The sequence below is a fragment of the Sphingobium sp. genome (assembly GCF_033795625.1).
Lineage (GTDB): Bacteria > Pseudomonadota > Alphaproteobacteria > Sphingomonadales > Sphingomonadaceae > Sphingobium.
Map to the genome: position 1 here is coordinate 1 of NZ_JARYGI010000014.1, position 56,588 is coordinate 56,588.

Sequence of the window (56,588 nt, forward strand, 5' to 3'; positions counted from 1 at the left end):
AAAACGCTTCAAATGACCGACGTCAAACTGTCGAAGTCCTCAGATCGATCCCCGAACGACCCTATTTCCGCACCCTGCTAGGGGCAACGGCGGAGAATGTAATGCTGCAACCCGTCGAACACTCGCCCCCCTACCCTTCCAAAACCAGCGAGATATCCCCGCAGGTCCCCATCAGCTATCGCCTCAGCATTTCACACTCCGCGCAACTGGTGGAGGCACTTGATCTGTTTCAGGCTAATCCGCAGATGCGGATGCTGCCAGTCCTCGACGCCCAACAATGCCCTGTGGGCGCGATCTTCGAACAGGACATGCGGCTTATCCTGTTCAATCCCTTTGGCCACGCGCTGCTCAAAAATCCCAGTTACGGTTCACATCTGCGGGGGCACATCTGCCCGTGCCCGGCGGTTGATATCACCGCAACAACCGAAATGCTCCTCGACACCTTTGCCAGCGTGACAGGCCAGTGCGAGGGTTTGATCGTGACGCAGCAGAGGCGCTATCTGGGCGTCGTCAGCAATGCCGTGCTTTTGCAGCTTGCCGCGGAGCGCGAAGCGGCGGCTGCCAAACACAAGGCTGAGCGTTTGCAGCGCCTTCAAAGCGCGAGCGATCAGTTCCGCGATGACGCGAACACTTTGGCAAGCACGTTGGTCGCCATAGCGAGCGAGCTTTCGGACGCGGCCGAGAAAATGGCGCTGTACGCATCGAAGAACGGCGATCGCGCCGCCGATGTCGCAGCCGCCGCATCGCAGGCAGCCGCCAACATGATGGAAGTCGCCAGCCGCGGCAAGAGCCTGGCGGAAGCGGTCCGTTCCGTCGAGCAGCAAGTCGCGCGCGCCCGGACGGCAACCCGCGACGCAGCCACGCGCGCCGAGCAGAACGATGTCCAGACGCACCTGCTGAGTGGAGCGGCCCGGGAGATCGGCGATGTCGTCTCCCTGATCGACAGCGTCGCCAAGACGACCACGACACTTGCCTTCAACGCGACGATGGAGGCCGCTCGAGCAGGAGAGCCGGGTAAGGGCTTTGCTGTCGTCGCCTATGAGGTAAAGACGCTGGCCCAGCAGACACGCGAGGCCGCGGGCGACATTTCCCAGCGCGTCAAGAACATCCAGCGCGCCACCGAAGAGGTTTTCGACGGGCACGAGCGCATTGTCCAGGCCGTGTCGGACATGAACGCGCTGTCAGATTCCGTCGTCTCTTCCGTAGTCCATCAAAGCGCTGCCATCCGCGCGATTGCAACGAATGTGGATGAAGCAAGCGGCGCAACAAGCCACATTCACATCAGCGCCGACGACATCCATCACAATGCGATCGCGGCCGCCATTGATGCCGGAAAGATCCATGAGCATTCGAAGGCGCTGTCCGCGCAGGTACAGTCGATGCAAATTCGCTTGAGCCAGTTCCTGGGTATCGTCAGGACATCCTGATCGGGAGGCACAATCGCGGCGGTAGAGCGTTCGCTACTGATGACGTACTCGGCGCCCATCATCCCTGCAGACCTGAAGGCCGATCCGCTCGCCGACGGGCGCCCAGTGGCCCGGAATCAACAAATTGACATCCTGAACGACATGCTAGAAACGGCATGGAACCGAGGATGGTTATCGCGTCCCTCACTCGATCCTGAGATGCTGCTTGCAAGTGCCCGGCGAAAGACGCGGCTAAGCAATGCAGGGACAGATGATGGCTGGCGAAATCGTCTCGATCTGCTGAGCGAGTCCCTGCATCGGGAAGCGTCATTAACGTCGCTGGGGCGTACGATCGCGCATGGTCAACTGGTGTCCGCGCTTTCCAATCGACTGCGCGCACATGCCTTGTGGCAGCGTCATCCCGAAATCCTGAATGTCCCGATACCCTCCCCAATCATCATCGTGGGCCAGATGCGTTCGGGCAGTACGCGGATGCAACGGCTGCTCGCGTGCGATCCCCGGTTCACCTTCACGCGCTTTTTCGAAAGCTGGACCCCGCTTCCGCGTACCCGCGCCTGGAACCTGCTGGACGACCGCCGCCTGCGTGCATGGTTCTCCCTGCGAATGGCACGGTTCATCAATCCGGATTTTGACGTGATCCATCCGACCCGCACGGCGCAGGCGGATGAAGAGATCGGTCTCCACAACATCTCCTTGTACAGTTCGGCTTTCGAGGCACAGTGGCGCATTCCAAGCTTTGTCGCCCATACCGAGGCAATGGATACGCGGCCCGTCTATAGGGAGTTCAAGCGGCTGCTTCAGACGCTCGCCTGGTTGAGAGGCGATCGCCCCAATCGGCCGCAAATCCTGAAGGTCCCTCAATTCTCGCAGGATCTGGACGCCGTCCTCGCCGCGTTTCCCGACGCCCGCCTGATTTGCCTGCACCGCGACGCGAAGGCACTTGTAGGTTCCGCTGCTTCGCTGGTGCATAACCAGATGCTCGTGCAGTCCGATCGCGTAGACCGGATGTGGATCGGCCGGGAATGGCTGAGGAAAGTGGCGCTGCGCGATAGACGGACCAATGCCGCGCGCGCTCTGGCGACGGTGCCCCAAGTCGATGTGCGGTTCGACCATATGCAGGACGATTGGCGATACGAGATGCACCGCGTGTACCGGATGCTCGATCTTCCGCTGCTCCCTAAGGTCGAGGCCGAAATGACCCGTTATCTCTCCAGCCGCAATCAGGCACGGGCGAGAAGGCATGTCTACGACATTGCCGACTTCGGGATTTCTCCGGACGACGTTGCGGCGGCGATGGCATCATCGAAGCGGATGCCGCAAAGCCAACGCGGGTTAACATGCGATACTGATCCTGCGATTCAAAAGTGAAAGCATGACGCCACGCTCAAGAAGGGCATTTGAGGAGAATATCGATGTTGCGCAACGTGCTGCTTATTGCCGCCGCCGGACTTACGCTGAATGCTTGCGGCGGCAAGGCCGAAGAGCGGAACCAGAACGTCACCGGCCTGGGCAATGGCTCGGTATCCACGGCTGTCGAAGATACCGCGGCGCAGGCAGTCGGCGCAGCGACGGCGCCCTTGGCCAACAGCGTAGACGCGTTCGTCACGAATGCCGCCATCAGCGACATGTATGAAATCGAGGCGGGCAAGATCGCCTCCGAGAAAGGCAAGTCGGCAGACGTGAAGGCGTTTGGCAAGATGATGGTCAAGGACCACACGACGACCAGCAGCAAATTGAAGGCCACACTGGCCAGTGCAAAGGTCAACGTAACGCCGCCGACCGAGTTGGATGCACGGCGCAGGGGCATGATCGAGAACCTCAAGACGGCTTCCGCCGCGGACTTCGACAAGGTCTATCTCGACCAGCAGACCGCAGCCCATCAGGAGGCCCTGACGCTGATGAAGAGCTACGCCGAGGATGGCGAGAACGCACCGCTCAAGAAGCTGGCGGCGGAAACGGCTCCGAAGATCCAGCAACATTATGACCATGTGCGTCAGTTGGACAAGACCGGAGCAGACGCCACCAAGTAGAACCCGCATTGGCCTGGGGGCAGTGGAACGCGTCCCCTGCCCCCCTCCTTATGGGCCGCTTCCACGCTCCGTTCATCCGTCCCTGTGGAGCAATTTCATGCCGCGAACAGACGCCGCCGCCGCCAAGTCACCGATCCTCGGGGCATTCATTCTCGGCATGGCCTTGAGCGGCTTCTTCGACGGGATACTCCTGCATCAGGTGCTGCAATGGCATCATTTCCTGAGCCTCCTCCCCGGAGAAACGATGCAGGACATCCGGAGGCAAATCATGGCCGACGGACTGTTTCATGTCGCAGTCTATGTGCTAACGATTGTTGGCCTGTACTGCCTCTGGCAGCGGCGGGCGGCGCTTTCCCGACCGGCGGCTGAGCATCGCATCACAGGCGGTGTACTGCTCGGTTTCGGAGTGTGGAACCTGATCGATGTCGGTATCTTTCATTGGATACTGCGCTTCCATCGCGTGCGCGTGAACGTCCCCAACCCCTTGGCCTATGACCTTGCCTGGTTCGTTGGCCTTGGCCTGTTTGTAGCGTTACTGGGATATTGGGTCTTGCATCGGCAAGGGAGCGCTGAGCCGGGTTCCGGCAGCCGCGGACGCGGCGTGGCTTTGGCGCTAGTAGGCATGCTGCTCCTGTCCGGAATGATCAGCAACGTTCCTCCGGCCAACGCGAGCACCGTCATCCTGTTCGGACGGCAAGCCTCCATAAGCGAGGGGGCCGCAGCCATTGCCGGCGCGGGGGCCCAGATCATTTTCGTCGATCCAGCGGGCGGCTACGCGCTGGCGGCCAATGTTCAGCCATCGGCCTATTGGTCGCTCTACCGCGCCGGCGCCATAGCCATAACTTCGGCACCGGCACTGACTGGCTGCCTCGCATTCACTCGCACCTGAACACAATAGCGTTCGTGTAGCAATGTAGAGGCGATGGCACCGTCGGTGGTCGATACTCAGGTACCGCAGCGTACCACGCGAATGCCTTCGCAAATAAGATAAATCCTTGATAGCAGCTATTTAATTCACGCAGCCATTACTATATCGCTGTTGGGCGATGCTGCAGAAGCCGCCATCTCATATCCAGGAGCTTCTCTTGAGCCGATCGTTTTCGGGGCTGTGGCGGCGCGCTGCGCTGATGCTTTGCGCCGCCTCTGTTTCTTCCGCTGCTTATGCTGAAAAGGTCGCTCGCCCCCGCCTCAACAGCCTTGAATATCGCCTTAGCTGGGGAGCGGGCGCCGTGCGCGCAGACGGCGCGTATCGCAAAGGCGCTACGGGCGCTGGAGTGACGGTCGCCATGATCGATACCGGCCTGGAACTGTCCTCCGGCTTGTTCGCGCATCTTTCGCCAGCTTCAATCGACCTCGTTCAGCGGGAGAAACCGGACGATGGTGGATCCAATCACGGCAGGCAGACGGCTTCACTGATCGCGGGCGCTCTGGATGGGAAGGGTACGTTCGGTCTGGCCTACGACGCCACGCTGCTGTCCATACGGGCGGATCGGGACGGATCCTGCCAGCGGATCTGCAGCTTTGATCCCGCGGTGCTGGCCAATGCCATCGATTATGCTGTGGAACACCGCGCCCGCGTCATCGGACTGCCGCTCTCATCCTACCGCCGCCTGCCCGTCATCGAGCAGGCTCTGGAACGCGCGGTAGCATCCGGAGCCCTGATCGTCGCCGCAGCCGGAAACAATGGCGACGAGGAACCTGTCTGGCCTGCCCGCTATGCCACCGATGCCCGCTTTGCCAACGCCATGATCGTGGCTGGCGCCAGCACGCCACAGGGGCGTCTTGCCGGCTGGTCGAACAAGGCCGGCGCTGCAGCAGAGCGTTATCTTCTTGCTCCCGGCCAAAATGTGATTGTCGATTGCAGTACGCGTTATTGCTCGCTGGTGTCCGGCACGTCCTATTCGGTGTCGTATATCGCGGGCGCAGCGGCGCTAATGATGGGCCAGTATCCTGAACTGAGTTCGAGCGAAGTCGCGGCGTTGCTGCTTGATGGTGCGCGCGATCTTCGTTCGAACGGTACGGATTTGGAGAGCGGGCGAGGAATACTCGACGTCGCCCGCTCCCTCAGGCTTGCCGCAAGATGACGCGGCGTCAGACAAGCACGCGTTCGGGCGCTTTGACTTCGTCAAGCGGCTTGCTCGGGTCGAGATCGAGCAGCGGCTTGAGCAATCCGTCGCGCAGGTCGTAGACCCAGCCGTGTAGCACCAGCTGTCCACCCGATGCCCATCTGTTTTGCACGATGGACGTCCGGGCCAGCCTGACCAACTGATCGCGCACATTCACTTCCACGAAGCGATTAACGCGTGCGTCGTCATCCGCCACGCTTTCGATTTCGGAGGTATGCGCATGGTACACGGCGCGCGCATTGCCTAGCCAGTCGTCGACTGGCCCCGCAGGCGCGCCGCCGGACAGCGCCGCCTTGATCCCGCCGCAGCCATGATGACCGCAGAGGATGACATGCTTCACTTCAAGCACATCGACGGCATATTGCAGCACCGACATCAGGTTCATGTCGTCGTCATTGACGAGATTTGCGATGTTGCGATGGATAAACATGCCGCCGGGAGGGGTCATGGTCATTTGCTCGGGGCTCACCCTGCTGTCGGAACAGCCGATCCACAGGAAGTCGGGTTTCTGGCCGGCAACCTGACGGCTGAAGAAGTCGGGGCTCTCGTCCTTCAGTTCGAACGACCATGCCTTGTTGGCTAACAGGAGTTGCTTGTACTTCCTCATGTGAAGCTGACCTCGAATTTTGGAGCGTTGATGAGGGGCGCGCTGCGGCGGGCGATGTCGCCACGTACCACGACATTGATACCGCGATATTCGGCGCCCTTGATGAAGGCATTGATGATGTCGATGTTGTCGAGATCGACATAGCTGGTCGAGGAAAGGTCGATCAGCAGGTTCCGATTGTCGGGAACCCGTCCCAGCTCACGCTGCAGCTCATGCTTGTGAATGAAGTAGAGGTTGCGACGCGCACGGATCAGGCAGTCATCGTCATCGCAGGCGAAGGTGATCGCCGAACGGAAGTTGCGGCCTATCACGAACACGAACCCTACGATCAGACCGATGAGTATGCCTACCAGGAGATCCGTCAGGAGGATGGCGAGGACGGTCACGATGAAGGGTATGAACTGGGTCCAGCCCTGCCGAAAACGCTGAACGAACAGCTTGGGCTTGGCCAGTTTGTAGCCCGTCGCGATCAGGATCGCGGCCAGTGCGGACAAGGGGATCAGGTTGAGAGCCGTCGGGATCAGCAGGACGCTGAGCAGCAACCAGAAGCCATGCAGGATCGCGGACTGTTTGCTTTCCGCCTTCGCTTCCACGTTGGCAGAGGAGCGCACGATCACCGAGGTAACGGGGATGCCGCCGACCATGCCTGAAACGATGTTGCCTGCGCCTTGCGCGAACAACTCGCGGTTCTTGTCCGTCGTGCGGCGTTGCGGATCGATCTCATCCACTGCCTTGACGCTCAGCAGCGATTCCAGGCTGGCCACGATGGCCAATGTGCCCGCTACCTTCCACACTGCCGGATTGCTGATGGCGGTGAAATCAGGGAAGCTGAAAAACGACAGGAAATGCGGCAAGTCATCGGAGACCGGGACCTGAACGAGGTGCGTCGGCTTGATCTGGAGGTCAGGGGACACCTGCCCCAGCAGCATATTGCCGACGATGCCGATCAGCACGACAACGAGAGGGCCGGGCAGAAACCGCAGCGGTCCGGTGGTGGGCCTTGCATGGTCCCACCAGAAGAGAAATGCGAGGCTCAAGGAGCTGATGAGGAGCGCACCCCACAGGACGCTTTCCTTCAGAGTATAGGTAATGGCCGAAAACGTGTTGTGGCCATTTGCCTGATAGAACTCGAAGCTGCCTTCGTAATCGCCATCGAAACCCGCAGCATGGGGTACTTGCTTCAAGAGCAGGATGATCCCGATCGCCGTGAGCATACCGGTGATGACCGCGGAAGGCACGAACTCGCTCAGCACGCCTGCCCGCGTGAGTCCGAAGGCCAGCTGCAACATTCCCGCCAATATGACCGCCAGCAGAAAGGCCTCGAAACTGGGCAGGGTCTGGATCGCGTCGAGCACGATCACCGTCAGGCCCGCGGCCGGCCCGCTGACGGACAACGGCGACTTGGACAAGGCCCCGACGACGATACCGCCGACTATGCCCGCGATGAGTCCGGAAAACAGCGGAGCGCCAGAAGCGAGCGCTATGCCAAGACACAGCGGAAGCGCCACCAGCGCCACGACGAGAGAGGCAGGCAAATCCGCCTTCAAATATGCAAAAGGTGCACGAGGGTTCACAGAAATCTCCACGTGAATGCCGAATATGTTCTTACGCTGCATTGCACAATGAAGTTCGGGTCGGAATGGTTTTCCGCCCTTTGATGCGCTTTCTTACGGACCAGCAACATACTAGAAACAAAGCGGTTAACTGGGGCACCGCACCGCGAGGGCCCTTTGGAAGTTTATTTCCTCTCGTCCGGGTCAGGTTCAGCATGGTCCGCCACGGCCGCCTCGATCATGGCGAGCAGCGTTTCTTCGGCGCGAGCGCGAAGAGTCTTGTCTTTGGACGCAAGATCGTGCCGGATCCAGTCAGGCAGTTTGCCGATCATACTGGCCAGAGACATTTGTTTCGTCATGATTTGATCCACATTGCGTAGAAGCTGCACCCGAGCAAGCATCGCCTGCCACTTCACTTAACAGCAGTCCGGTTATCGATTGTATCGCATGACCGTTCACATGATCGGGGCCTCTTCCGTTGTCTAACACATCGAGTCTGCTGTTGGGTCCACTCGGATATAGCGGAAATCATCCAGCCTCGCCTCTTCCCACGACGCCCGTGACGCTCTAAGCCGATCAGCCTATGACCGCGCTCGATATTTTTGTTCTTCTTCTCATCGGCGGAGGCGCGGCATTCGGGCTGTTCCGGGGCTTCGTGATGGAGACCCTGTCTCTGATCGCTTGGGTGCTTGCGGTATTCGCCATCCGTATGTTCCACGCGCCGGTGGCGGCGATCCTGACCGAATATGTCGGCACGCCTAGCGGCGCAGCGGCTTTGGCCTTCGTGCTGGTGTTCGGCGTCACCTTCGTCATAGGCAAGTTCATCGCGAGCGCATTAGGCGCCCGCACGCGCAAGTCTGTGCTTGGCCCGGTCGATCGTGTCCTGGGCGGGGGATTCGGCGCCATAAAGGGACTGATCGGAGCGACATTGCTGTTCCTGGCATTCACGCTTGCCTACGACACGATCTACGGAGGCGGATCGCTGCGCCCCGAATGGCTGCGGTCGTCGCGCACTTTCCCGCTACTGGACGCGAGTGGCCGCGCGATCAGCGAGTTCCTGGAAGAACGACGCAATGCGGGAACGCGCGCCCAATAAGCGCGCGACACCTTCTCTCGGGCGGCAATGTCGCCTACATGGAAGCCATGAGCGCTCCCCTTTACAACAACGACATTCTCCGGCTGGCCGTCAGCATCCCACACCACGCTCGCCTTGCCGATCCCCAAGCGACCGCAGAACGCCGCTCTCCCACTTGCGGGAGCCGCGTTACGGTCGACGTAAGGCTGGACCCGGAGGGTCGCATCGCTGACCTTGGGCTGGAGGTTCGCGCCTGCGCCCTAGGTCAGGCCTCTGCTTCGCTGATGGCTGCGCACGCCATTGGTCAGGATATCGAGGCGCTCGAGGAGGCACGTGACAAGCTCGCGGCCTATTTGATTGGAGTGGGGGATGATCTCAGCTTCTGGCCCGGCCTTGAGGTTCTGGCAGCCGCTCGCGATTATCCGGCGCGTCACGCATCCATTCGCCTGAGCTTCGACGCTATCGCGCAGGCTGCCGCCGATGCCGCGAAGGCGCACGCCTGATGGCGCCGGAGGCCGTCAGCGCGACGGATATCGTGCTGACCGAGGGCGTCATCCTGCTTGGCGCGGGCGTAGCGTTCGTGATGCTGTTTCGCCGGTTTGGTCTGGGCGCAGTCCTGGGTTATCTCGTTGCCGGCGCCATCGTCGGGCCGCAGGGCCTGGGACTTGTCGGCGGAGGCGAATCGAAGCTGGCCATTGCCGAGATCGGTATCGTCCTGCTGCTGTTCCTCGTCGGTCTCGAACTCAATCCGACGCGGCTCTGGCGATTGAAACGGGACATCTTCGGCCTTGGGCTATTGCAGGTCATCGCCTGCGGGCTCGCCCTGACCGGCGTGATCTTCCTGTTTACTGGCTTTAGCTGGGGCGCAGCGCTGGCTCTGGGCCTGCCGCTTGGCCTGTCCTCCACCGCGCAGGTGCTGCCGAGCCTCAAAAGCAGCGGGCGCATCAATTCGCCTTTCGGGGAAAAAGCCTTTTCTATCCTGCTGTTCCAGGATCTCTCAATCGTTCCGCTGATCACGATCATCGCGGCCCTTTCGCGCAACCCTGCAGACGCTGGCGGACCGCCGGGATGGCAGATGGCGCTCTATACGGTCGCTGCGATTGCCGGACTGGTGCTGGCTGGCCGCTTCCTGTTGCGGCCGTTGCTGGTACTGGTCGGCAATCTGGGTGAGCGCGAATTGTTTGTCGCTGTCGGGCTGTTCACGGTTCTCGCCAGTGCCGCGCTCATGCACAGCCTGCACCTCTCGACGGCACTGGGCGCTTTCGTCGCGGGCGTGATGCTGGCGGACTCGCCATATCGCCATGAAATCGAAGCGGATGTGGAGCCGTTCCGCTCCATCCTGCTGGGCCTGTTCTTCCTGGCTGTAGGGATGGTGCTCGATCTGCATGCCGTGATGGACAATCCCCTGTTCGTGCTGGGCGTCGCTGTTACGCTGGTCGTCGTGAAGGCCGCCATCATCACTGGCCTTGCGCGCCTGTTCGGTATCGACTGGCGGCAGGGCCTTGCACTTGGCTTGCTGTTGAGCCAAGGCGGCGAGTTCGGGTTCGTCCTGTTTGCGCAGGCGCAAAACGCCCTCCTGATCGCTCCGGAAGCCGCGAGCCTTTTCAGTGCAATCGTGACGTTGTCCATGGCGACGACGCCCTTCCTGATGCTCTTTGCGCGCCGCCTGGAATTTGCGAAACCGAGGGACGGCAGCGACTTGGATGGCCCCGAAGAGGCGCCGCAAGGCACGGCGTTGGTGATCGGCTATGGGCGCTTCGGCCAGACCGTCGCGCAGATGCTGATGGCCCGCGGCTGCGCGGTGACGATGATCGACAAGAAGCCGTCGCAGATCGAGGTCAGCAGCCAGTTCGACATCAAGGTTTATTATGGCGACGGCACGCGGATCGACCTGCTGCGCCGCGCTGGCGCTGACTATGCGCGCATTCTTGCATTCTGCATCGACGATCCGACTTTGGATCGGAAGGTGCTGGAGCCGATCCTCGAAGCCTTTCCGCAAGCGGCCGTCTTCGTGCGGGCTTTCGACCGGCGGCAAGTCATGCGCCTCACCGAACTCGACCTTGCCGGGGTCACGCGCGAGGTGTTCGAATCCGCTGTCTGCATGGGGCTGAATGTCCTGGCGGCGCTGGGGGTCAGCGAGGAGCAACGGCAGGAGATCGAACGCCAGTATCGCGAAGTCGATCAGCAGCGGCTTGACCGGCAAGTGGAAACCGGCGACCTGCTCTCCGCGCGTGGCATGATGTACAGTGCCGGACATCGCGCGCACCTGATGGACAGCAACGTCGCGGAGGACCCTGTCACATGATCGCTATGCTGGCCGCACTTTCCGCCGCGCTGGCGGTGGCTGCAGGCGCTTTTGGCGCACATGGCGCGTCGTCGCAGCAAGCCGCGGAATGGCTGCGCACTGGCGGCATGTACCAACTCGTCCATGCCGTGGCAGCGCTCACCATCATGAACAGCGCACGCGGCCCTGCCGCTCTGTTACTCGCCGGAGGAGCCGTGTTCGGTGGTACGCTCTACATCATGGCGCTTGGCGGCCCCCGATGGCTAGGTGCAGTCACCCCGATTGGAGGCTCCCTGCTAATTGCGGGCTGGCTGTGGCTCGGATGGACTCATCTCCGGGGATGACCGCCGAGGCACGTGCCGCCCCGGCAAGCCATATTTTACATTTAGTGCCTAATCGGCAAAGTCACGGGCCGCATCGCTTCCCGTTCTTCAGGGGATGATGGTGCATGCGGGTCGGGGCGAAAAGCCTCGGGCGCGCGTTGATTGGGCCCAGGGTGAACGCCGGTCATGAGATCCGTCGGCACATGCTCGCCGGACGGACGACGAATGCTCGACCCGTTTGCGCCTTGCGCGTCGATCAGCTTCTTGCCCACGAACACCGCCGCGGCGGCCAAAATTAGTTTTCTTATCATCATGCTATCCTCTGACGGTCGAGGCATTAACCGCTGGGGCCAAGGCATGTTCCGCCGAAGAAATCGTAGTGCGTTCTGGAGGACCCAGAATTACTTCGAGCAGGGCTATATTCCCCGCGTTCGCCGAACGGCCGATCGCAGATTTGAAGAAGGGCAGGAGAATGTGATTCCCTGCCCCGCTAAACGTCGGATCGATAAGGAGCTTAGTTCACCGCGTCCTTCAAACTCTTGCCAGCCCGGAACTTGGGCTGCGTGGAGGCCTTGATGCTCATGGTCTCGCCAGTCCGCGGGTTGCGACCTGTTGACGCTTTGCGGCTAGACACGGAAAATGTGCCAAACCCCACCAGACGTACTTCATCGCCTCTCTTGAGGGCTGCCGTCACAGCCTCAAAAATGCCTTCGACAGCCTTTGTAGCATCGCTTCTGCTCAAGCCGCTGCTTTCCGCGACTGCACCAATGAGATCCTGTTTGTTCATATTGTGGAACCCCCCTATTTCAATTCGCTCGTTGGGAATCGTCGGCAATCAGGCGCAATAAAGGCGCAGGACGCTTCCGCTGTCAAAGAGAAAACGAAGAGCCCTGCGCCCGTTGATCTTTCAATGCCCGCTCGACCCCGCCGGAGCGTGGGGAAAGCGGCAGGTCAGTGCCGCAGGACCGGATCCCCTTCCCCGCCGACCGAATGCGCTGGTTGCGCCGCCAGATCGTCTTCTTCCGTCCAGTTGATCGCCTCAAGAGGAGCAACGAGTGCTCTTGCCAGGACTTCATCGACATGGCTCACGGGAAGTATCTCCAGACCTTCGCGGATGTTGGCCGGGATCTCTGCAAGGTCCTTCTCGTTCTCCGCGGGGATCAATACCGTCTTTATCCCGCCACGCAGGGCGGCCAGCAGCTTCTCCTTTAGACCGCCGATGGGCAGCACGCGACCACGCAGCGTTACTTCGCCGGTCATTGCGACATCCTTGTGAACGGCGATCCCGGTTAACGTACTGACGATGGACGTCACCATACCGATACCAGCCGATGGCCCGTCCTTCGGCACGGCGCCTTCGGGAAGGTGGATGTGGATGTCCTTCCGCGTGAAGATGCTCGGCTTGATGCCATAACCGGGCGAACGCGCCTTGACGTAGGAGAAGGCCGCCTGGATCGACTCCGTCATCACGTCGCCAAGCTTACCCGTCGTGCGAATGGCGCCCTTGCCGGGAACCGTCACGGACTCGATGGTGAGCAGTTCGCCACCGACTTCGGTCCAGGCGAGGCCCGTCACCGCGCCGATCTGGTTTTCCTCCTCGCCCATGCCGTGACGGAATTTCAGCACACCGGCATAGTCGGCAAGGTTGTCGGGCGTGATCACCACCTGGCTGTATTCGCCTTCCAATATCTTGCGCAAAGCCTTGCGAGCAAGCCGGGCAATCTCCCGCTCCAGCGTACGGACGCCAGCTTCACGCGTATAATGGCGAATGAGATTGCGAACCGCGGCTTCGGTAACTTCAAACTCGCTGTCCTTCAGGCCATGCGCTTCGATCTGCTTGGGCAGCAAGTGTCGCTGGGCGATCTCGACCTTCTCGTCCTCCGTGTAGCCCTCCAGCCGGATGATCTCCATACGGTCCAGCAAAGCCTGCGGCAGGTTCAGGCTGTTGGCTGTGGTCACGAACATCACGTCCGAAAGATCGACATCGATCTCCAGATAATGATCCTGGAACTTGCCGTTCTGTTCCGGGTCGAGCACTTCGAGCAGCGCCGACGCCGGATCGCCGCGGAAGTCCTGCCCCAGCTTGTCGATCTCGTCCAGCAGGAACAGCGGGTTCATCGTGCCAGCCTTTTTGAGGTTGGTGACGATCTTGCCCGGCAGCGAACCGATATAGGTCCGGCGATGGCCGCGTATCTCGGCTTCGTCGCGCACACCGCCTAGCGACTGGCGCACGAACTCACGGCCCGTCGCCTTGGCGATCGAACGGCCAAGAGAGGTCTTGCCCACGCCGGGAGGGCCGACGAGGCACAGGATGGGCCCCTTCAGCTTGTTGGTGCGCGCCTGCACGGCCAGATATTCGACGATCCGGTCCTTGACCTTTTCCAGTGCGAAGTGGTCGGCGTCGAGGATTTCCTGCGCCTGACGCAGGTCGTTCTTGACCTTCGAGCGCTTGCCCCAGGGAAGGCCGAGCAACACGTCGAGATAGTTGCGGACGACCGTCGCTTCGGCGGACATCGGCTGCATGGTCTTCAGCTTCTTCAGCTCGGCCGTCGCCTTGGTGCGGGCTTCCTTGCTGAGCTTCGCCTTCGCGATCTTTTGCGTCAGTTCGGCCAGTTCGTCGGCTTCCTCGCCCTCGCCATTGCCGAGTTCGCGCTGGATCGCCTTCAACTGTTCATTGAGATAATATTCGCGCTGGGTCTTCTCCATCTGGCGCTTCACGCGGCCACGGATCTTCTTCTCGACCTGCAGGACACCGAGTTCACCTTCCATGAAGGCGAAGACCATCTCCAGGCGCTTCACTGGATCAGCCTCGACCAGCAGCGACTGCTTGTCGGAAACCTTGAGGTTGATGTTCGCGGACACGGCGTCGGCAAGCCGGCTCGCATCCTCAATCTCGCGAAGCTGGACCGGCGTTTCGGCGGGAAGCTTCTTGTTGAGCTTGGCGTAGTTCTCGAACTGCTCGGCTACGGAACGCATCAGCGCCGCGGCTTCGGGCGAGTCGGCAGCAACCTCTTCGACCGGCACGACCTGAGCGGCCAAATGATCGTCCAGCGTGACCAGCTCGTTCAGCTGCGCGCGCTGCTTGCCTTCGACCAGCACGCGGACGGTGCCATCGGGAAGCTTCAGAAGCTGAAGAACCGTCGCAATGACCCCGGTGTCGTAAAGCGCATCGCGATCGGGATCGTCCTCTCCAGGGTCGAGCTGCGAGACCAGGAAGATTTCCTTATCGGCTTCCATCGCCTTTTCGAGCGCAACGACGCTCTTGTCGCGACCGACGAACAACGGAACGATCATCTGCGGGAACACGACGATGTCGCGTAGAGGCAGCAGCGGATATGTCGTAGTCATGTAATCTCCGTGGCGCACGGTTCAGGCGCCTTCCCCCGATATATGGGCTTTGTTCCCATAGTGTTCAATTGCCGAACGCGAACAGAAAGTGGACGATTAAAACGCATTTCAGAAGGGCAGCTTGAAACCCGGAGGAAGCGGTAAGCCACTGGTGAGCTTTCCCATTTCCGCATTGCTGGCTTCATCCGCCTTTTTCCGGGCATCGTTTAGTGCCGCGGCGATCAAATCCTCCAGCATCTGCTTTTCCGAAGGCGCGAGCAAACTCTCGTCGATATTGACGCCGACGATGCGGCCCTTGGCGGTCGCACGGACCTTCACCACGCCGCCGCCCGATACGCCTTCGACTTCGATATGGTCGAGGTTTTCCTGTGCCTTGGTCAGTTCTTCCTGCACGCGGCTGGCCATGCCGAGGATTTCGTTCAAGTCTTTCATGCGCTTGCACTCCATTGTTCGGTTTCATCGACGGGCAGAAGTTCTGCCTCCGGAAAAGCTGCCATTGCTGCGCTGACGATCGGCGTCGAGAGGATTGCCTGCCGCGCCGCTTCCTCCGCCGCCTGTTCCTGCTCCCATAAAGTCGGCTCCACCGGCCCGTCGCCAATCATGACCTGCCACGGTTGCCCGGTTATATCGCTCAGACGCTTTGACAGTTCCTGAACGAAACCGGCGTCCTGTGCGCGGCGCGGTCTGATTACGAGTTCGGGCGGCGCGAAGCGGACGAGGCCTACTTCGTCGTGCAACGTGACGGCCATGCTCGCGCTTCCCGCGCTGCGATCGCTACGCAGGAGGTCGATGATCGCCGCGAAGCTCTCGGGCATCGGCTTGGACGCGCTTGCCGGAGGCGCGATGGCGGGCGATGCCGTGGCAGGAGCGCCGCCATTCTGGAGCATCCGGGCAAGCTCGCTGGGGTCCGGTAAAGTGGCGGCATGAACGGTCCGCAACAGCGCCATCTCGCAGGCTTCGAGCGGCAGGATCGCCGTTGCGACTTCGTCATGCCCTTTCAGCAGGAGTTGCCACAGGCGATGAAGAGCGGAGAAGCTGAGCGCGGACGCCCATTCGGAAAGCGCCTCCCGTTCTTCGGCAGACTGCGCCGGATCGTCGCTGCCCCGTCCTGCCTTGGCCACGGTGATCGCGTGGACGATTTCCAGCAGGCCGCGTATCAGCGCCAGCGGCTCAACGCCCAGATCATGCTGCTCGCGCACAGCGGCCAGCATAGGCGCGGCCTGCCCCTCCAGCACCAGACCCAGGAGCCGGCGCACCGATCCGCGGTCGGACAGGCCGAGCATGTCACGGACTTGTGTAGCCGTGACGAGCAAGCCGCCTTCGGAGACATCGGCATGCGCAATCGCCTGATCCAGGATCGACAAGCCATCACGCGCGGACCCTTCGGCTGCTTGGGCAATCAGGGTGAGCGCAGCGGGCTCCGCCTGCACCTCCTCCGCCTGCGTCACATAAGCGAAGTGCGCGGCAAGCTTCTCCGCCGAAATGCGCCGCAAGTCGAAGCGCTGGCAGCGGGACAGGACAGTGACGGGAACCTTGTTCACTTCCGTTGTCGCAAAGAGGAACTTCACATGTGCAGGCGGTTCTTCGAGCGTCTTGAGCAGCGCATTGAACGCGTTCTTCGAGAGCATGTGGACTTCGTCGATGATGTAGACCTTGTATCGCGCCGATACGGCCGAATAGCGCACGGCCTCGATGATCTCGCGTACGTCGTCAACCCCGGTATGGCTGGCAGCGTCCATTTCGATGACGTCGATATGGCGTCCTTCCGCGATCGCGACGCAGGGCTCGCACACGCCGCAAGGATCTATGGTCGGGCCGCCCTGCCCGTCCGGCCCGATGCAGTTCAAGGCCTTCGCGATCAGGCGGGCAGTGGATGTCTTGCCGACGCCGCGCACCCCCGTCATCAGGAAGGCATGGGCCAGGCGACCGCGCTTTATCGCGTTGCCCAGGGTCTGCACCATCGCGTCCTGACCGATCAATTCATTGAAATTGCGCGGCCGGTATTTGCGGGCGAGAACGCGATAGGGCTGCGAGGAATCGGTCATGGCACCGGTTTAGCCGGTTGGTCCTGCGTTGTCGAAGGGCTGCGCCTGCAACCGCCAATCATTTCGACTGGCGACCTGATCAAGGCTGGCAACCTGGTGGAAGCTGTTGAGGAAGGTGGGAGCCGGAACGACCCGCAGCGAAATCGTTGTGGCTGCTTCCGTCAGGATCTGACCAGGTTGGCGACGACCACGTCCGCCCGACTCCCGCGGCGCATATGGCGGGTTTGCGACCACGGCGCAAGTGGGATGCCAGCCGCGAGAGGGAGGCTAATTCGCCATCGCCTGTTTGATCAGGGTCAGCAGGCGGGCCTCCGTGAAGGGCTTGGGCAGGAAATTGGGAAAATTCTCGGTCGAAGCCCTGTTGGAGCCGGCAAAGCCCGACATGATCACGATTGCCGCATCCCGGACCCTGGCCTTCACACGTTCCGCCAGTTCTATGCCGTCCATCTGGCCCGGCATACGCACGTCGGTCACCAGAAGATCGAAGTCGAGCCCCTCCTCGACCATCTTCCACGCGGCATCCGCGGTCTCAGCCTGCTCCACTTCGAAGCCAAACTCGGACAAGGAACCGCACAGCATCGTCCGGAGCAATGCCTCGTCTTCCACAAGCAGTGCGTGCATGTCTACTCCCCCATTCAGACTGCTATGCGCGACTAAAATGCGAGCGATGTCAATGCAATATTGGGAATACCTAGCAAAATTCACCTAGTCGCGCTGCCGTGATGGAGCATTTTGCGAGCGCTCAATCGGCTGGGGCGAAGCGCCTGCGTTGGGGATCGCGCCGACACGAAAAGCGGCCTTTTATCTGATCGTTGAAGAAGGTTCCTGCCGAAGGCGAGATACAGAGGGCTTCGAAAATTTCGATCGGCACATCATAATACACATATCTGCCGGTTTCCCGGAAGGTGATGTGGAGGCTCCGCTCCGTCTCATCGTATGCGGCGCGGGTCATCATGCTGGAGTTCAGGCGACAGGCACGCATGGCGCAAGAGCGGCGCAGCGACTCCGCGGTTCCGCGCGATGAGCCGGACCGAATCCGATCCGCGCCGAAGCGACGGTGCGCGCACTCAATTATCTTCGATGATGTCCCGGATGCGCGTCGCCAGCACATCCATGGCAAACGGCTTGGTGATCATCGCCATGCCCGGTTCCAGGAACCCCGAAGCGATGGCTGCATTCTCCGCATAGCCGGTCATGAACAGCACCTTGAGGCCGGGGCGCGTCACTCTTCCGGCATCGGCCACCTGACGGCCATTAAGGCCTGGCAGGCCGATGTCGGTGACGAGCAGATCGATACGCTGGTCGGATTGCAGGACCTCCAGGCCCTTCGGCCCATCCGCCGCCTCTATGGCGCGATAGCCAAGCTCCTCAAGCACATCGACGATCAGGCTGCGCACCACGGCTTCGTCCTCGACGACCAGCACGATCTCGCCGGATTTGGACCCCGGCGTCTCACCCTGAACTTCCGCTTCCTCTTGTGACACCTCCCCGCCGCGATAGCGCGGCAAGTAGAGCTTGATCGTGGTGCCTTGCCCGACTTCGCTGTAGATGCGCGCATAGCCTTCGGACTGCCGCGTGAAGCCGTAGATCATCGAGAGCCCGAGGCCAGTTCCCTGACCGATGGGCTTGGTCGTGAAAAAGGGCTCGAACGCCTTGGCGATGATATCGCTGCTCATGCCGGTGCCGGTGTCGGTCACGCAGATACAGACATATTGCCCTGGCTTCACGTCACGCTGGGCAGCGACATAGGCACTGTCCAGGTGGGCATTGCATGTCTCGATCACCAGCTTCCCGCCGCTCGGCATCGCGTCACGCGCGTTGATCGCCAGATTGAGGATAGCGCTTTCCAGCTGGTTCGGATCGCAGCGCGTAGGCCAAAGACCGCCCGCCAGCACCATCTCAAGTTCAATGCCCTTGCCGAGCGTACGGCGCAGCATGTCCTCCATAGAGGATACCAGCGGGTTCGCCTGGACGGGTCGCGGATCCAGCGGCTGTCGGCGCGAGAAGGCAAGCAGCCGGTGCGTCAGGGCGGCCGCGCGGTTGGCGGATGATATCGCGCCGGAAAGGAACCGGTCAAGATCCCCGGTCCGCCCTTGTGCAAGCCGGGTTTTCAGAAGGTCGAGGCTGCCGGTGATACCTTGAAGCAGATTGTTGAAATCATGTGCGATGCCGCCAGTGAGCTGGCCCACGGCTTCCATCTTCTGGCTTTGCCGCAAGGCTTCCTCAATGGCGCGTTGCTCCGTGATGTCACGGCCCACCGCGTGGATGCGGCCCGCGTCCGGAACGGCCGTCCACGCCAGCAGGCAGTATCCATCATCCTTGCGGCGATACCGGTTTTCGAATGCCAGAGTCGCCACACCGGCGCTCAACTTCTCAACTTCAGCGGTTGTACGCTCCAGATCGTCCGGGTGCGTGTAGCAGGAAAGGCTCGAACCCACCATTTCCTCTTCCGACCAGCCGAGCAGGCGCTTTGCCGACGGATTCACCGCAGTGATGATTCCCTCGAAATCACAGACGAGCATGAGGTCGCGGCTCATCGACCAGAGGCGGTCCCGATCACGCGCGTTGGCGGCTTCCGCCAGCTTCTGCGCATGGATGTCCGTGTTCGTTCCCACCCATGACGTGACCGTGCCAGTGGCGTCGCGCAAGGGAAGCGCTCGAGCCAGATGCCACCGATATTCACCGCCGGCATTGCGGAGGCGGAACTCGGCCTCGTAGATTTCCCCCTCGGCGAGAGCTTTCGACCAAGCGTCCTTTGCGGAGCCCAGATCGTCAGTGTGGACCATCCTCCCCCAGCCATCGCCTTTCAGTTCAGCCTCCGTCAAACCGCTGAAGGCATATACCCGCGCATTGAACCAGTTCAGATATCCGTCGGCGCGCGCGGTCCAGACCTGGTTCGGCATGGACTGCGCCAAGGTAGTGAATTCCGCCTCGCTTTTTTCCAGCGCCTGCTGGATGCGCCGCCGCTCCGTTACGTCGTGGACTGCGCCCACCATCCTGATCGGATTGTCATCGCTGTCACGTTCGTACTCACCTTTGCGGAATATGATCCGCTCCTCGCCCGTATCTCCCCGGCGGATGCGATATTCGACATCCGGTTCGGCGCTACCGTCCTTGCGCCTCGCCTTGTTCGAGACGATGTGCGTATCTTCCGGGAAGATCAGCCTTTCCACCTCTTCAGATGGCATGCGTTCGGCAGCCTGCACACCGAAGATGCGACAGAATTCGGGCGTTGCGGTGATCAGGTTGCTGCCGATGTCGACGGAGAACAGACCGACGCCGCCCGCCTCCTGAGCGCGCCGCAATTGCTGCTCGCTGGCCCGCAGCGCTTCCTGCGCGCGATGCTCGGCCGTACGGTCGCGCAAGACTTTCACGAAGCCAACGGCGATGCCCGCTTCATCCCGAAGCGGCGTCATCTCGCCACTTGCCCAGAACCGCTCGCCGGACTTGCGAAGGTGCCATCGTTCATCCACAGCCCTGCCGGTCGTCAGCGTTTGCCCGCGCTCGGTGGCGGGCCGTCCTTCGGCGCGGTCTTCCGGTGTGAAAAACCGATCCACTGACTCACCAGCCATTTCCGTCTCGCCCCAACCCAGGACGCGTGCAGCTCCAGCATTCCAGCGCGTCACCTTGCCATCCAGGTCAGTAGCGATGATCGCGTAGTCGATAGCGCTGTCCAGTATCTGGCGATTACTGGCTTCGCGTTCGCGAAGCAGCTTCTCCGCGCCAACGCGCTGCACATGGGCCCAGGATCGTTCGGTGACTTCCCGTATCACCGTCAGATCATAGGGCGTCCAACGGCGCGGTGACTTGTCGTGGATCGCCATCAGGGCAGTCAGCCGGTTGTCCTTGACCAAGGGCATGCAGATGGTCGCGGAAATGCCGATGTCCTGAAAGGTCTTCGCCTCGTGCGGCAACAACTCGGCAAGATTGTCGTTGACGATCAGCGGACGCCCCGCACCCAGTTCCTGCACGGCGAGCGTACCGAAGTCGGCCAGCTTATAGTGGCCGACGATCGACGGAGAACCGGGAGCCGCCCAATCGCCGCGGATCGTGAAACCGTCCTGATCCTCGTCCATGTCCGCATAAGCGCAATTCGACAGACCGAGATGTTGCGCGGTCATGCGCGTCGTGATCGCAAGTATCTCGTCGGCATCCGCGCTGCCGGCGACGGCTCGTCCCAACTCGTCGAGGAAACGCAGATTGGCCTCGCTCGCTTCCAGCGCCAGCTGCGTCTGGTGCGCATCCGTCGTTTCGATCACGATAGCCAGCACGCCTGCGGGCTGCCCGTCGTCACCCAACAGCGGCGAGTAATCGAGGTTCATCCACACCTGCTCGGGACCGCCGTCCCGATGCAGCGTCATTTCGTAGTCGCGATAGCTGAGGGTGCCGCCGGATAAGCCGACCTTCATGACTTGATCGTTGAAGTCCGCAACTTCGCTCCAGCCCTCTCTCACCTTGGAGCCGAGGAGGCTGCTGTCACGTCCGCCTGCAATTTCGGAATAGGCGTCATTATAGAGCATGACGCCGTCGGTGCCCCACATCACCGCCATCGCCACATGCGATCGCAGCACGAAGCCTACGACTGTACGAAGGCTGGGGCTCCAGCCGTCGATGGGCCCGATCGACGTCGCCGCCCAGTCGAAGTCCGCAATGCGTCTGCTGAGCTCACCGCCTCCGACAAGGAAGCCATGCTGATTAGGGTGAATCCCGGCGCCGTGCATGTCCCTTAAGTTCCCCCCCTCCAGCGGCCGCAGCCCTAACATGCGCTAACTATAGAGCGACGCCTGCCTGTACCCCGCGCTCTCCGAACACGAAAGCAACAACGAGGTTCCAAAACGGGTGATGTGCTCGCCACGAACCAGCGCAGCGATTCGCTTTCACACATTATCATTTGGACGCAATGGCGAGGTTCTGTCGATAGTTAGCTCGTGATCCAAGTAGACTAAAATACGTTCCGATGGCGGAACCATTCGCCTGCCGTGAAGCGTTTCTACTTCACATGTTAGGAGGAGAGACGATGAAGCTTCTACGCGACAACGGGCTGACGATCGTACTCCTGCTGCTTTTTGCCGCGAGCATCATCGGCCAGTGGCTGGCCGGGTGGCATGTCGAAATGGAGGACGCGCGGCGGCATGGTGGCGACATCATGACGCTTGGCGCTTACACCACAAGTCCGCAGTTCCTTTCGTCCGTGTTCGAGAACTGGGAGAGCGAGTTCCTGCAGATGGCGACTTATGTCGTGCTGACCGCTGTTCTCATTCAGCGCGGATCGTCGGAGTCCAAAGACCCCGATGGCCCGCCACGTGATGACCATCTCGAACTGCGCGCGCTAGAGCCCGGAGCGCCGCGCATCCTGAGCAATGGCTGGCTTGCGCGGGAGCTTTATGCGCGCTCGCTCGGGATCGCCCTCGCACTGCTGTTCATTCTCTCGTTCGTGCTCCATTGGACCCAGAGCGCCCGCGCCGCTGCGCAGGAAGCGATCGAACATGGCGAGGCTGCGCCTACTATGCTCGGCTATCTGACGGACGCGCAACTGTGGTTCGAATCCTTTCAAAACTGGCAGAGTGAATTCCTGTCGACGGCAGTGCTGGTCGTGCTCTCGATCTTCCTGCGGCAGCGGGAGTCGCCGGAGTCGAAGGCCGTTGCGGCCCCGCATGCGCATACCGGCGACTGATGCGCTGGAACGAGTGACGCGGCTGGGGATTGAACATCCGACCGACACGAGGAAAACACGATGGCAGCACGTCCCTACTGGAGAGGCCAGATCAGACTGGCGCTGGTGTCCATTCCCGTCGAGATCTACTCGGCAACGAAGAGTGGGGCTGCGGTCGCATTCAACCAGATCCACAAGCCTTCGGGCAAGCGCATCAAATATGAGAAGGTCGTGCCCGGCATCGGCCCAGTGAATGTGGACGAGATCGTCAAAGGCTTCGAATATGCCAAGGGCGAATATGTGCTGCTGGACGAGAAGGAGATCGAGGGCGTCAAGCTGGAGAGCAAGAAAACGCTGGAGCTCACCCAGTTCGTGGACAGCCACGACATTGACCCGATCTATTTCGAGAAGCCCTATTATGTGGTGCCGGCCGATGACCTGGCCGAGGAGGCGTTCATCGTGCTGCGCGAGGCATTGCGCCGGAGCCGGAAGATCGGTCTTGGCCAGCTAGCGATGCGGGGCCGCGAATATGTCGTCAGCGTCAAGGCGTGTGGACGCGGGATCGTGATGGAGACTTTGCGCTATGCCGATGAGGTCAACAAGGCGGCAAGCTATTTCCGCGAGATTGGCGACGAAACGCCTGACGAGGAGTTGCTCGATCTGGCCACGACCCTGATCGACAAGAAGACAGGCAAGTTCGACGCCAGCGAGTTTCACGACCGCTATGTCGATGCGCTGAAGGAACTGATCGAGCGGAAGAAGAAGGGCAAGACGATCAGCATCGACGAGGAAGGCGAAGGCAAGGACCCGCGCGGGAGCAATGTCGTCGACCTGATGGCGGCGCTCAAAAACTCGCTGGGTAGCGGTGCATCCGCAAAGAAGAGCAGCGGCGCCAAGGCCGCGCCCGCCAAGAAGGCTGCGCCGAAGAAAGCCGCGCCCAAGGAGCCCGCAAGAAAGCGGGCGTAGCTCTACAGGTCCGGCAGCACCTGATCGGCGCGGCCCCAGCCCTTCAGATCCTTTGAAGCCGCCCGTTTCAGCATCTCGGCGGCGTCCGTGATGTGCCAGTGCGATGGCTTGTCCAGATCGCGCAACTCCTCCCATGTCAGCGGCACGGCGATGGGCCCATGCTCGCGGGAGCGCGCACTGTAGGGCATCACCGCCGTCGCACCGCGCTGGTTACGGAGATAGTCGACGAATATCTTGCCGACCCGCTGCGCCTTTGGCAGCGCCGCCGTGAAGCGGTCGGGCTGCGCCTGCGCCATGGCCATTGCGAAACGGTGGGCGAAGTCCTTCACCTCCGGCCACTCGGCTTGCGGCGTGAGCGGCGCGATGACGTGGACGCCTTTGCCCCCCGTCACCATCGGGAAAGTCGCAAGGCCCATTTCCGCCAGCAGGTCCCGCACGTGGAATGCGGCGGACACGACGTCCTTGAACTCCAGCCCTTCGTCGGGGTCGAGATCGAACACCAGCCGGTCGGCCTTCTCGACATCCTCGATCCGCGCCCCCCAGCCGTGGAACTCGATCGTGCCCATCTGCACGCAGGTCAGCAGGCCGGCTGCACCGTCCACGAACAGATAAGGTTCCTCATGCCCGTCCTTCTCGCGGATGCCGACATGCTTGACTGCATCGCCGAAGCTTCCCGCATCATGTTTCTGGAAGAAGCACTTCTTCGCCCGCCCCTGCGGACAGCGAACCAGGCTAATGGGGCGGCTCCCTGCCCAGGGCAGCATGATCGGGGCCACGGCCTCGTAATAGTTCGCGAGTTGGCCCTTGGTCAGCTTGCCTTCGGGGAAGATCACGCGGTCGGGATTGGAAATCTTGACGCCGCTCGTCTCAGCGGGCGTCTCGGCCACGGTTTCGACCGGAGCCTCCTTCTCGAACACGACCGCTTCCGGCTTCTTGTCATCGCGCAGGCCCAGATAGCTCGGGTGGCGCAGGACGCCATCGTCCGTGACTTCCGTATAGGCGACTTCCGCGACCAGCTTCGGCTTGATCCAATGCGCGCCGCGAACCGCCGCGCGTGGCGCCTGCACGGTGGGCTCCTTCACCTCCAGCGGCGTCATCAGCTTCATCAGCCGCTCGATCTCGTCGCCGGTGTAGCCCGTGCCCGCTTTCCCCGCATATTGGAGCTTGCCGTCCTTGTTGACGCCCAGCAGCAGCGAACGGAAACCGCGCTGCTTGTCCGAGGGGGTCCAACCGACGATGACGAATTCCTGACGGCGGATGCACTTGGTCTTCACCCAGCTGCCGCTGCGCGATCCTGTGTATTTCGCATCGGCGAGTTTGGAGATGACGCCTTCGAGCCCCGCGCCGCAGAAGGTGTCGAACAGCTTCTCGCCCTGACCGACGATGTGGTCCGAATAGCGGATGTGCGGCGTGCCCTTGCCGACCAGCGCCGCCAGCTTTTCCTTGCGTTCGGTCAGCGGCAAGTCAGTCAGGTCCTCGCCATCGAGCGACAGCAGGTCGAACGCATAATAGATGATGGACCCGCGATCGCTCTTGAGCGCGGCCTGCAGCGCCTGAAAGCTGGTCTTGCCTTCCGCGTCGGTGACGACCGCTTCGCCGTCGATCAGGGCGGCTCCGGCCTTAAGGCCCACGGCGTCACCGATGATCGATGCAAAGCGATCTGACCAGTCCAGACCGGATCGCGTATAGGCGCGGCCCTCCCCTCCTCCGATGGCGATCAAAGTGCGATAGCCGTCATACTTCATTTCATGGAGCCAGCGGCTGCCGGTCGGCACATGATCCACCAAAGTCGCAAGCTGGACCGGCTGGAACGGCGGGAGGGTTCCGCTCTTGCTCTTAGCTGACGCACGCTTTTTAGGTGCGGCTGGCTTCGCTCGCGCCTTCGCTTTCTTCACCGCCGCGCCCGCCGTGATCTCCGCCATCGTCCGACCCGATTCGACGCTGGTAAGATGCGTGCCGACCAGATCGTCCGATCCGCCTGCATATTCGTCCGCGATCTTGCGCAGGAGCCAGTTCTCCCCCTTCTCCTTGCCACGCGGCTTCAGGCGGATCAGCAGCCATTCGCCCTTCATGCGATGGCCGTGGAGGAAGAAGTGAAGATGCCCTTCGGCCAGCGTCTTCACCGGGTCCTTACCCGGCACCGGTTCCCACGTGCCATTATCCCAGAGCATGACGGTGCCGCCGCCATATTCGCCTTTGGGGATCGTGCCTTCAAAGCTGGCATAATCGAGGGGATGATCCTCGGTGCGGACGGCCAGGCGCTTGTCGTCGGGATCGAGGCTGGGGCCGCGGGTCACCGCCCAGCTTTTCAGCACGCCGTCGAGTTCCAGCCGGAAGTCGTAGTGAAGCCGTGTCGCCTCATGTTTCTGGACCACAAAGCCGTTGCCGGTGGTCGGCCTGGTTGCGCCCGATGGCTCGGCGGTTTTCTTGAAGTCGCGCTTGGCCCGGTATCGTTCCAAACCTTCCAGCGAGGTTTCGACAGTCGGGGAAGCGGAGCGGGGCATGACGACCTTTCAGCAGAGGCTGAAAGCTATAATCCCCGCACCCGCAGAGTCGTTCCGCTGAGCGGCATCGATCAACCGTGCGGTCGCTAAATCCTAACATGGCCAAATGCGCACATCGGCACTAGATAGGCGGCATCCGAATCACCGCTGACCGCAGGACCGCCCTCATGCGCATCGCCATTGCATCCGATCATGCCGCCGTGGAGCTGAAAGCCGCGCTCGCCGACTGGCTGCGCGAGAGCGGGCATGACGTCGATGATCTGGGGCCGATGACGGCGGACCGCGTGGATTATCCCGACTTTGGTTACAAGCTGGCCGAGGCGGTGGCGAGTGGCAAGGCGGAACGCGGCGTGGCTCTATGCGGTTCGGGCATCGGCATTTCCATTGCGGTCAATCGCAACCCGGCGTGCCGCGCGGCACTTGTTTCCGAGCCGTTGTCGGCTGCGCTGGCGCGCGAGCATAATGACGCCAACGTCCTTGCCATGGGCGCGCGGATCATCGGGCCGGACATGGCCAAGGCGTGCCTCGCGGCGTTCCTCTCCACGGATTTCGGCGGCGGGCGTCATGCCGATCGCGTCGCCAAGCTGTCTTCGCGTTCTCTCGAATCTCTGGCGCTCTGAAAGGATTTCCACATGAGCAGCACTGCCACCCTCGCTTCCGCACCTGACGCCTCGATCGACGATGTCGATGCGATCCGCGCCGAAGGCTTCTTCACGCGCACCGTCGCGGAGACCGACCCTGCCATTGCTGCGGCCATCGCCGACGAACTGAAGCGCGAACAGGGGCAGATCGAACTCATCGCTTCGGAAAACATCGTGTCTCGTGCGGTGCTGGAAGCACAGGGTTCGGTGTTCACGAACAAATATGCCGAGGGCTATCCCGGCAAGCGCTACTATCAGGGCTGCGCGCCATCCGACGCCGTCGAACAGCTCGCCATCGACCGCGCGAAGCAGCTTTTCAACTGCGGCTTCGTCAATGTGCAGCCCCATTCGGGCGCGCAGGCTAACGGCGCGGTGATGCTGGCGCTGACAAAGCCGGGCGACACGATCATGGGCCTGTCGCTCGACGCGGGCGGCCATCTGACGCATGGCGCGAAGCCCGCTCTGTCGGGCAAGTGGTACAACGCCGTGCAATATGGCGTCGACGAAACCACGCATAGGATCGACTATGATGCAGTCGAGGCGATGGCCGTCGAGTGCAAGCCGACGCTGATCATCGCGGGCGGCTCGGCTTATCCCCGCCACATCGATTTTGCGCGCTTCCGGGCGATCGCGGACAAGGTGGGCGCGCTGTTCATGGTGGACATGGCGCACTTTGCCGGGCTGGTGGCGGGCGGCGTGCATCCGACCCCGTTCGGCCATGCGCATGTGGTGACGACGACCACGCACAAGACGTTGCGCGGCCCGCGCGGCGGCATGATCATGACCGATGACGAGGCCATCGCGAAGAAGATCAACTCGGCAGTGTTCCCCGGCCTTCAGGGTGGGCCGCTGATGCATGTGATCGCAGCCAAGGCCGTGGCGTTCGGCGAAGCGCTGACGCCGGAGTTCAAGGCATATTCCGCAGCGGTCGTGACTAACGCGCAGGCGCTGGCCGCTCGGCTGAAGTCTCGCGGGCTGGATGTCATATCTGGCGGCACCGACACGCACCTCGCGCTGATCGACCTGCGTCCTTATGGCATCAGCGGCAAGGATGCGGACGAAGCGCTGGAGCGCAGTCACATCACTTGCAACAAGAACGGCGTGCCGGGCGACCCCCTGCCCCCCACCAAGACCAGCGGCATTCGCGTAGGCTCGCCCGCGGGCACCACGCGCGGCTTCGGCGTGGCGGAGTTCGAGGCTATAGGCGACATGATCGCGGATGTGCTTGCTGCGTTGCGCGACCACGGAGAAGCGGGTGACGCCTCGGTGGAAGCCGATGTGCGCAAGCGAGTCTCGGCATTGTGCGCGCGCTTCCCGATCTACGAGGGCTAGGACTTGCGTTGTCCCTTCTGCAGCCATGAAGACAGCCAGGTAAAAGACAGCCGCCCGACAGAAGACAATGGCGCGATCCGTCGGCGGCGCCAGTGCGAGGCGTGCGGCGCGCGCTTCACCACGTTCGAGCGCATCCAGTTGCGCGACGTCTGGGTGTTGAAAAGCGAGGGACGCCGCGAACCCTTCGAGCGTGACAAGCTGGCGCGCTCCATCGGCATCGCCTGCCGCAAGCGGCCGATCGATCCGGGGAAGATGGAGAAGCTCGTCTCCGGCATCCAGCGGCAGTTGGAAACCAGCGGCGACAGCGAAGTGCAGGCGAAGACCATCGGCGAGATGGTGATGGAGGGACTGAAGGGCCTCGACAGCGTGGCGTACATTCGGTTCGCAAGCGTGTACAAGGACTTCGGCGAAGCGCGGGATTTCGAGGATTTTGCGAGTACGGTGAAAGAGGTTGGGGGTGAGTGAGAGCGCCTCTCTCTGCCCCCGTTCGTCCTGAGTAGCCGCTGAGCTTGTCGAAGTGGCATATCGAAGGGCCTGAGCTTGGCCCCGAATTTAGATTGGGCGGATTGGACGCAAGGTGAGTTTCTACGCCTACATATTGCGCTGTGGCGACGGCAGTTACTATGTCGGTCACACCGATGCGCTGGAAGCCAGGATTGCACAGCATAAATCAGGCGAGATTCCGGGTTACACTGCAACACGCCTGCCTGTTTCGTTGTTCTGGTCACAGGATTTCGGATCGCGCGACGAAGCTATGACTGCGGAACAACAAATCAAAGGGTGGACGCGCAAGAAAAAGGAAGCGCTTGCACGAGGCGACTGGGAAAGCATTGCGATGCTGGCGCGCAAGTCCTTCGATACGGAGCTTCGACAGGCTCAGCCCCTACTCAGGACGAACGGGGAAGTGGAGGAGAAGTCTGCATCCACCCACCCCATAATCGTCCTCGTCCGCCCGCAACTCGGCGAGAACATCGGCAAGGCCGCGCGGGCGATGCTGAACTTCGGGCTTACCGAATTGCGGCTGGTTTCTCCACGCGACGGCTGGCCGAATCCCGATGCCGGACCAGCAGCCGCAGGAGCCGACATCGTGCTCGAGAGAGCGCAGCTTTTCGAGACGCTGGCCGAAGCCGTCGCGGATTGCCCGCATGTCTATGCGACCACGGTGCGAAAGCGCGGCGTGACCAAGCCGGTCGTCACACCCGAGGAAGCGGCACGTGAAATTCACAGCGCGTCGGGGCGGAGCGCGCTCGTGTTCGGTCCCGAACGGTCCGGCCTGGAAACCGATGATGTTGCGGTGGCCCGCAAGATTCTGACGGTGCCGATCAACCCGGAGTTCGGATCGCTCAATCTGGCGCAGGCTGTGATCCTGTGCGCCTATGAATGGTCGAAGCAGGCAACTCTCGTGTCGCCGACGCTCAACGATCTTGGCGAACCCGCGCCGCAGGAGGAACTGGACGGGATGATCGGGCAACTGGAGGGAATGCTGGAGGCGTCGGGTTATTTCTTCCCGCCTGACCGGACTCCCGCAACCAAACGCACATTACGGACGGTGCTGACCAAGCCCGGCTGGAACAGTCAGGAAGTGCGGACCTTGCGTGGCGTTCTGTCCGCGCTCGCCAAATCGCGCCCGCGCGGCATGCCCTAGTCTTTCAAACGGTCAAATTCCGCCATTTCGTAGGTGATCGAGGCTTCCACCAAAGTCTCCCATATCGCAGCGACGGCATTTGCGGGGATCGCCAGCCTGTCCGCCTCGGCAGCGGCGTTAGCGATGACCTGAGCCTTGCGGTCGTCGTCCCTGACATGTCCGCGCTCAGGCTTGATCCGCGCGGCGGCGCGCATATAGGCGAAGCGCTCGGCGAAAAGCGCTACGATACGACGGTCGAGCGCGTCCACGCCGGCACGAACGTCGGTCATGGTCTGGCAGTCGGCTGGGAGAAGCGGTGTCGTCATGGCCCGTCCCTAAGCAGCGCCGATGCCGCTGTCGAGGGTTGACATAATCCTCCCATCCAGTCATAGGCCCGCCTTCGCAATTGGCCCCGCATCCCGGTGAAGCGGTGGCCGCGCCATGCCTGACATACATCTTGTCATGGTCGCCGCGAGTACCGGGATCGAGGCTGCCTTTCAGGTGGCCAACGTTGTAGCAATTGTTAAGGATTACATATGTCTAAGCGCCATAGCGCCAAGCACAAGCTCGACCGCCGGATGGGCGAAAACATCTGGGGTCGTCCCAAGTCCCCGGTCAACAAGCGTGAATATGGCCCCGGCCAGCACGGTCAGCGCCGCAAGGGCAAGGTCTCCGACTACGGCATTCAGCTGCGCGCCAAGCAGAAGCTGAAGGGCTATTATGGCGATGTGACCGAAAAGCAGTTCAAGAAGAACTACACAGAAGCCGCTCGCATGAAGGGCGACACCGGCCAGAACATGATCGGCCTGCTGGAGCGCCGCCTTGACGCAGTAGTGTACCGCGCCAAGTTCGCACCGACCATCTGGTCCGCACGTCAGATCGTGAACCACGGCCACATCTATGTGAACGGCGTGAAGTGCAACATCGCGTCGCGTCTGGTGAAGCCGGGCGACGAAGTGACGCTGGGCAAGAAGGCGCAGGAAATGGCCCTGGTCATGGAAGCGCAGAGCCTCGCCGAGCGCGACATCCCCGATTACATCGCACCTGATGGCAGCGCGAAGATCACCTATACGCGCGTTCCGACGCTGGACGAAGTGCCGTATCCGGTGAAGATGGAACCGAACCTGGTCGTCGAATTCTATTCGCGCTGATCGTTTGGCGTATTCGAGAACGACAAAGGGCGGTTCCTCCGGGAGCCGCCCTTTTGCGTTGGAGTGCCTCCGCAAAGTCGACGATTGAAACGCCCCACCCCTGCTGAACCTGCTATTTATCCGTTACGTCTTGCATATCGAAGGCATGATGGCGATTTTACTCCCGGACCAGCAACCAGCCACCGCCATTAATCAGTATCGGACCTCAATGACCGCTAAGACGATCATCATTGTCGAGGATGACCCTGCGCTCCGTACGCTTACCAGCCGCTTTCTTCAGACGCATGGCTATGTGGTGCGGTCCGCGGCCAATCCTGCGGAAATGTGGATCGCGCTGGAAAATGGAGACGCCGACCTGGTGCTGCTGGACATCATGCTGCCGGGCACGAACGGCATCGATCTGTGCAGGCAGATCCGGCGCGAGAGCGACGTTCCGATCATCTTCATCAGTGCCAGGGGCAGCGAAGAGGACCGGGTCCTGGGCCTGGAGCTTGGCGCCGACGATTATCTGCCCAAGCCGTTCAGCACACGGGAGCTGATCGCCCGCATCCGTGCCGTTCTCCGCCGCGGTCCAGCCTCGGGCGAGGACGAGCAGCAACGGCGGAACGAAGCGCATTTCAACGGCTGGACGGTGCTGTTCTCGCGTCGGGAACTGCGTTCGCCTTCGGGCACCATCGTCGATCTGACAGGCGCTGAATTCGATTTGCTGGGAACGTTCATCAGCCAGCCGCAGCGCGTGATCGGGCGTGAGCGCCTGATGGAGCTGTCCCGCACGCGGCTAGGCGACAGCTCGGACAGGAGCATCGACGTGCTGGTCAGCCGACTCCGACGCAAACTGTCCACCGAAGACGGGAAGAATCCCATCCTGACTGTCCGCGGCTCGGGATACATGTTCAACACAGAAGTGTCCCGCGCTTGAGAAGAACGCGCTCGATCGGTCTGCTTGGGCGGATTCTGATCATCCTGCTCATCGTGATGGCGACGGAATTCGTTGCCACGACCGTTCAGTACCAGCGCGCGAGCCAATTCTCGCTTGAAGAGGACGACGCCCGCCGAATGGCTGAACATCTGGTCGTTGCGCGGCGCGTGATGGATCGAACGGACGCGGCGGAGCGCCCGGTGACAGCCGCGGAACTGAGCACCAAACGGTTCCGGATCAGGTGGTCACGCGACGAGCCCCTCGTCTCCCGCTATGGCCTTGACAGGCTGGGCAGGCAGATCCTCGACCTTGAACCTGAATTGATCGCCGCCAACCTGCGATTGCACCTGCTGCCGCTTGCACATGGTGGAGGCATTGCGGGGACGATGGAACTGAGCGACCGCTCGATCCTCTCGTTCAAGACCTTTCAGGCGCATGGCATATGGTCGCTCACATTCGGCCGGATATTGACGCTGCTTGCGCCCACCCTGGCGCTGGTCTTGATCGGTTCGATCATGATTGGCGCCACGCTCCGCCCTCTACGGACGCTGATACGGGCCACGATGCAGGTCGGCACGGACGACGGCAAGCCAATCCCCGAAAAAGGCCCGGCAGAGATCCGCAACCTCATCCATGCCTTCAACGCGATGCAGGAACGTATCCACAGGCTGATCAACAGCCGTACTCAGGCACTTGCGGCCGTGGGCCATGACCTGCGGACGCCGCTCTCGCGTCTGCAATTCAGGCTCGGAAGCGTCGACATGGACCCCGAGACGGAAAAAGCCATGACGCAGGATATCGAGGAGATGACTGGCCTTCTGCAATCCATGCAGGTTTACCTGAGTGGCCAGAGCAGCGTAGTATCCGCGGAGAGAGTGGACTTGGCAGTTATGGCCTCCACTCTGGTCGAGGCAGCCCGCGACGCCGGGAAAAGCGCAGTCTACTACGGCCCGAACAACCTTGAGGTAAAGGTACGCCCGGTCGCGATCCGGCGCGCGCTCAATAACCTGATCGACAATGCCCTGCATTATGGCGGCACGGTTCGCCTGACCCTGCGGCGGGATGAGCAGGACGTAGTGATCCTTGTCGAGGACGAGGGACCGGGAATCCCGGAAGATCAGTTGGCAGAAGTCGTTCACCCCTTTGTCCGCCTCGACGGAGCAAGGACGCGCAACACCCGCGGCATGGGCCTTGGCCTTTCCATCGTCAGCGACGCCGTGCGGGCGGAGGGCGGTACGCTGAAGCTCGAAAACCTGCCCGAAGGAGGGTTGCGCGTCACCATCTTCCTCCTTGCCGTCGCGATGTGAAGCCGCCCTTAGCCCGTGAAAACCACTAATCGATATTCCGGATGTGGCATTCATGTAACATATTTACCAATAAATTCAGGTTGTTAATCTAAGTAGCGGCTCAGTTCAGCCAATCGGTGTTCCATCACTCTACAGGCGGCGGCTCGCTCCAGGGACGGGCCGTCCTTCAACGAGTTGAAGGGACATGACGTGACCGATACCATCACCATTACCCGCACAGTGCTCCACGCAGGCTGTGCATTTTCCGTGCTCGCGATACTAGGCGCCGGCTTCGCTGCACCCGCCTTCGCCCAGAGCACGACGGCACAGCAATCCACGTCTCAGACACCTGCCGGTGAGCAGCCCCCCGCTCCCGCAGCGAACTCCGCCCAAGAGACCGAAAATGACGTGATCGTCGTGACCGGCTCGATATTCCGGACGACCACCAGCGCCACGCCGTCTCCGATCACCGTGCTCACGGCCGAGTCACTCGACCAGCGCGGCGTCAACTCGACGCAGGAGGCGATTCAGCGGCTGGCGTCCAACAATGGGCCTGCGCTGACCAACTCGTTCTCGGCTAACGGCGCCTTTGCGGCTGGCGCATCGGCGGTATCGCTGCGCGGCCTGAGCACCAGCTCGACTCTGGTGCTGTTCGACGGCCTTCGCGCCGCTTATTACCCATTGGCCGACGATGCGACCCGCAACTTTGTCGACCTGAACACGATTCCCGACGACATTGTCGAGCGCATCGAAGTGCTGCGCGACGGCGCATCCTCGACATATGGCGCAGATGCGATCGCGGGCGTGGTCAATGTGATCACCAAGAAAGAGATCACTGGCATTTCGGGTCGTGCGGAAGCGGGCATCAGCGAACGCGGCGACGCGGGCAATATGCGCCTGAGCCTGACGGCAGGCTGGGGAGATCTGGATGACCAGGGCTTCAACGCCTATGTCAGCGGTTTCTATTTCAAGCAGGATGGCCTCGCCAATCGCGAGCGGCCCTATCCCTATAACTCCCAGAACCAGTCGGGGATTTGCCGTGACGGCATCTGTGGACCGTCCATCGGGCCGAATGGCGGATCGATCAATCCCTCGACGGGCGGCTATTCCGGTTTCTCGACACAGACCGACGCGAGCCTGTTCGCCACGACCTTCTTCGTGGCGCCGGCGGGACCGGACAATTCTGCGGAAACCGGACGCTATCAGTTCCTCAATCCCGCCGCGGGCTGTATCGCCGGGGAGAACCCCTACACCCTAACGGCCGCCGAATTCGCCGACGACCCGCGTGCGCCCGGCACAGTCTGCCAAGGAGACCTCGTCACACAATATGGCATCATCTCCCCCGCTATCGAACGCTGGGGCGCATCCTTCCGCGCCACTGGCCGCATCAACGACAATATCGAGGCCTTCTTCCAGGGCAACTTCCTGCAGAGCAATGTCAGCTACACGGGGCTTCCTGCGAGCATCCGGCGCAATGGCCCTACCGGCATCGACTTCCCGCGGTTCAGCACGGCTGCTCCAGCGGGCGGCGCCAATGCACCCGGATCGCTGGTGCTGGCCCTGCCCGTCTTCGTCTGCCCGCTTATCAATAACCTCCCCGACCCGAACTGCACGGCCGCAAACCCCAATGCACGCCTGAACCCCAACAATCCGTTCGCGGCGCAAGGTCAGGTAGCCCGCATCCTTGGCCGCATCCCCAATCTTCGGGAATATAACGAAACGCGCAGCCGCACCTATCGCGCCGCCGCGGGCGTTACCGGAACATTGTGGGACGACTGGAACTTCTCGGTCGAAGGAGTCGCCATGCGTACCGACCTGCGGCGCACGTCCAATGGCTATGTCTATATCCAGAACCTGTTGAACGCCGTTGCCGATGGCCGCTACAATTTCGTCAACCCGCTGGCCAACTCGCAGGACGTCCTCGACTATCTTTCGCCGGACAATGTCACGGACTCCAATTCGGAACTCTATTCGGCCCAAGCGACCATCAGCGGGAAATTGTTCGACTTGCCGGGTGGCCCTCTGCAAGTCGGCGGCGGCCTTTCGATCCGCTATGAAGCGATCGACGCGCCAAGCGCCAACCCGGACTTCAATGGCCCGACCCAGCGATATTTCATACTGAACGCGTTCGGCACAAGTGGCCATCGTACCGTTCGGTCGGCCTATGGCGAACTCAGCGCCCCCGTTCTGGATCAGTTGGAGATCAACGCGTCCGGCCGCTATGACGATTACTCCAGTGGCCAGCATGCCTTTTCGCCCAAGGTAGGAGCGAAATTCACGCCGATCCGGCAAATCGCAATCCGTGGCACCTGGTCCCGCGGTTTCCGCATCCCGAGCTTCGCCGAAGCCAACGCCATCCCGACCACGGGCTTCGTGACGGCGGCGCAGTCGCTCTACAACGATACGTATCTCGCACAGTATGGCTGTTCGGTCGCGACGTTCAACAGCTGCCCGGCTTACATCAGCAGCGCGAGCTATGGGCAGACGACGCTCGCCAGTCCCAACCTCGATCCGGAGCGATCGACCAGCTACACCGCCGGTGTCGTCGTCGAGCCCATCCGCAATGTGTCCCTGAGCGTCGATTACTTTAACATCAAGAAGACCGGAGCGATCACTACGCCCAGCAACCGCCCGGCACTTCTTGCATATTACGCCGGGCAGGCAGTTCCGGAAGGCTATAACGTCATCCCTGACTCCGCCGCTCCCGATTTTCCAGGCGCGCAGCCCCGCGTCGCGTTCGTGCAGTCTCAGCTCATCAACGCGAACACCATTCGCTCGGAGGGGTTGGACTTCGCGGCGACGGCGCGCTTCGATCTGGGTCCCAACCTCCGGTTCACGTCCTCGGCGGAGGCCAGCTACATCATCAACCTCAGCACGTCTTTCCCGGATGGCACGACGGAGTCCTACGAAGGCACAGCGGGCAACTTCAACCTGACGGCTGGCTCGGGCACGCCGGAATGGCACGGAAGCTGGCAGAACACCCTGGAATGGGGACCCTGGACGCTTAGCGCCACCGCAGAATATTTCGGCGGCTATAATTTGTCCGCGGCGGATCAGGGCACCGAACCGGGAGATTGCGGCCTGCTGTCGGCGCAATTCGTGAAGTGCGACGTACCCGCCTACATCACCGTGGACCTGACGACGAGTTGGAAGGCGAGCGACAACTTCACCTTCTACGTGAACGTCCTCAACGTGTTTGATGACCTGCCGCCAATCGATCCGGTCACTTATGGCGCCAACAACTACAATCCCGTTCAGGGCGGCACCGGCATCTTCGGCCGATCCTTCCGCGCGGGCGCCCGCTTCAACTTCTAGGGATGGGGAGAGCCGCGTCGGCAATGACCGGACGGCTCTCCATATCCCGCGCCGATCGCAAAAAGCGGATCGCAAGACTACATTCCCTTAACGACATGGTAACATCATGCCGTTATATTTCGTGCATTATCTCCCGCAAGCCACGAGGAGCGATCGTGTCGCAGTCCGCCGCTACAAAGGAACAGACCCGTACCTACGTGGCCCGTGCGGAACGCGTCGTTTCACACCATGTCGTGGAAATATCGGGGCCGACGACAAACGCGTTCAGAAGCCGCATACGCAATGTGTCATCCACAGGAATGCTGATCGATCATCTGGGGCAGATCAGCGTCGGAGATGTCGTATCCGCCACATTACCGGGCGCAGGGGCGATCATCGGAACGGTCGTCCGCTTGAAAGATGCTCGTGCAGGTGTCCGATTTATTAAGGCAATCAGCCTGGCAGCCTATCGCGCTGCGTAAAACGAGACGGAGCGCGATAGCGCTTCAGGCAACTTCAAAGCCAGCATGGGCATCAAGACGCCGAACTATTATCATAGAAATCCGGGCCTTTTAGGCGAAGTTGCCGTCGCGTCAGACCCAGCATCATTCTCGTGAAGCTGGAGCGTTTACGTTCCGCGCGAGCCCGTTTGATTGCCAGGTCAAGATGTGCCTTTACATAGGCAAGCGAAGGCCCAGAAAACTGATGAGATTTACCGCTCATGCCGCCATCCCCCGATACGCTTATCACGGGCGGTCCCAATCGATCAGGCATCCACCCACACGTGATTGATGGTTGAATGTAACGCGGCCAGGCCGTTGTGTAAAGATACGGTCCTACTCAAGTCGATCGCACTCGGCGACGCAGATCGCCCCGGATCAGAGCAGTTTACTAGCTCGTGATCCGGGGTCTTTACCTATTGCTGGCTAGTTACAGTAGTAGTGGTTTTCTCAGTAACAGCGGCACGAGACGGTGCGGTAGTGGTGCGGCGGACAACCTTGCGCTTGGGACGACTGACGGCGCGTGTCGCTGCGGGCGTTGCAGTCTTGACCGTTTCAGTAGTGACGGTCGTTGTAGCCGGAGCGACTACCACGGGCGGCGCGCTGCGTGCCGCTTGCGCCTCAGCGGTGGCCGCTGCGGCGGTGCGCTCCGCGGCGTCCGCGCGGGCGTTTGCGGCGGCGGCGTCCTGCTGTGCTATTGCTGCGGTCGTGGCCTGGGCCTCGACAGCTGCTTCGGTACGCTGTTGACTGCGGCCGATTGCCGTGTCGGCAAATTGCTGCGCTTCTACAGCAGCCTGGATCGCCTTTTGTTCATGGCCGCTCTTCAGTTCCTCCTGCGCAAGGCGGAGAGATGCCTGCGCACGGGCAAGAACCTCGGGAGATACACTGCCGCTTTTCAAGCGATTGGCGGCATCAATCTTGCCCTGAGCCTCGGCAATGGCGGCAAGCGCCCGCTCCTCGTCGCCCGCATAGGCGGGACCTGCGGCGAGCATGAGGGATGAAGCGACAATCATGCCGCGCATCATGAAACCAAGCTTACGCATTATCTTCTCTCCTACCTTTATGGCTCGGTCAAAACGGCCAGATACCGTGGAGGTTCCGTAACGATCGCAGCTCCTAGAGAACCTTGTTGTTCATTGTTGCTGCCGGGCTATTACAGGCGCAGCGCCCTGCCTGGGTGGCGTGTCTCCCTCATGCTCAAGCCTCTGCCGACCGCGTGGCAGAGCTTCCGGCATTTCGGTGCGGAGGAATGCCATCACCGCTTCGCGCACTTCGCATCGAAGATCGAAGGCGACGCCAGCGTTTCGTGCGCTTAGCAGGCCACGCAGTTCCAAGGCGTCAGATCGTTGTTCCGTGACCTGCAGGATCGCCACGCGCTTGTCCCAGCGCGGACTGGCCTCCGTCGCGGCAATGAATTTGTCCCTGATACGCTGCACATCCGCTTCAGGATCGACATAGAAAAACACCGTGCCGAGCAAGTCGCTGGTCTGCAGCGTCCAGTTCTGGAAAGGTTTCTCCAGGAACCACGATACGGGAACCACCAGCCGCCGGTCATCCCATATCCTCACGACCACGTAGGTCAGCTTAATGTCTTCCACCCTGCCCCATTCGCCTTCGACGATGACTACGTCGTCCAGCCGGATAGGCTCGCTGAAAGCCATCTGGATTCCCGCGATCAGGTTCTTCAGCGCAGGCTGCGCGGCAGCACCGACAGCAAGGCCGACGAGGCCAGCCGAAGCCATCAAAGTTACGCCGATGGTCCGCACGCCCGGGATCGCGATCAGCATCAGCGAAATCGCCACGAAGCCGATGACGATCTGGGCAATGCGATACAGGATGCGAACGCGCGTATGCCGCCGCCGCGCCTTGAGATTGTCCTCTACGGTGATGTCGCTGTGTGCCTCAACGATTTCCCGCCCTGCGCGAAGAAGGTTCAGCGCCAACCAACCTAGCAGGGCAGCGAAGATCATTTTCGAGCCGATGGACCATATCGTGTCAGCAAGCTGCGGCAGCGGCCGGAAAGGCTGTAGCGCGGCTCCCACTGCCAGCAGGACGAGCAGCCAACGCGCAGGCGCGCGCGATGCCGCCACGAGGATGTCGTCGCTATTCCCGGAAGACCGCGCTGCTACTCGCGACGCAATGGCAAATCCCATCCAGTGGATCGCCAGCGCTATGACAACGCCCAAAGCGACGGACAATAGAAGGCCGAGCGAGATCCCGGCGTAGGTGAGTTCGTAGAGGTTGATCGTCATGCGCGGCCAACGTCAGCCGCGCGCTAATTGTTTCGCCTTCCGTCCCGATTATGAAGGCATCTATCCTTGAATAACCTTCAGCTACTTTGCCGGATCGACACGCCGCACGCTCAGGATCTTGACCACGGGGCTGAGCATCTGCCCTTTCATCACGCCTTCGCCGTCGGTCGGAGACGTGGGTGCAGCGAGGATCTTGCGGACCACGTCCAAGCCCTCGACGACTGAACCGAAGGCGGCAAACCCGGCGATATCGCCCTCCCCCGACGCTTGCGCATCCATGGACGGCATTGGCCCGAGCGTGATGAAGAAGTCGCCGTTGGCGCTGCCAGGCGCATAGCGGGCCATGGAGATCGTCCCGGCCTGATGCGTCAGGCCTGTCGTGGTGGTAGGTTCATGGGCGATCGGCGGGAGCACGCGCTTCGGATCATTGCGTGTGCCGCCCTGAACAAAGCCCAGGTCGGGCCAGCCCGGCACTTTCAGCGCGCGATAGAAGGACGTTCCGTCCAGCCGCTTCTGGTCCACATAACGCAAGAAGTTTGCTGTAGTTATCGGAGCGCGGGCAGAATCCAGCGACAGCACAATCGAGCCTTCGGAGGTTTCGATACGCACCTGTACTAACTTATCTTGCGGTGTCGGCGCGCTGGCCGAGGTAGCTGGAGGCTGTTGCGCATGCGCAACTGTCAGGGGGCATATCATCAGCAGAATTAGGGTTGCCAGGCGCAGCATGTGTCGATCCTTACCCAAGGAGGTAGCCCGTTTTCCTCCGAGGAGAGGGGCGCCTGGAGAAGTATAACCAAAATGGCTCTTGTGCTACCGGCCATGCGCTGTATTTTGCGGTGCACCATTTTTTCACCCTTGAGGATTGGCCAGACTGCAGTTCACAGCCCCTATCGCCAAACCACTCCTACCTCATCGGAAGCGACACTCCGTCGCCAACCGTCTCCTCCACGGCACCATCTCGCCATCACATAACATTATCGAGGTCTTGTCATGCATATTACAATGATCGGTTCAGGCTATGTCGGCCTAGTGTCCGGGGCTTGCTTCGCGGATTTCGGCCATGATGTCGTCTGCGTCGACAAGGACGAGAACAAGATAGCGGCGCTGCTGGCAGGCCGTATGCCGATATTCGAACCCGGTCTGGACGAGTTGGTCGCGCGCAACGTCGCTGCGGGCCGCCTCCGGTTCACCACCGACCTTACGGACGGCGTCAAGGATGCCCATGCGGTGTTCATCGCCGTGGGCACCCCCTCACGCCGCGGCGATGGCCATGCGGACCTTTCCTATGTGTACGCCGCTGCCGAAGAGATCGCCCATGCGATCAAGGGCTTCACGGTCATAGTCGACAAGTCGACCGTGCCCGTGGGTACGGGCGACGAGGTCGAAAGGATCATCCGTGAAGCCAATCCCGAAGCGGATTTCGCCGTTGTGTCCAATCCCGAATTCCTGCGCGAAGGCGCGGCGATCGACGACTTCAAGCGTCCCGACCGCATCGTCATCGGCGGCGACGACCCGCGCGCGCTGGAAGTCATGCGCCAGGTCTATCGCCCGCTATACCTCAACAAGTCGCCGTTGATCGAGATGAGCCGCCGCGGCGCAGAACTCACCAAATATGCGGGTAATGCGTTTCTCGCAACGAAGATCACCTTCATCAACGAGATCGCGGATTTGTGCGAGAAGGTCGGCGCAGATGTTCAGGATGTCGCCCGCGGCATTGGTCTCGACAATCGCATCGGCTCGAAGTTTCTGCACGCCGGTCCCGGCTATGGCGGCTCTTGCTTCCCCAAGGACACGCTGGCGCTGCTGAAGACGAGCCAGGATTATGACGCTCCGCAGCGGATCGTGGAGGCCGTCGTCGCCGTCAACGACAACCGCAAGCGCGCCATGGGCCGCAAGGTCATCGCGGCGCTGGGCGGCGAAGTGCGCGGCAAGACGGTGGCGCTGCTCGGGCTCACCTTCAAGCCCAATACAGATGATATGCGCGACAGCCCCGCCATCGCCATCACCCAGACGCTGGAAGATGCGGGCGCCATCGTGCGCGCCTACGATCCTGAAGGCATGGAACCGGCGAAAACCCTGCTGCCCAAGATCGTCTATTGCAAGAGCGCCTATGATGCGGCGGACGGTGCAGACGCTCTGGTGATCGCGACGGAATGGGACGCTTTCCGCGCCCTGGATCTGGGACGTATCAAGCAATTACTGACGCAACCGCTGATCGTCGATCTACGGAACGTCTATCCGCGCGCCATGATCGAAAGCGCGGGCTTCACCTATCACGGCGTCGGCCGCTAAAACGCGAAAGGCCCGGCGATCCAAGATCGCCGGGCCTCGCCCAAACGGTCCTATCCGTGCAGCGTCAAGCCTTCTCAGGCGACGCGCGCTTCCAGTTCCGCATCTTCATCGGGATCGCGCAGCACGTAGCCGCGGCCCCAAACCGTCTCGATATAATTGTCGCCACTGCAGGCCAGCGCCAGCTTCTTGCGCAACTTGCAGATGAAGACGTCGATGATCTTCAATTCCGGCTCATCCATCCCGCCGTAGAGGTGGTTCAGGAACATTTCCTTGGTGAGCGTCGTGCCCTTGCGGAGCGAAAGCAGCTCCAGCATGGCATATTCCTTGCCGGTCAGGTGAACCCGGTTGCCATCGACTTCGACAGTCTTGGCGTCGAGATTGACAGCGAGCTTTCCGGTGCGGATGACTGACTGGCTGTGCCCCTTGGACCGGCGGACCACGGCATGGATGCGCGCCACCAGTTCGTCACGGTGAAAGGGCTTTGTCACATAATCGTCGGCGCCGAAGCCAAAGCTGCGCACCTTGCTGTCCATCTCGGCAATGCCCGAAAGGATCAGTACCGGCGTCTGCACCTTGGCTGCACGCAGCTTCTTGAGCACGTCATAGCCATGCATGTCGGGCAAGTTGAGGTCGAGGCAGATGATGTCGTAATCGTACAGCTTGCCAAGATCGAGGCCCTCTTCGCCAAGATCCGTCGTGTAGACATTGAAACCTTCGGTCGTCAGCATCAGCTCGATCGCCCTTGCGGTCGTCGGCTCGTCTTCGATCAGCAGCACGCGCATTATGCAGCCCCTTTGAAAGGTTTACGAATTCGCCCCCTATCAGGACGGTCGCATTTGAATTTCTTAACCAAATTGTTTCTGAACGTAAAAGGTTAATTTTCGGATAACCCCTAGAAATATTAACGTATCTTTTTTACGGATATTCCGGCGCTTGCTCACTGCGCAAGTCTGAGCGCCAGAAAATCCAGGCACGCTTCGACACGGGCAGGCCGGAGTCGCGAGGGCGGCGTGACCAGGTGCAGGCCGATGGGCGCACCTTGCCACTCTTCGAGAATCGAAATCAGCGAGCCGTTCGCCAGATCTTCGTTGATGATGAAGTCGGGCAGATAGGTGATGCCGATGCCTGCACGAAGCGCAGGCAGCATTGCTTCTCCGCTGTTCGTCATCATGCGGGTCCGCGGCTGCACCGCCACGGTCTCGCCCCCCGCCCTGCTAAAGCGCCAGGTTTCAGGGTTGGGTATGTTCGTATAGAGAAGACAATCATGATCGCTGAGATCCGAGGGGTGTGTCGGCAACCCCTTCCTCTCCACATAGCCTGGTGACGCGACATAATGGCCCCGAACGTCGCAAAGCCGTCGAGCCCGCAGCGAACTGTCCGGCATCGCCGCGATCCGAAGCGTCGCATCAAGGCCGCTCTCGACCAGGTCGATCCGCTCGTCCGAAAGATTAAGATCGATGATGATGGCGGGATGGAGCGCCATGAACTCGGCAAGAAGCGGCGCGACTCGCGTCAACCCGAAACTCATCGGCGCCCCCAAGCGCACAATGCCTGCAAGTTCGGTGATCTCCTCCCGCGCGGCTTCCTCCGCAGCTAATCCCTCCACCATGATCCGCGATGCATGATCGGCAAGCCTGCGCCCGCTTTCCGTCAGCGTGAGACGGCGGCTGGTGCGGCTGAACAGGCTTGTGTCCAGATGTTGCTCCAGCCGGGTGATCGCTTTGGACACTGTCGCCTTGGAAACGGACATGGCTCGCGCTGCATCGGTGAAACTGCGGTGTTCGGCCACCGCCGAAAACATGGCCCAGGCTTCAAAGTCGGGTAGGCGCATAATGAAACAATCCGTTTCATAGCTGCTCATTTATGAAACGATCGTGACGGCTATATCGGAGGAAATCAAGATTGAAGGCTGAGCACTAGGCAAGGTCGGAAAGGAAAACGTCATGACTGACACTGTGACTCTTAAGGACACCCGTCGCGCAACAGTCGAACGCCGCCCCTTCGCTTCGATCGGTCATGCCGACCATGGCTGGCTGAATGCGCGGCATCATTTTTCGTTCGCCGACTACTACGATCCCGCCCGGATGGGCTGGGGCAACATCCGCGTATGGAATGATGACGAGATCGGCGCGAACAGCGGTTTTCCGCCGCATCCCCATCGCGACATGGAAATCATCACCTATGTCCGCAAGGGTGCGATCACCCACAAGGACAGCATGGGCAACGAAGGTCGCACCGGGGCTGGCGATGTCCAGGTGATGAGCGCAGGCACGGGCGTTCGCCACGCGGAATATAATCTGGAGAGCGAAACCACGACCCTGTTCCAGATCTGGGTGCTACCCCGCGCTGCCGGAGGTGCCCCGAGCTGGGGCGCCAAGCCGTTTCCGAAGGACAGTCGCTCGGGCAAGTTCGCAGTTCTGGCCAGCGGCTATGACAGCGATGCCGATGCCCTGCGTATTCGGGCCGATGCCCGGCTGCTGGGCGCCACGGTTCAGGCCGGTCAAACATTGACCTATGACCTTGCCGAAGACCGCTACGCCTATCTCGTGCCTGCGACAGGCCAGGTCCGCATCAACGGCGAACTGTTTGAAGCACGCGACGGAGCGGCCATACGCGGCGGCGGCGCGATCGTTATAGAAGCCTTGGAGGACAGCGAAGTGGTGCTGGTCGATAGCCAGTAACACGCGTCCTCCGCCGTCCGCGCCCAGCCCCCTCCCTGCGGGCGCGGACGGACTCACTATCTCTTGAAAGGAATACCCGATGGCAAAAGTTCTCGTGCTCTACTACTCGACCTATGGCCACATCGAAACCATGGCTAATGCAGTAGCAGAGGGCGCTCGCGACGCCGGTGCCACTGTAGACGTCAAGCGCGTTCCCGAAACCGTGCCAGAGGCCATAGCCACCGCCAATCACTTCAAGCTCGATCAGGCCGCGCCAATCGCGTCGATCAAGGAACTGGCGGATTACGACGCGATCATTATCGGCACCGGCACCCGCTTTGGCCGCATGTCCAGCCAGATGGCGGCGTTCCTGGATCAAGGTGGCGGCCTGTGGGCGCGTGGTGCGCTGAATGGCAAGGTCGGCGGGGCATTTACCTCCTCGGCATCGCAACATGGCGGGCAGGAAACCACGCTGTTCTCGATCATCACCAACCTGCTGCACTTCGGCATGACGGTTGTCGGTCTTGATTACGGCCATGCCGGTCAGGCAAGCAACGAAGAGATCGTCGGCGGCGCACCTTATGGCGCTACCACCGTTGCAGGAGGGGACGGCAGTCGCCAGCCGACGCAGATCGATTTGGAAGGCGCTCGCTATCAGGGCCGTCGGGTGGCGGAAGTTGCGGCCAAGCTCCACGGCTGAACAGGCTCTGCGCGGGTGCTCTGGATACCCAGAAGCAGCCGCGCGGTGACTTTGTTCGACTTCAGCAGATAATGAAGGCCGAGCGGTAGCAGCAATGCCGCGCCGAACAGAGCCGGTTTACCCAGATGGGGCGTCAGGTAATGCGCGACCGGCACATGCAGATACATTATCGTCAGCGATGCCGCCCCGACGCCCCGCATGGCGGCCGAGCCGAGGACCGGCCACCGGGCGGATTGGAAAATCAGGAACGAGATGGCGACGGCTCCAGCAATGGACAGCAACGGCCAGCCATAATCTCCCGCCTTCATGTTAAGCGATGGGCCAAATAGCAATGTGGTCGCTGCGAGAACGAACAAAACGGCACACATCCAGTGCTTCCACTCCACGCCGCGCCGTAGCCATCCGGCCCACAGTAACACCAACGCCATGGGCACTGTGAGTAGCCCGAGCGGCGAAACATCCGTGGCACTGCCTGCCGCATAGGCGATGCCCAAGCTGATCGTCATGAGCCCGAACCATGGCCAGCTTCGCTTCTCTGGAAAGCGCGTTCCGATTGCGCTGCACAGGATACGCGCAACCAGCAGGCAGGGCACGAACCAGAAGACAGTGAACGGCCCGCGCAATTCCGAGCCGCCGAAAGCGATCCTCCACAGATCGGCTGGCCAGTTGTGGAAGATCGGCCGCAAGCCTCTCACGCCCTCGATCCATATGTCGAACAGGACAATCAGCACCAGCCACGCGACATAGCCAAGCCCCTGCGTCGCCAGCAGTTTTCGTGCCAAGGTTAACGGAGGCTGCGGCTTGAAGAGATATCCGGAAATCAGGAAGAACAGCGGCATGTGGAAGGCATAGACGGCATCGCGAACTGGCCCGCTGGTCCATATATGGCCGACGATCACGGCAATGATCCCTATACCCTTCGCCGCGTCGACCCACTCCAGCCGCTCGCGTGGCATTGCGCCCTCAGCCATTGGTCTTCCCCCTTTGCTGCCGAATGCCTATAGGAACCGGCAACGGCGTCAATCGCCCTTTACTCCTGCCATCGGAACCCGTCTTGACCCTGCTTGCCGACCGCGTCCTCTTCATCGATGGCGAAGCGATCATCCTCGACAAGCCTGCGGGCCTGCCGGTCGATCCCCCACGCGACGGGTCGCTGAGCCTGGAGAACCATCTCGATTCCCTGAAGTTCGGATTTCAGCGTTGGCCGCTGGCTGTGCATCGGCTGGATCGCGACACGTCAGGCTGTTTGCTGCTGGCGCGCAATCCGAAGGCGCACAAACGCTTCGCGCAGGCGTTTGAGAATGGGCAGGTCGCGAAGACCTATCTCGCGGTGCTGGAAGGCGTGCCCACCGAGGAAAGCGGGGAGATCGACCTTCCGCTGAAGAAGACCAGCAGCGCCGAGGAAGGCTGGCGCATGGTCCCCGATGCGAAAGGAAAGCCTGCTCTCACGCGCTGGACGCTGCTCGCGCAGAAGGATGGACGGTCGCTCGTCAGCTTCGCGCCCACGACCGGGCGCACGCACCAGATACGCGTCCACGCCCTACACGGCATCGGCTTCGGCATTGTCGGCGACCCGATCTACGGCACGCCGGACGATGGCGCGATGCTGCTCCACAGCCGTTACCTGTCCATAGCGCGCGCCAACAAACCGCCGGTCGAAGCGACCGCGCCGCTCCCGCCGCACTTTATCGAAGCGGGCTTCACGCCCGACATGCTTCCCGACTGATCATGGAAACGCCCTTCGCCCTGCCAGATGACGCGCTGGAGGAGCGCTTCATCACTGCCGGTGGACCGGGCGGCCAGAACGTCAACAAGGTCGCGACCGCCGTTCAGTTGCGCGTCGACACCTTCCGGCTCGGACTGCCGCTGTATGCCTGGCGCAAGCTCAAGGAACTCGCCGGGTCGCGCATGACCTCGACCGGGGTACTCGTCATCCAGGCCCAGCGCTTCCGCACGCAGGAGGCCAATCGCGCCGACGCTCGCGAGCGGGTGCAGGCGATGATCGCCGAAGCCTTCAAGCGCGACGCCCGCCGCATCGCCACCAAGCCCAGCCGCGCTGCAAAGGCTCGCCGCGTCGACGCGAAGAAATCCCGCAGCAGCGTCAAGCAGGGACGCGGCAAAGTGTCCTTCGACTGACCGCGCAAGCGTGGACTATCCGCGTGTAGCATCCTACATTCCTGCCATGTTCGATCTCAAGCCTCCTGACGCAGCCGACAAGGCCGCGCTCTATGCCGACCTCCACTCCGCAGCCGATGCGCTGACGCGTGGCGAGAGCGACGCCATCGCCAACATGGCAAACCTGTCGGCGCTGCTCTGGCAATATCTGCCGGATCTCAATTGGGCAGGCTTTTATCGCATGGTCGAGGGCGAACTGGTCCTAGGTCCATTTCAGGGCAAGGCAGCCTGCATCCGCATCGCCGTCGGCAAGGGCGTATGCGGCACCGCTGCCGCCATGCGAGAGACGCAGTGCGTCGAGGATGTCCACGCCTTCCCTGGCCATATCGCCTGCGACGCGGCTTCACGATCGGAAGTGGTGGTGCCGGTCATCCATGAGGGCCGAGTTATCGCCGTGCTGGATCTCGACAGCCCGCTACCTGCCCGCTTCGACTCGGAAGATGTCCAAGGGTTGGAAAAGCTGATCGCGAAGATCGCGCCACGGTTAGCCGAAGCCGGTTAACCATCTTCCCCGAAATTATGGCACAAACGCCCCGTAAAAAGGACATAGTTGGCTCGTTTCGGCACAGACATGGCCGCTGGAATCCTTGGAAGTCTGGGGATCTGGGTGCTAAATCGCTCGTTAACAATGCCGTCATCGCCCGGTCGCTTCCTGCAATTGGAACGGGCAGACGAAACTGGGAGTGTTAACGATGCGGACCCTCATGATCCCCGGCCTAGCCGCGATGGTGCTGACAGGCGGACTTGTTCCTGCCTTCGCCCAGACGCCCGGCAGCGCTGCCGCCAAGACGACACCCGGAACGACTGCCGTACGGACAAGCCCGCGCTGGGGTCAGCGCATCCAGGGACGCTGGCACGGCGGCGTGCGCGCTCCCGGCGGCTATGTTTCCTATCGTCGTCCGGCGCGGGGCTTCACTTTGCCACGCTACTGGATTCAACCGGACTTCTATATCGGCAACTATGCGATCTACGGCCTGCCGACGCCGCCAAGCGGTTATGGCTGGTCGCGCTACTATGACGATGCCGTGCTGACCGATAGCTACGGACGTGTCGTGGACAGCCGCAGCGGCATCCGCTGGGAAAATTATGAGGGCGGATATGCCGATGATCAGCCCCAATATACCGAACGCCGCGACAATGGCCTAGGCGGCGCGGCCATCGGTGCCGTCGCCGGGGGCCTTGCAGGCAACGTCATTGCAGGACGCGGCAATCGCACGGTCGGCACGGTTGTGGGCGCAGCGGCGGGCGCAATTGCCGGAGCCGCGATCGACAAGGCCGAGGATCGTCCGCGCAGGGGCCCGGACTGGGCGGAGAATGACGGCTGGGACCGGGGACCCGATCATGGGCGCGATCGCGGCCCTCCGCCTCCGCATCACGAGCATTCGCGCCACGAGCGCGGCGTCACCTATGACACGGCCTATGACGGCCGCTGGACCGGCACCTGGACACGCGAAGACGGCAGCACCTATACCGGCGAATATGAAGGGCGCTTCGAAGGCGATGTGGAAGGCAGCTACGCGCCGCCGCACTGGGCGCCTCCGGCAGTAGGTGGCTATGGGCCGGGCGGATATATCTCGGGCGGTTACTACTACCCGGCGCCCTCCGTCACGACGATCACCATCACGCCCTCGGCACCGACCTACACGGAAACCGTCTCCTATGTGACTGTGCGGGCACCCGGAAGGCGGCACATGGCGCGGCGCAAGACGAAATGCGCATGCTGAAGGGCCGGCCTGTTACGCGGAACATCGATTAATCGTTAGCCGCCACCGACTATTAGGAACGGGCGGCCAGCGAATTGCCGACAAAAAAGGTGCGCTCAGCGACCAGGGCACCATTTCGCTCTGTCATTAGCGTTCATAAGCCCATATCGGGCTCGCAATGGTCTATGCCGACGCTTATACGACTTTCGAAACGCAGGGTCGCGCGCTTCCGCTCTTGATACGGGGCGATGCGCTGGAGCTGTTGCGGCAGACTTTCGGCGGCTCCGATGACGCCAAGGAGCTGATCGCGCAAAACCGCGAGACGATCGATGCAGTCGTTCATTCGCTGATCGATGCTGAGCCGAACTGGCAATGGTCGCTGGAGATCGACCGAGACACTCTCCTGCACTGGGGCCGTCAGCGCGACATGTGGCACTGGAAGCCCGTTTGAACGGCGCTTCTCATATCGAACCATCGCCCTTCATGTGCATTCGTGGTAAAGAGACTTTTAATCCGCGCCCGGCCACGCCATAACAAATTAACGATTCAACCACCCCTTTGCCGGGTCGCAACGACAGGACGGGAATGCAGTGAGCGCCCCTTTTCGCTTTCCCCGCTTTTTCGTCACCAACCCCAGTCCCTGCCCCTATCTTCCGGGCAAAAGCGAGCGGAAGGTGTTCACGGAGCTATCCGGCGATCACGCTTCGGAACTGAACGACGCGCTTGGCCGCATCGGGTTCCGCCGCAGCCAGAACGTCGCCTATCGCCCAAGTTGCGCGGACTGCTCGGCCTGCGTTTCGGTTCGAGTCGTCACGGACGAATTTCGCCCTAATGCCACGCAGCGCAGGCTCCTGCGCCGGAACGAAGATCTGGTCGTCACGGCTTGCAAGCCATGGTCGACGGAGGAGCAATATGCCCTGCTCCAGCATTATCTTCATTCGCGTCACCCCGGCGGCGGCATGACCGAGATGGACGAGATGGACTATGCTGACATGGTCGAGCAGACGCCGGTGGACAGCCACGTTATCGAATATCGTGAACCGGGCATGGACGGCCGCCCCGGCCGCCTGGTCGGCGCCTGCCTCACCGATCGTCAGGCCGATGGCCTATCGATGATCTACAGCTTCTTCGATCCCTCGCTGGAAACGCGCCCCAGCCTGGGTAACTTCATCATTATGGATCATATATTGCGCGCCCGACGTGCGGGACTGCCCTATGTCTACCTTGGTTATTGGGTCTCAGGGTCGCAGCGCATGGAATATAAGGTCCGTTACCGTCCGCTCGAACGGCTCGGTCGCACTGGCTGGACGCGTTTCGATCCCGACGAGCAATCGGACGCGATCCGCGAAGCCGCCAATCGTGACGAGCCACCCCTGCCGGTAGAACTGCACGGCACCTTCCGAAAATAGGAGCGCCGCCATGCCTGATATGTTCGCCTATAAGATTCTCACTGCAGATCAGTTCGCCCAGCTTCGCGCGGATGGCTATTTCGCCGGGTCCCCCGCCGATCTGGAGGATGGTTACATCCATCTCTCCACGCAGGAGCAAGCAGCCGAAACCGCTGCCAAGCATTTCGCCGGGCAGGACAACATCGTTCTTGCCATGATCGATCTCGTACCCTTGGGCGAACATGTGAAGTGGGAAGAATCCCGCGGCGGCCAGCTATTCCCGCACCTTTACGAGCCATTGCCGCTCGGCGCAGTGACCAAGCACGTCGTCCTGCGCCTCGACAGCGACGGCAAGCACGAGTTCCCCGCAGGTTTCTGAAGCCCCCGCGCTTGCCATTCCGCGGTGCTGGCCTATGTCGGCGCCATGACATATCAGGTTCACATTATCGGCGGCGGCCTTGCGGGATCGGAAGCCGCATGGCAACTCGCGCAGGCTGGGGTCAAGGTCCGCCTGTCCGAAATGCGCGGCAGCGGCGACACGACCCCCGCGCACCAGACCGATACGCTGGCCGAGATGGTGTGCTCCAACAGCTTCCGCTCGGATGACGCGGACAAGAATGCGGTGGGCCTGCTCCATCAGGAAATGCGTTCGCTCGGCTCGCTTATCATGACCGAGGCGGACAAAGCCAAGGTCCCTGCGGGCTCCGCGCTGGCCGTCGATCGCGATGTGTTCTCGCAAGGCGTCACCCGCGCCCTGCTCGATCATCCCAATGTAGAGATCGTCCGCGAACGCATCGACACCTTGCCGGCGGAAGGCGCAACCATCGTCGCCACTGGCCCCCTTACCGCCATGACGCTGGCGCAAAGCATCGGCGCGGCCACTGGCATGGACTCACTTGCCTTCTTCGACGCCATTGCGCCCATCGTTTATCGCGACAGCATCGACATGGACATCTGCTGGATGGCCAGCCGCTGGGACAAGGGCACCATCGACCCCGACAATCCCGAATGGGACGGTCGCGACTATATCAACTGCCCGATGGACAAGGATCAGTATCTGACGTTCGTCCAAGGTTTGATCGACGCGGAGAAGACCGACTTCAAGCAGTGGGAAAAGGACACGCCCTATTTCGAAGGCTGCATGCCCATCGAAGTCATGGCGGAACGCGGCCCCGAAACCCTGCGCTATGGCCCCATGAAGGGCAAGGGTCTGGACGATCCTCGCACCGGCCGATGGCCCTATGCCGTCGTGCAGTTACGGCAGGATAATGCCCTGGGCACGCTATGGAACATGGTCGGTTTCCAGACCAAGATGAAGCATGGCGCGCAAGTGGGGCTCTTCCGCACCATCCCCGGCCTGGCAAACGCCGAATTTGCGCGGCTGGGCGGCCTCCACCGCAACACCTTCATCCAGAGCCCCAAACTTCTCGACCAGCAGTTGCGCCTGAAGGCTGCGCCGCATATCCGCTTCGCCGGGCAGATCACCGGCTGCGAGGGCTATGTCGAGAGCAGCGCAGTCGGGTTGCTGGCTGGCCTGTTCGCCATAGCCGACCTCACCGGACGGATGGTCCCGGCCCCGCCCGCCGAAACTGCACTGGGCGCCCTCCTCAGCCACATCACTGGCGGCGCGGACGCGGCGAGCTATCAGCCGATGAACGTCAACTTCGGCCTTTTCCCGCCCATGAACGATACGAAGAAGAAACAGCGCAAGGAAGCCATGACCTTACGCGCCCGAGAGGCATTGACGGAATGGATGCGAGACCTGCCGGTGCTGCAACCCGCCTAGCATCGACACGCCGCTTTCGGCTTCGCCTTTGGCGCGGTCGCGGCGAATTCCGGCGGCGTCACCTTTCCGTCCTTGTCGGCATCGGCGGCGACATAGCGCTCGCTCGTCGCAACGGCCCATTCCTCGAACGAGAGCAGGTTGTCGCCGTCCTTGTCGAGCGCCTTGAACGCCTTCGTGCGGGTAGACAGCATCTCCTGCCGCGTGATGATACCGTCACGGTTGCGATCATAGCGCGCAAAGCGTCGCTGCTCCCGGCTTGCAGGGGAGGCGCTTGCCGGCATAGGCGGCGCTGCACCAAATGCGTTCTCGTCCCCCTCAGGCAGGCTGTCATCCACAATCGCCGCAACGGGCATAGGTATCGGCTCCGCTTCGGCAGTCGCCTGGCTTCGGCTCTGCCACCAGAACAAAGCCGCCGCCGTCAACAGCAACCCCGCCGCTATGCCTGCCAGATAACGCCCCATGAACTTGCCCCCTTCGCGACTGACCGTTATCGTTCGGCGACAGCAAAGCCAAGCACTCAGCGCCCTAATACTGCCATCCGAAGCAATCGCGCATAGAGCCGCGGCGTCATCTCCCTCGGCCCCCGCTCTCCCCGCGCGATGTCATGTCGCGCCAGCGCCGTTGCCAGCCGCACAGCCTTCCCGCCACGCATCCGCACCGGAAGGTAACTCCGCGCCACCTCCACCGCGCGCTGCGCCGTAGTCTCGTCACCGATATGCCCCGACAGATCCCAGAGCGCCCACAGTGCGCCTGCATGTGGATCGGCACCAGCCTCGAGCGCGCGGAACAATCCCCCGCCCCTCCCGGATGCGTAACTCCGAAGCGCATCCTCATCCAGCGGCAGGGGGTCGAGCAGCACTTCCCACCCGTCGATCATCGCCAACATGTCGTCGCGCGCAGCCATAATCCCCGGTTGCTCCCGCAACGCATCTACCAGAGGATCCCCCCTCCCCTTCACGCCGCTTTCGTCCCGCAAAACCTCATCCCACCACGCAAGCCGCATCCGCCCCACCATAGGCTCCCGCGTCGTCCGCACGATATCCGCCAAGCGGGCATCGTAAGCCCAGAGCAATGCGTGGGCCGTTCTCTGTGCACTGCCACTGTAGGCGATAAGCAATTGATTGAGTGGCCCTAGTGTCTCTTTCGCTAGCCCCATGACTTTTCGATCTTCCAATGCAAACCCTTACTGGCGAGAAAGCTACGCAATCTTAACCACCACTCTCATATAGCTGCTGATCTTTAGGCCGAGTGAGGCAGGATCATATGGCCCATCGGGGTGTCGCACTTCAATCGAATGCTATGGCTTTGGACCGGGTTTCCGCAAAGCCAATCGGCTATTTGAACAGATTACTGCACAATCAAACAGGCAATGTGCTCGCGATCGTCGCCGCGGCGCTTATTCCGTTGACGGGCATGGTAGGGGCAGCCGTAGATTTCAGCCGTACCTACTTGGTAAAGGCTCGCATGCAGCAAGCTTGCGATGCTGGCGCATTGGCGGGGCGGCGGTCGATGAGCGGAAGCACGTTGACGGCTGCCGACAAAGCGGAAGCATTGCGGTATTTCAACTTCAACTTCCCCAATCAGTTGATGGGATCGGCCGTTATGTCCACGACGGACAGCACCGCTGCCAATCATGTGTCGAGTCGGCTCGATGATGGCCAGCTTCGTATGGAAGCTACTACGACGGTACCCACGACCCTGTTGCAGATCGTGGGCATCAACGAACTCCGTGCAAGCGCCGAGTGTTTGGCCGAGGAATATTACGTCAACACCGACCTGATGCTGGTGCTCGACACTACTGCCTCGATGAACTGCTATCTAAATGATTCCACCTGCACTGCCTTGGAAACCGAAAAAAAAACCGACGGGCTCAAAAAGTCCAAAATGCTAGAAATGCGAGATGCGTTAAAAAAACTCTATGCTGATCTACGCCCGGCTCAGATTGCGCTTGAGGCGAAAAAACTTAGGATGAGAATAGGATTTGTGCCTTTTTCCATTACAGTAAACGTGGGCAAGCTGATCCGGGCGAAAGACACAACGTATATTCGTTCGTCCTATCAATACAGGGATAGTAGCGGCAATCTCAAGGCAGCGACCAACTGGAGCACAGCTTGGCTCGACAGCACTTGGGCGGGCTGCATCGAGGAGCGTAGTACATCCACGGCAATTACCGCTACCAGCACGACAATACCCTCGGACGCCTGGGATCTTGATATTGCGAAGAAGCCCGATAGCGACGCCACTCGTTGGGCACCTTACGATTTTTCGACGTCAGGAGAGCGGGACTATAATACGGCCTATTACATGACTGCCTGCCCCAAGCCTGCCGTCGCTATGCAGGCCTGGGATAGTCAATCTGCGTTCGATACGCAGGTAGATACAATCGTCCAAGGCGACGGCGGCACATACCACGATATCGGTATGATTTGGGGCCTACGGATGATCGCAAACGACGGAATTTTCGGTTCTGATAACCTGGACAAATTCAACAACGTGAAGGTTCGCCGCACCATTGTTCTAATGACGGACGGTAATTATCAGGCCTTTAGAGAAGCATACACAGCGTATGGCGTCGCCAGATATGCTGGAAGAACGGCCGCAACTGGCACGCAAGACAACGCGTTGGAATTGATTCATAGACGCCGCTTACAGCTAATATGTGCAAAAGCAAAGTCCAGCCCATATAATGTTGATATATGGGTCATCGGTGTTCTTGCAGGAACAGCCCCAGACGCTGAAGTAAAGGCCTGCGCCACCAATAGCAGTCAATATATTCCCGTTAGCGACACCACTGACCTAGCCAACGCCTTCAAGCGGATATCTGACAAAGTCGGCAATCTAAGGCTCGGTGAGTGAACCCCTTCGTAATCAAGCGGATTGCGCAGAGTCGCGACGGCGTAACCATCGTCGAATTCGCAGTCGTTGCTGCGCCACTGATATTCCTCGTACTTGGCTCTCTCGATCTTGCTTATCAATCCTACGCGACTGCAGTTGTACAAGGCACCACGAATGCCGCCGCAAGAAAGGCTACGCTGGAAGGTGCCTCCGCATCCACCATTGAAACCTATGTTCGGAGCCAACTCAACAGCATAGCGAGTGGCACCAATCTGCAGATAAGCTCTGCGAATTTCCTGACGTACAACAAGATCGGCAAACCCGAGAAGCTGACGACCGACGTGGATGGGAACGGCGTTTATGACAAGAGCGGACCCGACTGTTTCATCGACGATAACCGCAATGGCCTATATGACTCCGCTAGTCAGGGCGCGGCGGGTATCGGCACGGCCGAGGATGTGGTCCGCTATAAAATAACCGCGACATACAACCGTCTATCTCCGCTTCCTCAACTTATGGGGATGGGAAATTCTGTGACGATCTCTCGCGAGACTTTCATGCGTAATGAACCTTATGCAGGTGTGGTCGATCCTCCCGTGGAGTGCGGAAAATGAGAACGCTCACCGCCTCGCGTATCGTTGACGTAAAGAGAACACCCTATCACACCATCGACCGGCTAAGGGAAAGCCAGAGCGGACTGGCACTGATTGAGTTCGCTCTGATACTCCCGTTTCTGATCCTGCTTACCTTCGGCGGGGCGGAGCTTGCAAACCTGGCAATCACCAATGCGCGCATTAGCGCCATCACTAGTTCGATCGCTGATGGCGTTGCGCGCGTCCGGGATCGGATCGACGAGAATGATATCAACGACGTCATCACAGGCGCCAAATTTTCAGCCGGGTCGCTTGATCTGACCTCACGCGGACGGATCATCATATCAACGGTAGAAGACAACGCCGCTACCGCTACACCTACCGACGACCAAATAATTACATGGCAACGCTGCAAGGGAACAAAGAACGTCCCGGCAGCACAGACCATAGGCACCGCAAGTCAGATATTGACTAGCGGCATAGGTGCGGCCGGGGCACAAGTTTCAGCTACTCCAGGCAACCCAGTCGTAATCGTCCAAATTTTCTATGATTATAAACCTATCATGTCGGACATCTTCTTCGGCGCACGCACCATCCAATATTCATCTGCATTCTCAGTTCGAGATCGAACGCTACAAACTCTCCAGAATGGGCTAAATTTGACAGGATCGGCGCTATCTACCTGCGGCTACTATTCAGCCTAAAGGTGATTTCTGTCTGTAACAAACCCGCTTCGCCGCATCCACGACCCGCGCGGTGTCAATCAGCGCCGCTTTCTCCAGGTTCGCGGCGTAGGGCAATGGCACATCTTCGTTCGTGACGCGCAGCACTGGCGCATCCAGATCGTCGAAGCCCTTTTCCATTACGACGGCAGCGATCTCCGATGCGATCGAGCAGGTCGGCCAGCCTTCCTCGACCACCACGATGCGGTTCGTCTTCTTCAGGCTCTCCAGCACTGTCGCCGTGTCGAGCGGGCGTAACGTGCGCAGGTCGATGACTTCTGCCTCGATCCCCTCGTCCGCCAAAGTCTCGGCGGCTTCCAGCGCAAGGCCGACGCCGATCGAGTAGCTGACCAGCGTCACGTCCTTGCCTTCGCGCATGATCCGCGCCTTGCCGATCGGCAGGACGTAGTCGTCGAGCTTGGGGATGTCGAAGGTACGGCCGTAGAGGAGTTCGTTTTCCAGGAAGACGACCGGGTCGGGGCAACGGATCGCGGCTTTAAGCAACCCTTTGGCATCGGCGGCATCATAAGGCGCGATGACGATCAGACCCGGCACGCTCGCATACCATGGCCCGTAGTTCTGGCTGTGCTGCGCGCCGACGCGGCTGGCGGCGCCGTTGGGTCCGCGGAACACGACCGGGCACCGCATCTGGCCGCCGGACATATAGTTGGTCTTGGCCGCAGAGTTCACGATATGGTCGATTGCCTGCATCGCGAAGTTGAACGTCATGAACTCGATGACTGGGCGCAATCCACCCATCGCCGCGCCCGTGCCGACACCGGCGAAACCATATT

56 protein-coding genes and 1 other RNA gene (1 of these 57 running past the window's edge) are annotated in these 56,588 nt (G+C 61.1%); 34 read left to right on the forward strand and 23 right to left on the reverse strand.

The genetic code is table 11. The features are described 5' to 3' along the window. The 5 genes from QHC67_RS08995 to QHC67_RS09015 all read left to right on the forward strand — a co-directional run. Positions 1–1,427 (forward strand): methyl-accepting chemotaxis protein (locus tag QHC67_RS08995; RefSeq protein ID WP_319293498.1); only part of this gene is annotated, 1,427 nt, incomplete at its 5' end. Positions 1,428–1,625: 198 nt separating this feature from the next. Then, positions 1,626–2,795 carry a sulfotransferase gene (locus tag QHC67_RS09000; protein ID WP_319293500.1) on the forward strand — a complete coding sequence of 390 codons (1,170 nt, stop codon included), beginning with the start codon at positions 1,626–1,628 and terminating at the stop codon, positions 2,793–2,795. Positions 2,796–2,839: 44 nt separating this feature from the next. Then, entirely contained in the window at positions 2,840–3,457 is a 618-nt protein-coding gene (locus QHC67_RS09005) for a DUF4142 domain-containing protein (protein WP_319293501.1), read from the forward strand. A gap of 97 nt (positions 3,458–3,554) precedes the next feature. Continuing rightward, positions 3,555–4,346 (forward strand): DUF2243 domain-containing protein, encoded by a 792-nt coding sequence (locus QHC67_RS09010; protein WP_319293503.1) that lies wholly within the window; start codon positions 3,555–3,557, stop codon positions 4,344–4,346. Positions 4,347–4,542: 196 nt separating this feature from the next. Further along, entirely contained in the window at positions 4,543–5,541 is a 999-nt protein-coding gene (locus tag QHC67_RS09015; protein WP_319293505.1) for a S8 family peptidase, read from the forward strand. A 7-nt stretch (positions 5,542–5,548) separates the two neighbouring features. Here QHC67_RS09015 and QHC67_RS09020 read toward each other — a convergent pair whose 3' ends face one another. From QHC67_RS09020 to QHC67_RS09030, 3 genes are all read right to left on the reverse strand, one after another. Beyond that, entirely contained in the window at positions 5,549–6,190 is a 642-nt protein-coding gene (locus QHC67_RS09020) for a carbonic anhydrase (RefSeq protein WP_319293507.1), read from the reverse strand. Then, entirely contained in the window at positions 6,187–7,764 is a 1,578-nt protein-coding gene (locus QHC67_RS09025) for a SulP family inorganic anion transporter (RefSeq protein ID WP_319293509.1), read from the reverse strand. The genes QHC67_RS09020 and QHC67_RS09025 overlap by 4 nt, the downstream gene beginning before the upstream one ends. A gap of 164 nt (positions 7,765–7,928) precedes the next feature. After that, entirely contained in the window at positions 7,929–8,159 is a 231-nt protein-coding gene (locus tag QHC67_RS09030; RefSeq protein WP_319293511.1) for a hypothetical protein, read from the reverse strand. Positions 8,160–8,326: 167 nt separating this feature from the next. Here QHC67_RS09030 and QHC67_RS09035 point away from each other — a divergent pair, with 167 nt between their 5' ends. Genes QHC67_RS09035 through QHC67_RS09050 form a run of 4 tightly spaced genes read left to right on the forward strand, consistent with a single transcriptional unit; the run spans position 8,327 to position 11,446 of the window. Further along, positions 8,327–8,839 (forward strand): CvpA family protein, encoded by a 513-nt coding sequence (locus QHC67_RS09035; protein ID WP_319293512.1) that lies wholly within the window; start codon positions 8,327–8,329, stop codon positions 8,837–8,839. Between the two features lie 47 nt (positions 8,840–8,886). After that, complete coding sequence (locus tag QHC67_RS09040) at positions 8,887–9,321, forward strand: iron-sulfur cluster assembly scaffold protein (protein ID WP_319293514.1); 435 nt, start codon at positions 8,887–8,889, stop codon at positions 9,319–9,321. After that, positions 9,321–11,123: a cation:proton antiporter gene (locus QHC67_RS09045; RefSeq protein WP_319293516.1), complete on the forward strand. Its 1,803-nt coding sequence runs from the start codon at positions 9,321–9,323 to the stop codon at positions 11,121–11,123. Before QHC67_RS09040 ends, QHC67_RS09045 begins: the two co-directional genes overlap by 1 nt. Further along, positions 11,120–11,446, forward strand: coding sequence for a DUF423 domain-containing protein (locus tag QHC67_RS09050; protein ID WP_319293518.1), 327 nt, complete (start codon positions 11,120–11,122; stop codon positions 11,444–11,446). Before QHC67_RS09045 ends, QHC67_RS09050 begins: the two co-directional genes overlap by 4 nt. Positions 11,447–11,487: 41 nt before the next feature. Here QHC67_RS09050 and QHC67_RS09055 read toward each other — a convergent pair whose 3' ends face one another. From QHC67_RS09055 to QHC67_RS09095, 9 genes are all read right to left on the reverse strand, one after another. Then, positions 11,488–11,739, reverse strand: a complete 252-nt coding sequence (locus QHC67_RS09055) for a hypothetical protein (RefSeq protein WP_319293520.1) — start codon at positions 11,737–11,739, stop codon at positions 11,488–11,490. A 200-nt stretch (positions 11,740–11,939) separates the two neighbouring features. Continuing rightward, positions 11,940–12,212: an HU family DNA-binding protein gene (locus QHC67_RS09060; protein WP_319293522.1), complete on the reverse strand. Its 273-nt coding sequence runs from the start codon at positions 12,210–12,212 to the stop codon at positions 11,940–11,942. Between the two features lie 164 nt (positions 12,213–12,376). Next, positions 12,377–14,773: an endopeptidase La gene (lon, locus tag QHC67_RS09065; protein WP_319293523.1), complete on the reverse strand. Its 2,397-nt coding sequence runs from the start codon at positions 14,771–14,773 to the stop codon at positions 12,377–12,379. A gap of 108 nt (positions 14,774–14,881) precedes the next feature. Continuing rightward, the gene (locus QHC67_RS09070) at positions 14,882–15,205 is read right to left on the reverse strand and encodes a YbaB/EbfC family nucleoid-associated protein (RefSeq protein ID WP_319293525.1); all 324 of its coding nucleotides are present in this window, start codon (positions 15,203–15,205) and stop codon (positions 14,882–14,884) included. After that, positions 15,202–16,818, reverse strand: a complete 1,617-nt coding sequence (locus tag QHC67_RS09075) for a DNA polymerase III subunit gamma/tau (RefSeq protein WP_319293526.1) — start codon at positions 16,816–16,818, stop codon at positions 15,202–15,204. The genes QHC67_RS09070 and QHC67_RS09075 overlap by 4 nt, the downstream gene beginning before the upstream one ends. Positions 16,819–16,929: 111 nt before the next feature. Continuing rightward, an RNA gene (ffs, locus tag QHC67_RS09080) (signal recognition particle sRNA small type) lies at positions 16,930–17,027 on the reverse strand. Positions 17,028–17,085: 58 nt separating this feature from the next. Beyond that, positions 17,086–17,439, reverse strand: coding sequence for a response regulator (locus QHC67_RS09085; protein WP_319293528.1), 354 nt, complete (start codon positions 17,437–17,439; stop codon positions 17,086–17,088). Positions 17,440–17,560: 121 nt separating this feature from the next. Continuing rightward, complete coding sequence (locus QHC67_RS09090) at positions 17,561–17,929, reverse strand: KTSC domain-containing protein (RefSeq protein WP_319293530.1); 369 nt, start codon at positions 17,927–17,929, stop codon at positions 17,561–17,563. Beyond that, positions 17,886–21,539, reverse strand: coding sequence for a PAS domain S-box protein (locus tag QHC67_RS09095; RefSeq protein WP_319293532.1), 3,654 nt, complete (start codon positions 21,537–21,539; stop codon positions 17,886–17,888). Before QHC67_RS09095 ends, QHC67_RS09090 begins: the two co-directional genes overlap by 44 nt. Positions 21,540–21,835: 296 nt before the next feature. Between QHC67_RS09095 and QHC67_RS09100 the strand changes: the two genes are divergently transcribed. Both QHC67_RS09100 and QHC67_RS09105 read left to right on the forward strand, forming a co-directional pair. Further along, positions 21,836–22,492: a DUF6766 family protein gene (locus QHC67_RS09100; protein WP_319293534.1), complete on the forward strand. Its 657-nt coding sequence runs from the start codon at positions 21,836–21,838 to the stop codon at positions 22,490–22,492. Between the two features lie 60 nt (positions 22,493–22,552). Beyond that, a complete protein-coding gene (locus tag QHC67_RS09105) occupies positions 22,553–23,437 on the forward strand; it encodes a Ku protein (RefSeq protein WP_319293536.1) in 885 nt (294 codons plus the stop codon). Positions 23,438–23,439: 2 nt separating this feature from the next. Here QHC67_RS09105 and ligD read toward each other — a convergent pair whose 3' ends face one another. Next, positions 23,440–25,941 (reverse strand): DNA ligase D, encoded by a 2,502-nt coding sequence (gene ligD, locus QHC67_RS09110; protein WP_319293539.1) that lies wholly within the window; start codon positions 25,939–25,941, stop codon positions 23,440–23,442. A gap of 167 nt (positions 25,942–26,108) precedes the next feature. Between ligD and rpiB the strand changes: the two genes are divergently transcribed. From rpiB to QHC67_RS09130, 4 genes are all read left to right on the forward strand, one after another. Then, positions 26,109–26,561, forward strand: a complete 453-nt coding sequence (gene rpiB / locus QHC67_RS09115) for a ribose 5-phosphate isomerase B (protein ID WP_319293541.1) — start codon at positions 26,109–26,111, stop codon at positions 26,559–26,561. A 12-nt stretch (positions 26,562–26,573) separates the two neighbouring features. Beyond that, positions 26,574–27,914, forward strand: coding sequence for a serine hydroxymethyltransferase (glyA, locus tag QHC67_RS09120; RefSeq protein WP_319293543.1), 1,341 nt, complete (start codon positions 26,574–26,576; stop codon positions 27,912–27,914). Positions 27,915–27,917: 3 nt separating this feature from the next. Then, positions 27,918–28,379: a transcriptional regulator NrdR gene (gene nrdR, locus QHC67_RS09125; protein WP_319293544.1), complete on the forward strand. Its 462-nt coding sequence runs from the start codon at positions 27,918–27,920 to the stop codon at positions 28,377–28,379. Between the two features lie 112 nt (positions 28,380–28,491). Then, positions 28,492–29,559, forward strand: coding sequence for a TrmJ/YjtD family RNA methyltransferase (locus QHC67_RS09130; RefSeq protein ID WP_319293546.1), 1,068 nt, complete (start codon positions 28,492–28,494; stop codon positions 29,557–29,559). Here the strand turns inward: QHC67_RS09130 and QHC67_RS09135 are convergent. Next, positions 29,556–29,864, reverse strand: coding sequence for a chorismate mutase (locus QHC67_RS09135; RefSeq protein WP_319293548.1), 309 nt, complete (start codon positions 29,862–29,864; stop codon positions 29,556–29,558). The two genes, QHC67_RS09130 and QHC67_RS09135, sit on opposite strands and share 4 nt — an antisense overlap. Positions 29,865–30,074: 210 nt before the next feature. Here QHC67_RS09135 and rpsD point away from each other — a divergent pair, with 210 nt between their 5' ends. The 5 genes from rpsD (at position 30,075) to QHC67_RS09160 (ending at position 36,670) form a co-directional block, all read left to right on the forward strand. Further along, on the forward strand, positions 30,075–30,689 hold the full coding sequence (gene rpsD, locus QHC67_RS09140) for a 30S ribosomal protein S4 (protein WP_104953445.1): 615 nt from the start codon (positions 30,075–30,077) through the stop codon (positions 30,687–30,689). Positions 30,690–30,897: 208 nt separating this feature from the next. Then, positions 30,898–31,608 carry a response regulator transcription factor gene (locus QHC67_RS09145; RefSeq protein ID WP_319293551.1) on the forward strand — a complete coding sequence of 237 codons (711 nt, stop codon included), beginning with the start codon at positions 30,898–30,900 and terminating at the stop codon, positions 31,606–31,608. Next, positions 31,605–32,915, forward strand: coding sequence for an ATP-binding protein (locus QHC67_RS09150; protein ID WP_319293553.1), 1,311 nt, complete (start codon positions 31,605–31,607; stop codon positions 32,913–32,915). Before QHC67_RS09145 ends, QHC67_RS09150 begins: the two co-directional genes overlap by 4 nt. 189 nt (positions 32,916–33,104) lie before the next feature. Continuing rightward, positions 33,105–36,209: a TonB-dependent receptor domain-containing protein gene (locus QHC67_RS09155; protein WP_319293555.1), complete on the forward strand. Its 3,105-nt coding sequence runs from the start codon at positions 33,105–33,107 to the stop codon at positions 36,207–36,209. Positions 36,210–36,364: 155 nt separating this feature from the next. Then, a complete protein-coding gene (locus tag QHC67_RS09160) occupies positions 36,365–36,670 on the forward strand; it encodes a PilZ domain-containing protein (RefSeq protein ID WP_319293557.1) in 306 nt (101 codons plus the stop codon). A gap of 434 nt (positions 36,671–37,104) precedes the next feature. Here the strand turns inward: QHC67_RS09160 and QHC67_RS09165 are convergent, their stop codons facing one another. The 3 genes from QHC67_RS09165 to QHC67_RS09175 all read right to left on the reverse strand — a co-directional run bounded on the left by QHC67_RS09165 (position 37,105) and on the right by QHC67_RS09175 (position 39,666). Then, positions 37,105–37,731, reverse strand: coding sequence for a hypothetical protein (locus QHC67_RS09165; protein WP_319293559.1), 627 nt, complete (start codon positions 37,729–37,731; stop codon positions 37,105–37,107). Positions 37,732–37,821: 90 nt separating this feature from the next. Beyond that, complete coding sequence (locus QHC67_RS09170) at positions 37,822–38,940, reverse strand: mechanosensitive ion channel family protein (protein WP_319293561.1); 1,119 nt, start codon at positions 38,938–38,940, stop codon at positions 37,822–37,824. Positions 38,941–39,021: 81 nt separating this feature from the next. Beyond that, the gene (locus QHC67_RS09175; RefSeq protein WP_413818515.1) at positions 39,022–39,666 is read right to left on the reverse strand and encodes a peptidylprolyl isomerase; all 645 of its coding nucleotides are present in this window, start codon (positions 39,664–39,666) and stop codon (positions 39,022–39,024) included. Between the two features lie 264 nt (positions 39,667–39,930). Here QHC67_RS09175 and QHC67_RS09180 point away from each other — a divergent pair, with 264 nt between their 5' ends. Further along, entirely contained in the window at positions 39,931–41,232 is a 1,302-nt protein-coding gene (locus QHC67_RS09180; protein ID WP_319293563.1) for a UDP-glucose/GDP-mannose dehydrogenase family protein, read from the forward strand. A 74-nt stretch (positions 41,233–41,306) separates the two neighbouring features. On the opposite strand, the gene ctrA is transcribed toward QHC67_RS09180, so the two are convergent. Further along, positions 41,307–42,014: a response regulator transcription factor CtrA gene (gene ctrA / locus QHC67_RS09185; protein ID WP_319293565.1), complete on the reverse strand. Its 708-nt coding sequence runs from the start codon at positions 42,012–42,014 to the stop codon at positions 41,307–41,309. A 155-nt stretch (positions 42,015–42,169) separates the two neighbouring features. Further along, entirely contained in the window at positions 42,170–43,063 is an 894-nt protein-coding gene (locus tag QHC67_RS09190; RefSeq protein ID WP_319293567.1) for a LysR family transcriptional regulator, read from the reverse strand. Positions 43,064–43,175: 112 nt separating this feature from the next. Between QHC67_RS09190 and QHC67_RS09195 the strand changes: the two genes are divergently transcribed. Together QHC67_RS09195 and wrbA are read left to right on the forward strand one after the other, a co-directional pair. Beyond that, positions 43,176–43,913, forward strand: coding sequence for a pirin family protein (locus tag QHC67_RS09195; RefSeq protein ID WP_319293568.1), 738 nt, complete (start codon positions 43,176–43,178; stop codon positions 43,911–43,913). A gap of 79 nt (positions 43,914–43,992) precedes the next feature. Continuing rightward, entirely contained in the window at positions 43,993–44,592 is a 600-nt protein-coding gene (gene wrbA / locus QHC67_RS09200) for an NAD(P)H:quinone oxidoreductase (protein ID WP_319293571.1), read from the forward strand. Here the strand turns inward: wrbA and QHC67_RS09205 are convergent. After that, complete coding sequence (locus QHC67_RS09205) at positions 44,547–45,563, reverse strand: acyltransferase family protein (RefSeq protein WP_319293573.1); 1,017 nt, start codon at positions 45,561–45,563, stop codon at positions 44,547–44,549. The genes wrbA and QHC67_RS09205 overlap by 46 nt on opposite strands. Positions 45,564–45,646: 83 nt before the next feature. Between QHC67_RS09205 and QHC67_RS09210 the strand changes: the two genes are divergently transcribed. From QHC67_RS09210 to trmFO, 8 genes are all read left to right on the forward strand, one after another. Beyond that, positions 45,647–46,318 carry an RNA pseudouridine synthase gene (locus QHC67_RS09210; RefSeq protein ID WP_319293575.1) on the forward strand — a complete coding sequence of 224 codons (672 nt, stop codon included), beginning with the start codon at positions 45,647–45,649 and terminating at the stop codon, positions 46,316–46,318. A 2-nt stretch (positions 46,319–46,320) separates the two neighbouring features. Beyond that, the gene (gene arfB / locus QHC67_RS09215; RefSeq protein ID WP_319293577.1) at positions 46,321–46,728 is read left to right on the forward strand and encodes an alternative ribosome rescue aminoacyl-tRNA hydrolase ArfB; all 408 of its coding nucleotides are present in this window, start codon (positions 46,321–46,323) and stop codon (positions 46,726–46,728) included. 46 nt (positions 46,729–46,774) lie between these two features. Continuing rightward, complete coding sequence (locus QHC67_RS09220; protein WP_319293655.1) at positions 46,775–47,269, forward strand: GAF domain-containing protein; 495 nt, start codon at positions 46,775–46,777, stop codon at positions 47,267–47,269. 190 nt (positions 47,270–47,459) lie between these two features. Continuing rightward, positions 47,460–48,491: an RcnB family protein gene (locus QHC67_RS09225; RefSeq protein WP_319293578.1), complete on the forward strand. Its 1,032-nt coding sequence runs from the start codon at positions 47,460–47,462 to the stop codon at positions 48,489–48,491. 157 nt (positions 48,492–48,648) lie between these two features. After that, positions 48,649–48,921, forward strand: coding sequence for a hypothetical protein (locus tag QHC67_RS09230; protein ID WP_319293579.1), 273 nt, complete (start codon positions 48,649–48,651; stop codon positions 48,919–48,921). 139 nt (positions 48,922–49,060) lie between these two features. After that, on the forward strand, positions 49,061–49,879 hold the full coding sequence (locus QHC67_RS09235) for an arginyltransferase (protein WP_319293580.1): 819 nt from the start codon (positions 49,061–49,063) through the stop codon (positions 49,877–49,879). A gap of 10 nt (positions 49,880–49,889) precedes the next feature. Then, positions 49,890–50,237 carry a DUF952 domain-containing protein gene (locus QHC67_RS09240; protein WP_319293581.1) on the forward strand — a complete coding sequence of 116 codons (348 nt, stop codon included), beginning with the start codon at positions 49,890–49,892 and terminating at the stop codon, positions 50,235–50,237. A 45-nt stretch (positions 50,238–50,282) separates the two neighbouring features. Next, positions 50,283–51,644 (forward strand): methylenetetrahydrofolate--tRNA-(uracil(54)-C(5))-methyltransferase (FADH(2)-oxidizing) TrmFO, encoded by a 1,362-nt coding sequence (trmFO, locus tag QHC67_RS09245; protein ID WP_319293583.1) that lies wholly within the window; start codon positions 50,283–50,285, stop codon positions 51,642–51,644. Here trmFO and QHC67_RS09250 read toward each other — a convergent pair. Further along, positions 51,641–52,105: an EF-hand domain-containing protein gene (locus QHC67_RS09250; RefSeq protein WP_319293585.1), complete on the reverse strand. Its 465-nt coding sequence runs from the start codon at positions 52,103–52,105 to the stop codon at positions 51,641–51,643. The two genes, trmFO and QHC67_RS09250, sit on opposite strands and share 4 nt — an antisense overlap. Before the next feature lie 56 nt (positions 52,106–52,161). Further along, the gene (locus QHC67_RS09255) at positions 52,162–52,800 is read right to left on the reverse strand and encodes a squalene/phytoene synthase family protein (protein WP_319293587.1); all 639 of its coding nucleotides are present in this window, start codon (positions 52,798–52,800) and stop codon (positions 52,162–52,164) included. Between the two features lie 107 nt (positions 52,801–52,907). Here QHC67_RS09255 and QHC67_RS09260 point away from each other — a divergent pair, with 107 nt between their 5' ends. Genes QHC67_RS09260 through QHC67_RS09270 form a run of 3 tightly spaced genes read left to right on the forward strand, consistent with a single transcriptional unit; the run spans position 52,908 to position 55,776 of the window. Beyond that, positions 52,908–54,500, forward strand: coding sequence for a TadE/TadG family type IV pilus assembly protein (locus QHC67_RS09260; RefSeq protein WP_319293589.1), 1,593 nt, complete (start codon positions 52,908–52,910; stop codon positions 54,498–54,500). Further along, positions 54,497–55,093 carry a TadE/TadG family type IV pilus assembly protein gene (locus QHC67_RS09265; RefSeq protein ID WP_319293590.1) on the forward strand — a complete coding sequence of 199 codons (597 nt, stop codon included), beginning with the start codon at positions 54,497–54,499 and terminating at the stop codon, positions 55,091–55,093. The genes QHC67_RS09260 and QHC67_RS09265 overlap by 4 nt, the downstream gene beginning before the upstream one ends. Then, entirely contained in the window at positions 55,090–55,776 is a 687-nt protein-coding gene (locus QHC67_RS09270) for a TadE/TadG family type IV pilus assembly protein (RefSeq protein WP_319293592.1), read from the forward strand. The genes QHC67_RS09265 and QHC67_RS09270 overlap by 4 nt, the downstream gene beginning before the upstream one ends. Here QHC67_RS09270 and QHC67_RS09275 read toward each other — a convergent pair. Continuing rightward, positions 55,768–56,588: the 3' portion of a pyruvate dehydrogenase complex E1 component subunit beta gene (locus QHC67_RS09275; protein ID WP_319293594.1), read on the reverse strand. It continues 589 nt past the right edge of the window; the window shows 821 of its 1,410 coding nt (coding positions 590–1,410); its start codon lies off the right edge, out of view; the stop codon is at positions 55,768–55,770. The genes QHC67_RS09270 and QHC67_RS09275 overlap by 9 nt on opposite strands.

Bases quoted from the DNA above. Each gene is read 5' to 3' on its own strand.
- ligD (WP_319293539.1), bottom strand. From the start codon at position 25,941: ATGCCCCGCTCCGCTTCCCCGACTGTCGAAACCTCGCTGGAAGGTTTG.
- QHC67_RS09090 (WP_319293530.1), bottom strand. From the start codon at position 17,929: ATGTGCTGGCGACGCGCATCCGGGACATCATCGAAGATAATTGAGTGC.
- QHC67_RS09040 (WP_319293514.1), top strand. From the start codon at position 8,887: ATGAGCGCTCCCCTTTACAACAACGACATTCTCCGGCTGGCCGTCAGC.
- QHC67_RS09085 (WP_319293528.1), bottom strand. From the start codon at position 17,439: ATGCACGCACTGCTTGTGGAAGACGAGGCATTGCTCCGGACGATGCTG.
- QHC67_RS09250 (WP_319293585.1), bottom strand. From the start codon at position 52,105: ATGGGGCGTTATCTGGCAGGCATAGCGGCGGGGTTGCTGTTGACGGCG.
- ctrA (WP_319293565.1), bottom strand. From the start codon at position 42,014: ATGCGCGTGCTGCTGATCGAAGACGAGCCGACGACCGCAAGGGCGATC.
- QHC67_RS09270 (WP_319293592.1), top strand. From the start codon at position 55,090: ATGAGAACGCTCACCGCCTCGCGTATCGTTGACGTAAAGAGAACACCC.
- QHC67_RS09075 (WP_319293526.1), bottom strand. From the start codon at position 16,818: ATGACCGATTCCTCGCAGCCCTATCGCGTTCTCGCCCGCAAATACCGG.
- wrbA (WP_319293571.1), top strand. From the start codon at position 43,993: ATGGCAAAAGTTCTCGTGCTCTACTACTCGACCTATGGCCACATCGAA.
- QHC67_RS09070 (WP_319293525.1), bottom strand. From the start codon at position 15,205: ATGAAAGACTTGAACGAAATCCTCGGCATGGCCAGCCGCGTGCAGGAA.
- QHC67_RS09035 (WP_319293512.1), top strand. From the start codon at position 8,327: ATGACCGCGCTCGATATTTTTGTTCTTCTTCTCATCGGCGGAGGCGCG.
- QHC67_RS09195 (WP_319293568.1), top strand. From the start codon at position 43,176: ATGACTGACACTGTGACTCTTAAGGACACCCGTCGCGCAACAGTCGAA.
- QHC67_RS09020 (WP_319293507.1), bottom strand. From the start codon at position 6,190: ATGAGGAAGTACAAGCAACTCCTGTTAGCCAACAAGGCATGGTCGTTC.
- QHC67_RS09175 (WP_413818515.1), bottom strand. From the start codon at position 39,666: ATGCTGCGCCTGGCAACCCTAATTCTGCTGATGATATGCCCCCTGACA.
- QHC67_RS09045 (WP_319293516.1), top strand. From the start codon at position 9,321: ATGGCGCCGGAGGCCGTCAGCGCGACGGATATCGTGCTGACCGAGGGC.
- trmFO (WP_319293583.1), top strand. From the start codon at position 50,283: ATGACATATCAGGTTCACATTATCGGCGGCGGCCTTGCGGGATCGGAA.
- QHC67_RS09255 (WP_319293587.1), bottom strand. From the start codon at position 52,800: ATGGGGCTAGCGAAAGAGACACTAGGGCCACTCAATCAATTGCTTATC.
- QHC67_RS09230 (WP_319293579.1), top strand. From the start codon at position 48,649: ATGGTCTATGCCGACGCTTATACGACTTTCGAAACGCAGGGTCGCGCG.
- rpiB (WP_319293541.1), top strand. From the start codon at position 26,109: ATGCGCATCGCCATTGCATCCGATCATGCCGCCGTGGAGCTGAAAGCC.
- QHC67_RS09100 (WP_319293534.1), top strand. From the start codon at position 21,836: ATGAAGCTTCTACGCGACAACGGGCTGACGATCGTACTCCTGCTGCTT.
- QHC67_RS09010 (WP_319293503.1), top strand. From the start codon at position 3,555: ATGCCGCGAACAGACGCCGCCGCCGCCAAGTCACCGATCCTCGGGGCA.
- QHC67_RS09000 (WP_319293500.1), top strand. From the start codon at position 1,626: ATGCTGCTTGCAAGTGCCCGGCGAAAGACGCGGCTAAGCAATGCAGGG.
- QHC67_RS09005 (WP_319293501.1), top strand. From the start codon at position 2,840: ATGTTGCGCAACGTGCTGCTTATTGCCGCCGCCGGACTTACGCTGAAT.
- QHC67_RS09095 (WP_319293532.1), bottom strand. From the start codon at position 21,539: ATGCACGGCGCCGGGATTCACCCTAATCAGCATGGCTTCCTTGTCGGA.
- QHC67_RS09055 (WP_319293520.1), bottom strand. From the start codon at position 11,739: ATGATGATAAGAAAACTAATTTTGGCCGCCGCGGCGGTGTTCGTGGGC.
- QHC67_RS09240 (WP_319293581.1), top strand. From the start codon at position 49,890: ATGCCTGATATGTTCGCCTATAAGATTCTCACTGCAGATCAGTTCGCC.
- QHC67_RS09205 (WP_319293573.1), bottom strand. From the start codon at position 45,563: ATGGCTGAGGGCGCAATGCCACGCGAGCGGCTGGAGTGGGTCGACGCG.
- QHC67_RS09225 (WP_319293578.1), top strand. From the start codon at position 47,460: ATGCGGACCCTCATGATCCCCGGCCTAGCCGCGATGGTGCTGACAGGC.
- QHC67_RS09135 (WP_319293548.1), bottom strand. From the start codon at position 29,864: ATGACGACACCGCTTCTCCCAGCCGACTGCCAGACCATGACCGACGTT.
- arfB (WP_319293577.1), top strand. From the start codon at position 46,321: ATGGAAACGCCCTTCGCCCTGCCAGATGACGCGCTGGAGGAGCGCTTC.
- rpsD (WP_104953445.1), top strand. From the start codon at position 30,075: ATGTCTAAGCGCCATAGCGCCAAGCACAAGCTCGACCGCCGGATGGGC.
- QHC67_RS09180 (WP_319293563.1), top strand. From the start codon at position 39,931: ATGCATATTACAATGATCGGTTCAGGCTATGTCGGCCTAGTGTCCGGG.
- QHC67_RS09220 (WP_319293655.1), top strand. From the start codon at position 46,775: ATGTTCGATCTCAAGCCTCCTGACGCAGCCGACAAGGCCGCGCTCTAT.
- QHC67_RS09105 (WP_319293536.1), top strand. From the start codon at position 22,553: ATGGCAGCACGTCCCTACTGGAGAGGCCAGATCAGACTGGCGCTGGTG.
- QHC67_RS09170 (WP_319293561.1), bottom strand. From the start codon at position 38,940: ATGACGATCAACCTCTACGAACTCACCTACGCCGGGATCTCGCTCGGC.
- glyA (WP_319293543.1), top strand. From the start codon at position 26,574: ATGAGCAGCACTGCCACCCTCGCTTCCGCACCTGACGCCTCGATCGAC.
- QHC67_RS09260 (WP_319293589.1), top strand. From the start codon at position 52,908: ATGGCCCATCGGGGTGTCGCACTTCAATCGAATGCTATGGCTTTGGAC.
- QHC67_RS09165 (WP_319293559.1), bottom strand. From the start codon at position 37,731: ATGCGTAAGCTTGGTTTCATGATGCGCGGCATGATTGTCGCTTCATCC.
- lon (WP_319293523.1), bottom strand. From the start codon at position 14,773: ATGACTACGACATATCCGCTGCTGCCTCTACGCGACATCGTCGTGTTC.
- QHC67_RS09050 (WP_319293518.1), top strand. From the start codon at position 11,120: ATGATCGCTATGCTGGCCGCACTTTCCGCCGCGCTGGCGGTGGCTGCA.
- QHC67_RS09145 (WP_319293551.1), top strand. From the start codon at position 30,898: ATGACCGCTAAGACGATCATCATTGTCGAGGATGACCCTGCGCTCCGT.
- QHC67_RS09060 (WP_319293522.1), bottom strand. From the start codon at position 12,212: ATGAACAAACAGGATCTCATTGGTGCAGTCGCGGAAAGCAGCGGCTTG.
- QHC67_RS09190 (WP_319293567.1), bottom strand. From the start codon at position 43,063: ATGCGCCTACCCGACTTTGAAGCCTGGGCCATGTTTTCGGCGGTGGCC.